The sequence below is a fragment of the Saccharopolyspora sp. NPDC049357 genome (assembly GCF_040677225.1).
Lineage (GTDB): Bacteria > Actinomycetota > Actinomycetes > Mycobacteriales > Pseudonocardiaceae > Saccharopolyspora.
The window spans coordinates 1-57,671 of the sequence record NZ_JBFAQJ010000031.1 but is presented as its reverse complement, the minus strand read 5'-3'; the positions used below and the strand labels follow the sequence as shown (position 1 = coordinate 57,671).

Below are 57,671 nucleotides of genomic sequence, written 5' to 3'. Positions count from 1 at the left end.
CGGCCCGGCCGAGGTGGGACTTCCGGCAGGCCTCGGTCGTCGTGCGAAGGGGTTGCGGCGGGAGGAACTCGCCCTGCTGGCAGGGATCTCGGTCGACTACGTCATCCGCCTCGAACAGGGCCGCGCCAACCCGTCTCCGCAGGTCGTCGGTGCCCTGGCCAGGGCGTTGCGGCTGACCGGGGCCGAGCGCGACCACCTGTTCGCGCTCGCCGGGAAAGCCAACCCCACCAGCGGGCACAGCTCGCCGCACCTGACGCCGAGCCTGCAGCGGCTGCTCGACCAGCTGCGCGGCCTCCCCGTCGGCGTGTTCGACGCGGGCTGGACCCTCACCGCCTGGAACCCGCTGTACGCGGCGCTGTTCGGCGATCCCACGGCGCTGTCGGCGCGAGAGCGCAACGTCGTGTGGGCCTACCACGCCGGCCTTCCGATGCGGGTGCGCTCGACGCCCGAATTGGCAGCGGCGTTCGAGGAGGCGACGGTCGCGGACCTGCGTTCGGCCGCGGCCCGCTTCCCGGCCGACGCGGAACTGCGGGCGTTGCTCGACGACCTGCGCGGATTCCCGCGCTTCGCCGAGCTGTGGGAGTCCCGCACCGTCGGTGAGCACGTGGCGCACTCCAAGGTCGTCGACCACCCCGAGCTCGGTCCCATCCCGGTGGACTGCGACGTGCTGGAGGTGCCCGCCAGCGACCTGCGGCTGGTCGCCTACACCGCCCCGGACGAGGACGCGGCGGAGCAGTTGCGGCTGCTCGACGTCATCGGCACCCAGACCCTCACCTGAGGCACTGGTCCTCCTGCGCGAAGGACATCTGGGCGGGGTGGGCGAGCACCAGGTCGTGGGAGGCCGGATCGAGGTCGGTGCCGATGGGGTAGAGGGTGCCGCCGAGCTCGGCGGCACGGCGGCGCCATCGCTGGTTGCGGCGCAGCCGGTCCGGCAGCCAGAACGGGTCGGTCTGGCCCGCGGCGTCGGAGAGCATGTCGAACAGCCACACCAGCTCGTCGTCCGGAACGCGCAGCCCGGGGCGGGTGAACGACGAGCGGCGGTGCGGGAACAGCAGCCCGATGCTGGTCTCGCTGAGATCGAGGTCGGTGATCTCCGGTGCCGTGCCCGCCAGGAACTCGTCCAGCGCCGAATCGGGCATGAAGTAGTCCGCCCACACCTTGTGCACCCGGTTCCAGCCGGCCGTCACGAACGGCTCGTAGCGGTTGTCGGTGCTGGTCGCGAACTCCCAGTAGGAGACGTCCCAGACCTGCGCGGTCACGTCGAGTCCGCGCAGCAGGTGCGCGTCGTCCGGCTTCCGGTCCGCGCGGTGGTAGGCGGTGAAGCGGAGCTGGAAGCGGTGGCGCTGCGGGGCGAACCAGCGGATCAGCAGGTCGTCGACCTCACCGCGCCGGACCAGCACGCGCCCTGCCCCCACCGCGTCCTGCAGCGACGGGAAGTGCAGGTCGTACACCCTGGCCAGCGGCGGAACCGGAGTCAGCGCCAGCCGCGCGCGCGTGATGATCCCCGCGCAGCCGAGCCCGCCGAGGACCGCGTTGAACAGTTCGCCGTCGCGCTCCGGTGTGCACCACCGCACGGCTCCCGACGGGGTGACGACCTCGACGGCCTGCACCCGGTCGATGATCGCCCCTTCGCTGTGCAGGCTGGAGATGCCGCCGACGCTGAGCACCCCACCGGTGCTCAGCTGGAGGTATCCGGTGGGGCCCGAGGTCAACCGGCGTCCGCGCAGCCAGGCGTGCCAGACGACGTCGCGCAGCAGCACTCCCGCCTCGACGTCGGCGTGGTCGTCGGTCACCGCGTGGATGAGGTCGAGGCTGCGCATGTCGACCTGGATCCCGCCGGACGGGCACAGCGCCTGGCCGCCGGTGGTGTGCAGGGTGCCGTGGGCGCGCAGCGGGACGCCGTTGCGGCAGCACCAGGCGGCCGCGACGGCGATGTCGGCGGTGGAACGCGGACGCAGGATCGCGGCGGGTCTGCGGTCGACGAGATTGCCGAGGTCGGAGGCGTGCAGCTCGTCCCCGTCGGTGACCAGGGCGGCTCCGCGACCGGGCAGTTCCGGGAAGGTCGAGAGATCGGGGGTGCCCGAATCCATCCCGATCACTCCCCCCAAGTGAACGACGTCTGCCAGCGGCCCAGTCCAAATCGGAGTCCATCCTGAGGACCAGGGCTTTCCCCGCGCTTTCTCGCCTGGTCAGACAGGTTTCGCCGAGCCCGCGCGACGTGGGTGTCCGCTTCTAGACATTCACCCGATGGCGCTGGTCTTGGACATGTGCGCGGGAGAGGATTCCGCTGGCGACCCTCCGGCGCGTCGGGGAAGTGGAGCGGAGGGCATTCAGCGGAAGGAAATCGGTGTGAAGACAGCTCGGTTCAGCCGTCCGGCGGCGCTGGGAACCGCCGTGCTGGCCGCGGCGGCGATGACCGCGGCCCCGGCCGCGTCGGCGGCCCCGGCAGCGGGGACGGACCCGTTGACCACGCAGGTCCGGCTGATCACGTTCAACGACCTGCACGGCAACCTCGAACCGCCGGCGGGCTCGTCCGGCCGGGTCACGCTGCCGGACGGCAGCGCCGTCGACGCCGGCGGTGCGCAGTTCCTGGCCACCCACGTGGCGCGGCTGCGCGGAGAGGTGAAGAACTCGCTGGTGCTCTCGGCGGGCGACAACGTCGGCGCCTCGCCGGTCAACAGCGCGCTGTTCCACGACGAGCCCACGATCGAATTCCTCAACCAGCTCGGAGTGTCGACTTCGGTCGTCGGAAACCACGAGTTCGACGAGGGATTCGAGGAACTGCGGCGGATGTCCGATGGCGGTTGCCACCCCGCCGACGGCTGCCAGTTCCGGGAGCCGTTCCCCGGCGCGAACTTCGAGCAGCTCGGCGCCAACGTCACCTTCACCGACGGTCGTCCCGCGCTCAAGCCCTTCGACGTCCAGAACGTCAACGGCACGCGCGTCGGCATCATCGGCGCGACGCTGGAGGAGCTGCCGTCCGTGGTCGCCCCCGGCGCCATCGAGGGTCTCGAGTTCGGCGACGAGGTCGAGGCCATCAACCGCACCTCGCGGATGCTCGACACCATGGGCGTGAAAGCGCAGGTCGTGCTGCTGCACCAGGGCGACGGCACCGAGAGCGGCGGGCCCGACGGGTGCAACCTGACGCCCGGACCGGCGAGCGAGATCGCCAAGGCCGCGTCGCCGAACGTCGACCTGATCTTCACCGGGCACAGCCACGCCCAGTACAAGTGCACGATCGACGACCCGGCGGGCAACCCGCGCCAGGTGCTGCAAGGAGCCTCCTACGGCAGGCTGCTCTCGGTCGCCGACCTGGCCATCGACCGCGTCAGCCAGGACGTCGTGCGCTCGGAGACCAAGGCGCGCAACGAGATCGTCACCCGCGACGTGCCCGCCGACCCCGCCGCTCAGGCGCTGATCGACGAGGCGGCCACCAAGGCGGCACCGATCGCCAACCGCCCGGTCGGCAGCATCACCGGCGACCTGCCCCGCGCAGCCGCCCCGTCCGGGGAGTCGCCGATCGGCGACGTCATCGCCGACGCGCAGTTCGAGGCCACCGCGGCCAACTCGCCGCAGGTCGCCATCACCAACCCCGGCGGCATCCGCGCCGACCTGCTCTTCCCCGGATCACAGGTCGGTGAGGGCGACGGCGTGGTCACCTACGGCGAGGCGTTCGCGGTCCAGCCGTTCGGCAACATCATGCAGACCATGACGCTCACCGGCGCCCAGCTCAAAGCCGTCCTGGAGCAGCAGTGGACCCCGGAGGAGACCAACATCCTGCAGGTCTCGGCCGGTCTGCACTACAGCTACTCGGCGGGTGCGCCGATCGGCTCGAAGGTCACCGAGATCAGCATCAACGGTCAGCCGGTCGACCCCAACACCCCCTACCGGGTCTCGGTCAACAACTTCCTCGCCGGAGGCGGCGACGGGTTCACCGAACTGACGAAGGGCACCGACGTCGTCGGCGGACCGGTGGACCTCGACGCCTTCCTCGGCTACCTCAACGCCCACCCCGGCATCACCCCACCACCAGCAGACCGCATCACCGCCCTGCCCTGAAAACCGACCCACCCACCCGAGTCGACTCCGCAGCCGCGTCGGTGGAGTCACCCCGGGTGGGTGGTCGTTCGGATTTCAGTGGAACTCCGACCCCCGATTTCAGTGGAACTCCGTGACCGGGTTTCAGTGGAACTCCGTGACCTGGTTTCAGTGGAAATCGGGGATCGGGTTTCCACTGAAATCGGGAACCGCCTGGGGCGGTGGGGATCAGCCTTGGGTGGCGAGGGAGCGGAGGAAGAAGGCGAGGTTGGCCGGGCGTTCGGCCAGGCGGCGCATGAAGTAGCCGTACCACTCGTCGCCGTAGGCGGCGTAGACGCGGAGTCGTCCTCCTGCGGAGGCGATGCGACGCTGCTCGTCGGGGCGGATGCCGTAGAGCATCTGGTACTCGAAGTCCGCGTTCGTGCGGCCGCTGCGGGCGGCCAGTTCACCGGCGATGGCGACCATGCGGGGGTCGTGCGTGGCGACCATCGGGTAGCCCTCGCCCTGCATCAGGACCTTCAGGCACCGCACGTACGAGCGGTCGACCTCCGACTTGTCCTGGTAGGCCACCGATTCCGGCTCGGCGTAGGCGCCCTTGCACAGCCGGACCCGGGAGCCGGCCGTGGCCAGGTCGCGGCAGTCCTGCTCGGTTCGCCGCAGGTAGGACTGCAGCACCGCGCCGACCCACGGGAAGTCCACGCGCAGGTCGCGCAGGATCCCGAGGGTCGAATCGGTGGTGGTGTGGTCCTCCATGTCCAGGGTGACCGTGGTGCCCGCCGCGCTCGCGGCCTCGCAGATCAGCCGGGCGTTGTCCAGCGCGATCTTCTCGCCGTCGGAAGGCAGGAACTGGCCCACCGCCGACAGCTTCACCGACACCTCGGCCCGCTCGGCGAGCCCCTGCTCGGCCAGCACTCCCAGCACCTGCCGGTAGTCCCGGACGGTGGTGGCGGCTTGGCTCGCGTCGAGGGTGTCCTCGCCGAGCCGGTCCAGCGTCACGAACAAGCCGTGGCCGCTCAACTCCCGGGTGGCCCGCACGGCGTCCTCGGGTGACGTGCCGGGCACGAAACGCCGAACCACGGGCTTGGTCAGCGGGTTGGCCTCGACGAGCCGTCGCACCGAAGGCGAGCGTCCCGCGGCCAGCAATGCACTGCGCAACACCGAATTCTCCCCACACTCAAGCTGTTCCGGATAAAAGGGGGTGCCCCGGGCCGTCCGGGGCACCCCGTCGTGCTCATCCCATGTGGGGGTAGGTGTGACCGGTCGGCGCGTCCCAGGTCTCCTTGATGGCGCGCGGGCTGGTCCAGCGCTGGATGTTGAGCAGCGATCCGGCCTTGTCGTTGGTGCCGGAGGCTCGGCTGCCGCCGAAGGGCTGGCGGGAGACGATCGAGCCGGTGGGCTTGTCGTTGACGTAGAAGTTGCCCGCAGCACCGCGCAGCTTGCGGTGGGCTTCGTCGATCGCGGTGCGGTCGGTGGAGAACACCGCACCGGTCAGCGCGTACGGGCTGGAGGAGTCCACGACGTCGAGGATCTGGGAGTACCGGGCGTCGTCGTAGACGTGCACGGCGAGGATCGGCCCGAAGTACTCGGTGGTGAAGACCTCGTCGGCCGGGTCGGTGCACACCAGGACGGTGGGTTCGACGAAGTAGCCGACCGAGTCGTCGTAGCCGCCGCCGGCCAGGACCTCGATGGTGTCGGTGCTCTGGGCGCGGTCCAGCGCCGCCTTGTGCTTGGCGAAGGCGCGCGCGTCGATCACGGCACCACCGAAGTAGGAGAAGTCGGTGACGTCGCCGAAGCGGATGGTGCGCGCCAGATCGGCGAGCTCCTCGCGCAGACCGCCTTCCCAGATGGACCGCGGCACGTAGGCGCGGGAAGCGGCCGAGCACTTCTGCCCCTGGAACTCGAAGGCGCCGCGGGCGAACGCGGTGGCCAGCGGAGCGGGGTCGGCAGAGGGGTGCACGACGATGAAGTCCTTGCCGCCGGTCTCGCCCACGATGCGCGGGTAGCTGCGGTAGGAGTCCAGGTTCTCGCCGATGGTGCGCCACAGCTTCTTGAAGGTGGCGGTCGATCCGGTGAAGTGCAGGCCCGCGAAGCCCGGGTCGGTCAGCGCGACGTCGCTGACGGCGTGGCCGTCGCCGGTGACGAGGTTGATCACGCCCGGGGGCAGTCCGGCGGCCTCGAGCAGCCGCATCGTGAAGTGCGCGGCGAACTGCTGCGACGGGGTCGGCTTCCACACCACCGTGTTGCCCATCAGCGCGGGCGCGGTGGGCAGGTTCCCGGCGATGGCGGTGAAGTTGAACGGGGTGATCGCGGTGACGAACCCGTCCAGCGGCCGGTAGTCCATCCGGTTCCACTCGCCCGGGACCGAGCGGGGCTGCTCGGCGATGATCTGCCGCGCGTAGTGGACGTTGAACCGCAGGAAGTCGATGAACTCGCAGGCGGCGTCGATCTCGGCCTGCTGCACCGACTTCGACTGGCCGAGGATGGTGGCGCCGTTGATGGTGTCGCGCCAGGGACCGGCCAGCAGGTCGGCGGCGCGCAGGATGACCGCGGCCCGCTCGTCGAAGGAGGTCGCGGCCCAACCGGCGGCGGCGTCCTTGGCGGCGGCGACCGCGTCGGCGACGTCACCCGCGGTGGCTTGGGCGGCGGTGCCGAGGACGTGCTGGTGGTCGTGGGGCTGGACGACGTCGAAGCGGTCGCCGCCCGCCATGCGCTGGGTGCCGCCGATGGTCTGGGTGAGCTCGATGCGCTCGGACTCCAGCTCGGCCACGCGCTTCTGCAGCGACTCGCGTTCCGGCGAGCCGGGCGCGTAGCCCTTGACCGGCTCGTTGTAGGGCACCGGCACCGAGGTGATCGCGTCCATGCTTGTTCCGCCTCCTTGAGACGCCGTGGGTGTGTTGATTGGAGGTTAGGGTGTGACGCACGCCCGGAGCTTGTTCAATTGGCTATTGTTGATGGTGTCGGCTTGTGGGGTCGGACAAATGGCGCGTGATGTCGAGTCGGTCGGAGTGACCGATGTGGGAGTGCCGCTGCGGCAGCTGCTGGCCGCGGTCGGCGATCCCCTGGTGGATGTGCTCGCCGCGCCGCGAGGCTTGGACGTCGAGGTTCGTGATGTGGTCATTGTCGACCCCGAGGAGGAGTCCGGCAGCGCTCGCGACAGCGATTTCGTGCTGGTCATCGGCGCGCGCGGCCGGGCCGCGGCACCTCTGGTGCGGGCTGCGGCCCGCGACGGCGCCACGGTGGTGGCGGTCAAGGTCGGCTCCGAGCCCGAGGCGCGAGCGTTGCGGGACACGGCGATGGCCGGCGGCGTCGCGCTCCTGGGCGTGCGACCGGAGGTCCGCTGGGAGCGCCTGGAGGCCTACGCCCACAACGCGATCGACAACGCCCGGCTGACCAGCGACGCGGATGTCGGAGAGGCGCTGGGCGACCTGTTCTCGCTCGCCCAGACGGTCGCGGCGATGACCGACGGCATCGTCAGCATCGAGGACACCGCCAGCCGCGTGCTGGCCTACTCGCGCTCCGACGACGAGGTCGACGAGCTGCGGCGGCTGTCCATCCTCGGCCGCCAAGGTCCCGAGCAGTACCTGGTGATGCTGCGCGAATGGGGTGTCTACCAGCGGCTTCGCGCAGGTGAGGACGTGGTGCGTATCGACGAGCGGCCGGACCTGGGCATCCGGCGCCGGATGGCGGTGGGCATCCACGCGGGCAGCCAGCCGCTCGGCTCGATCTGGGTGCAGGAGGGCCGGCGCCCGCTGTCGGAGCGGTCCGAACGCGCGCTGCTCGGTGCCGCGAGGTTGGCGGCCCTGCAGCTTATCCGGCAGCGCTCAGAGGCCACCGCGGGACCGAGGCTCCGGGAGAACCTGCTGGCCGGGCTGCTGGAAGGCCGGGTCGACGCGCGTTCGGTCGCCGACAACATCGGCGCCGACGCGGACCGGCCTGCCGTGGTCGCGGTGTTCACCCTGCGTCCGATGGGCAGCGTCGACCGCTCGGAGCTGGAGCTGCAACGGGCGGAGATGACCGGCTTGATCTCGGTGCATGCCTCGGCCTACCGGCGCAGCGCGCTGGTCACGACCATCGGGTCGCGGGTGTACGTGCTGCTGCCGGAGTTGCCGGAGCGCTCCGCCGCGCAGTCGGCGCTGTCGTTGACCCGCGAGATCGTCGCCGCCGCCAAGCAGCACCTGACCTCGCGGGTGCAGGCGGGAGTGGGGTCGGCCGTGCTGACGCTGGACGAGGTGGCCGAGTCGCGGGCCGAGGCGGACCGGGTGCTGGACGCGCTGGTGCACGACATCGACGCCGAGGTCGCGACGATCTCCGACGTGCGCGCGCAGGTCGTGATCAGCGAGATCCTCACCGTGCTGCAGGGCAACGAGCGCTACCGGGACGCCCGCCTCACCGCTCTCCACGACCACGACTCCGAGCACGCCACGGACCTCGCGCGCAGCCTGCTGGCCTACCTGGACCACTTCGGGGACGTCAAAGCCGCCAGCTCAGCGCTGCACGTGCACCCCAACACCCTGCGCTACCGCGTTCGCCGCGCCACCGACCTCACGGGCATCGACCTCGCCGACCCCACCGAACGCCTCAACACCCACCTCCAACTCCTGCTCACCAAACGCACCCGACACCGCCCAACCTGACCAGGCACAACACGCCGCGCAGGGGAGGACTTTCAAATTTCGCGCGAAATGCGACACGGAAACCTCGCCTTCAAACTTCGCGCGAAATTCGAAACCCCCACGTCAGGAGGGGTGCCGCGGAGCGGGCTGGGCTCGTGCGTTGTCACGCGGCCGGGTGAAGGATTCGAATTTCGCGCGAAATTGCGGGCGGAGCTTCGGGCTTCGAATTTCGCGCGAAATTCGACCGTGCTGGGTGGGGTCAGAGCTTGCGGAGGCGGACCCTGTTGATGGTGTGGTCGATGTCCTTGCGGAGGACGAGGGTCGCGCGGGGGCGGGTGGGCAGGATGTTGTCCACCAGGTTGGGCTCGTTGATGGTGCGCCAGAGGTGGTCGGCCTCGGCGCGCGCCTCGGAGTCGGTCAGTTCCGCGAAGTGGTGGAAGTGCGATTCCGGATCGGCGAAGGCGGTGCTGCGCAGCGCCAGGAACCGGTCGGTGTACCAGCGGGCGATGTGCTCGGTGCGGGCGTCGACGTAGACCGAGAAGTCGAACAGGTCCGAGACGGTGAGGCTGGGGCCGGGCTGCAGGACGTTGAGGCCCTCGACGATGAGGATGTCGGGCTGGCGCACCACGTGCCGCTCATCGGGCAGGATGTCGTAGGCGACGTGCGAGTACACCGGGGCGGAGACCTCGGGAGCCCCGGACTTGACCTCGGTGACGAAGCGCAGCAGCGCCCGCCGGTCGTAGCTCTCCGGGAAGCCCTTGCGGTGCATCAGCCCGCGCCGGACCAGCTCGGCCTTCGAGTGCAGGAACCCGTCGGTGGTCACCAGGTCCACCCGCGGGTGGTCGGGCCAGCGGGCGAGCAGGGTGCGCAGGATGCGGGCGGTGGTGGACTTGCCGACCGCGACGCTGCCCGCCAGACCGATGACGAAGGGAACCTTGGTCCCGCCGGTCTCCTCGCCGAGGAACGTCGTGGTGCTCTCGTGCAGCCGCTGCCGGGCCGCGACCTGGAGGCTGATCAGGCGGGACAGCGGCAGGTAGACGTCGGCGACCTCGTCGAGGTCGACCGGTTCGCCGAGGCCGCGCAGCGCGACCAGCTCGTCTTCGCTCAGCGGGAGGGGGAGCGAATCGCGCAGCTCCCGCCATTGCGCGCGGTGCAGCTCCACGTACGGGCTCAGTTCGCGAACGCGCGTCACAAAGCACCCCTCAGCATCGAGGCCCGGTCGTACTCCTGGCAGCACCGTGAGAAGCCCCGGTGGCGCCAGCGAAAACCCTAGGCATACGACACCGGATAACGCTGTGATCCAGTGCACGCTGAGACGCAGCAGACATGACCTCAACCGATCAACACCGGACCGGCGCAACGCGCGCCGGCCCGGTGCCGGCGGTCAGGAGTTCATCTTCGACTTCCGGTAGCCGTAGGCGAAGTAGATGATCAGGCCGATGGCGAACCAGCCCGCGAACCGCAGCCAGGTCTCCCAGGCCAGGAAGGTCACCAGCCAGATCGAGAACGCGATGCCGATGATCGGCACCACCGGCATGCCCGGCGTCTTGAACTCGCGGGGCAGGTCGGGTCGCTTGTACCGGAGCACGATCACCGCAGCGCACACGATCACGAACGCCAGCAGGATGCCGATGTTGGTCAGCTCCGCGGCCTCACCGATGGGCAGCAGACCGGCGATGACCGCTGAGGCGATGCCGATCAGCCAGGTGAACCGGGTGGGCACCTTGCGCACCGGGTGGGTCTTGCTGAACCACGCGGGCAGCAGGCCGTCGCGGCTCATCGAGTAGCCGACGCGCGTCACGCCGAGCATGAAGGTGAACATCACGGTGAGGATGCCCAGGATCGCGCCCACGCCGATGATCGCGCCGAGCATCGGCAGGCCGACGTCGGTGAAGGCGGAGGCGAACGCGCTCTCGCCCTTGATCTGGTCGAACGGGATCATGCCGGTCAGCACCAGGCAGGCCAGCACGTACAGCACCATCGAGAAGCCCAGCGAGTACAGGATCGCCTTGGGCATGTGCTTCTGGGCCTCTTTGGACTCCTCGGCGGCGGTGCTCATGGCGTCGTAGCCGAACACCGCGAAGAACACCGTCGCGGCACCGGTGATGGCCCCGCTCGCGCCGAAGGGGAAGAACGGCGTGTAGTTGCCGGTGTTGATGTAGAAGGCGCCGACGCCGATGACCAGCAGCACCACGGCGACCTTCAGGTACACCAGGAAGGTCTCGAACCGCGCGGCGCTCTTCATGCCCAGGTTCAGCATGAAGGCGATGAACAGGCACAGCAGCACGGCGAAGAGGTTGATCTTGTAGCTGCCGGGCGCGACGCCCTCCTCCTCGGTGCCCGGTGCGCCGAGCATCCACACCGGGAGGTCGACGCCGATGTAGCCGACCACTTCGTTGAAGTACCCGGAGATGCTGATGGCCACCACCGCCACGATCGCGGTGTACTCCAGCAGCAGGTCCCAGCCGATCAGCCAGCCGACGACCTCACCGAGCACGGCGTAGCCGTAGGTGTAGGCCGAGCCCGCCTTGGGGATCATTCCCGCGAACTCGGCGTAGGAGAACGCTGCGGCGGCGCTGGCGATGCCGGCGATCAGGAACGAGATCAGCACGGCGGGCCCGGCCTTCTCGTTGGCGACCGCACCGGCCAGCGAGAAGATCCCGGCGCCGATGATGCCGCCGACGCCGATGGCCGTGAGCTGCCACAAGCCCAGGGACTTGCTCAGACCTGTTTCCTCGCCGTCCGAGGTGATGGTCTCGATGGGCTTGCGGCGAAATATTCCCCGCCCGGGTTGCAGGCTCGGTGCTGACATGTCGACTCCATTGTTCGAATCACAGGTTGCGGCGAAACGTACGCCGCGTGTTCGAGCGTCGTGCTGTGCTGTTGGACGACAGTTCCGGGAGGTGGTTGTCGAACGGCACAACGGTCCAGGTCGGTCACCGTGGCGTGGGGCACTGGTGGCGGCCCCCGCGCACGGGCCGTGACTGCGGCCGTCCTCGATCGTTAGTGTTCTCACCCGGAGCGTCGAAATGTCGGCCCCAAAGGAAGTGGGAGAGCGATGTCCAGTTATCGCACCGTCGTCGTGGGAACGGACGGCTCCGCGCCTTCGCTGCGCGCGGTTGGCCGGGCCGCCGAGGTCGCCAGCGCCTCGTCGGCGCGGCTGGTGATCGTCTGCGCCTACTACCCGACCGACCCCAAGGAGCTGGAACGCGCCGCCGATCAGCTCGGCGACGAGGCCTTCCAGGTCATGGGTTCGGCTCCGGCCCAGGACACGGTGCAGACGGCATCGGACACCGCCCGCCAGGCCGGTGCGACCGACGTCGAGACCGTCGCCGCCGTCGGCGAGCCGGTCTCGGTGCTGCTGGGCGCGGCCGAGAAGCAGAGCGCCGACCTGCTGGTCGTGGGTTCCCGAGGGCTCAACACCCTCAAGGGGCGCATCCTCGGTTCGGTCCCCTCCGAGGTGTCCCGACGATCTGATTGCGACGTGCTCGTTGTCCGAACGTCGCGATGACCGGATCCGGCGAATCGAGGAGATCCTCCTCGGTTCGCCGCCTCAGTACACCAAGGACGAGATCGCCGAGGCGTCCGGAGTTTCCCTGGAGCGCGCCGAGCAGCTGTGGCAGGCGATGGGCTTCGCGCACGTCGACTCGGACGAGGTGATCTTCACCGACGCCGACGTCGCCGCGCTGCGCGCCCTGGTGTCGCTGGTGTCGGCGGACGTGATCCCCGACGAGCTCGAATCCGCGGTGGCGCGTTCGCTGGCGCAGACCATGTCCCGGCTGGCCGAGTGGCAGACGGGGCTGTTCAAGTCGCTGCTGGGGCAGAGCTTCGCCACCGATGTGGACACCACCACCGAGGTGGCGGCGGCGATCGTGCCGGTCATGGAGAAGATGCAGGACTACGTGTGGCGGCGGCACCTGGCCGCCACCGTGGCCCGCGAGCTCGACGAGCGCGATCCGGGCATCGACGAGCGCGTGCAGGTCGTGGGGTTCGCCGACCTGGTCGGCTACACCCGGTTGATCCGCGACTTCACCGAGCTGGAGCTGACCCGGCTGATCGACGGTTTCGAATCGCTGGCCGGCGGGGTGGTCGCGCAGAACCACGGCCGCGTCATCAAGACCGTCGGCGACGAGGTCCTGTTCGTGGCCGACAGCCCGCAGGAGGGCGCGGAGATCGCGCTGACCCTCAACGAGGAGATCGCCAAGAACGACCTGCTGCCGCCGCTGCGCATCGCCCTGGCGCGGGGACCGGTGCTGGCGCGCTTCGGCGACGTCTACGGCTCGACGGTGAACATCGCCAGCCGCCTGACGTCGGTCGCCCGTCCCGCCTCGGTGCTCATCGACCGCGAGATGGCCGCCGCGCTGCGCGGCAACGAGAGCTACAAGCTCATCTCGGTGGGGCCGACGAAGGTGCAGAGCTTCCGGGGCCTGCGAGCCTGGGCCCTCAAGCGGCGCTAGGCGCTGCAGCTGTTCCAGAATCACCCGCTCGAGGCAATGTCCTCCGCCGCGGGTGAAAGCGAGTCGCACGATTGCTCCGATCACAGCAAATGTGATCGAAATATCGCTGAACTTGCATGTATCACGCAAGCGTCTGCGAGACCTCCCCATTCGTGGCTCCAACCAGCGGTTTTGCGATCACCGAAGATCCCGGAACCGCCCGTCGCCGACGGGTTTTGGGCTGTTCGTCGGCTTGCGGGCGGGTTCGGGTCCCTCTTTAAAGGGGGTGCTTGAGACCGGATCCGGCATTACGGTCGAGGTATGGCGGATCGGGTAACGCCGATGATCGGCGAGCATTCCGACGACGTGGCCGAGCTGGTCGCGCAGTACGCACAACTGCCGGCCGGTGCACCGGTCCGGCTCGCCAAACCCACCTCGAACCTCTTCCGGTTCCGCGCCCCCTCGGATTCCCCGGGGCTCGACGTCGGCCGGTTCACCAAGGTCTTCGACGTCGATGCCGAAGCGGGAACCGCGCAGGTCCAGGGCATGGCGACCTACGAGCAGATCGTGGACGCGCTGCTGCCCACCGGGCACATCCCGAAGGTGGTACCGCAGCTCAAGACCATCACGCTGGGGGGCGCGGTGGCCGGGCTGGGCATCGAGTCGACCTCCTACCGCAACGGGCTGCCGCACGAGTCGGTGCGCGAGATGGAGATCCTCACGGGCGACGGTTCGGTGGTGGTGGCGCGGCCGGACAACGAGCACGCGGATCTGTTCCGGGGCTTCCCCAACTCCTACGGCACGCTGGGCTACGCGCTGCGGCTGGAGATCGAGCTGGAGCGGGTCAAGCCCTACGTCAAGCTCCGCCACGTCCCGTTCGCCACCGCCGCCGAGTGCACCGAGGCGATCGCCAGGATCTGCGCGGATGGTGAATTCGACGGCGAGCAGGTCGATTTCGTCGACGGGACCGTGTTCACGCCGACCGAGCACTACCTCACCCTCGGGTCCTACGTGGACTCCGCGCCGTTCGCCAGCGACTACACCGGTGAGCAGATCTACTACCGGTCGCTGCAGCAGCGCCGCACCGATCACCTGAGCATCCACGACTACCTGTGGCGCTGGGACACCGACTGGTTCTGGTGCTCGCGGGCGATCGGTGTGCAGCACCCTCTGGTCCGCCGATTCTGGCCGGCGAAGTACAAGCGCTCCGACGTCTACCGGCGGATCGTCGCCTGGGACCGGCGGCACTCGGTGACCGACCGGCTCGCCGTGCTGCAGGGCAAGGGCCTCAACGAACCGGTGATCCAGGACGTCGAGATCCCGGTCCAGCGGTTGCCGGAGTTCCTGGAGTTCTTCCACCGCGACATCGGCATCTCGCCGATCTGGCTGTGCCCGGTGCGGCTGCGCGACCGCGAGGGCTGGTCGCTGTACCCGATGGACCCCGACACCCTCTACGTCAACGTCGGGTTCTGGGCGACGGTCCCGCTGCGCCCCGGCGAGGCGCCGGGCAGGCACAACCGCGCGATCGAGCGGAAGGTGACCGAGCTCGACGGGCACAAGTCGTTGTACTCCAACTCCTACTTCGAGGAGGACGAGTTCTGGCGGCTCTACAACCGGCCGGCCTACCAGCGGCTGAAGGACACCTACGACCCGAAGGACCGATTGCCGGGGCTGTACGAGAAGTGCGTTCGCGAGCGCTGACTCGCGGGCAGACGACACATCAAACTGGAAAGGAGACCCTCTGATGGGATGGGCAGGGGTGTTCGAGCGGATTCTCGGCGGCGACCTGTCGGTGGAGATCCGAGCCTTCGACGGCAGCCGAGCCGGGACCGCCGGGGCCGATGTGCGCGTGGAAGTCCGCTCACCGCTGGCGCTGTCGCACCTGGCCAACGCGCCCGGTGAACTGGGACTCGCCCGCGCCTTCGTCAGCGGCGCGCTGGAAGTGCACGGCGACATGTACAGCGCGCTGGCGGCGTTCCCGTCGGTGACGCTCAACGACGTGCCCGCCGAGCTGCGCCGCGAACTGTTCTTCAAGCTGGCCGGGTACCGGTTCTGGTGGCCGGTCCGGGTGCCGGAGGTCGAGCACCGCTCGCGCGGCTGGCGGCACTCCAAGAACCGCGACAGCCAGTCGATCTCGTACCACTACGACGTCTCCAACCGGTTCTACGAGTACGTCCTCGGCCCGTCCATGGCCTACACCTGCGCGGTCTACCCCGAGCAGGACGCCACCCTGGAGCAGGCGCAGTTCACCAAGCACGACCTGGTGGCCCGCAAGCTCGACCTGTCCGAAGGCCAGCGGCTGCTCGACGTGGGCTGCGGCTGGGGCGGCATGGTCATGCACGCCGCCGAGCACTACGGGGTGCGCGGGCTGGGCGTCACGCTGTCGCGGCAGCAGGCGCAGTGGGCGCAGAAGGCCATCGCCGAACGCGGCCTGGCCGACCTCGCCGAGGTCCGCTACATGGACTACCGCGACGTGCCGGAAACCGGGTTCGACGCCGTGAGCTCCATCGGCCTGACCGAGCACATCGGTCTCAAGCAGCTGCCGCACTACTTCTCGTTCCTGCAGGACAAGCTGGTGCCGGGTGGCCGGCTGCTCAACCACTGCATCACCCGCCCGCACGGTCACCAGAGGGCGCGGACGGGCAAGTTCATCGGCCGCTACGTGTTCCCCGACGGCGAGCTCGAACCGGTCGGCACCCTGGTGTCGGCGATGAACGACAACGGCTTCGAAGTGCGCCACGAGGAGAACCTGCGCGAGCACTACGCGCTGACGCTGGCCCACTGGTGCGAGAACCTCGACCGCAACTGGTCGGCCGCGGTCGCCGAGGCCGGTCACGCGCGGGCGCGCGTGTGGCGGCTGTACATGGCCGCCTGCCGGCTCGGGTTCGAGCGCAACAACATCCAGTTGCACCAGGTGCTGGGCGTCAAGCTCGACGGCACCGACGCGCGCATGCCGCTGCGCCCGGCGTTCTGAGACGGTTCGGGGTCACCTTGCTCAACGGTGCGGGTAGCGGAACCTGAGCGGCGCTGTGGACTCCGCGCGCCACTCCTTATGTATGTCCAATACACGGCGTCGCGGCGTGCTCGCCACAGCACCGCTCAGAACCCGCGGCGGTGCCAGTTGCGCAGATGGTGAAAAGGCAAAGCGGCTTCGCCGCGTTCTCAAAGGTACCGATGAGTTCCGCTGCGTGAGCGGGTCTATCCCTTCAGTCTGGTTTCCCGCGACGAAGGGTTTACCCATGTACGAGTTCACCCAGAAGATCACCCCGAACCTGTGGTTCGACACCGAAGCCGAGGAGGCCGCGAAGTACTACTGCTCGATCTTCCCGGATTCGCGCATCGTGCACGTCGTGCACCACGGCGAGGCCGGTCCGGGCGAGCCCGGCACGGTGCTGGTGGTGCAGTTCGAACTGTTCGGCCAGCAGTTCGTCGGGATCAACGGGGGACCCCAGTTCAAGTTCACCGAGGCGGTCTCGCTGGAGGTCACCTGCGAGTCGCAGGAGGAGGTCGACCGGCTGTGGGAGCAGCTCGGCGAAGGTGGCGAGCACGGCCCCTGCGGCTGGCTCAAGGACCGCTACGGCCTGTCCTGGCAGATCACGCCCCGCCGCCTCCTGGAACTGATCACCTCACCGGATCCCGCGGTCTCCGACCGGGTCATGAAGGCGATGTTGAACATGGGCAAGCTCGACATCGCCGAACTCGAAGCCGCCGCCCAGGGGTGATCACAGGTCGTCGAGGCTCAGGGGCGGAACGAGGTCCGAGGCCCTGGTCCTGCTCCAGTGGTCGCCGGTTTCGCGGCGGTCCCGGCGCGTGGTGAAGCGGTAGCGGTAGAGGTCGGCCTTGACCAGCTTCGGCGGCTCGTCCGGGAACGGGTTGTGGCGGAGCAGCGCCAAAACGGGGGCTTCACCGCGCAGCAGAGCCGCCATGAACCGGGGCAACCAGCCGCGTCCGTAGGACGGGTTGATGGCCACGAACCACATCAGCCAGTCCAGGCGCAGGTGGTACGGCGCGACCTGCGGTGGCCTGCGCGCGGGGTCGCCGGGCTTGCCCTTGAACCCGTACTCCCGCCACGGGCCCGCCGGGCCGCTCGCGCCGAGCACGACGACCTCGTACCTCACCCGGGTGATGCTGCCGAACGCGCCGTAGGTGTTGCCCAGGTGCAGCCGGTTGAAGCTGCGGTTCATCACCTGACCGCGGCCCAGCATGTTGCGAACCGGCCAGTAGGCGAGCACCACGAACAGCGCCGTCACCGCCAGCACGAGCACCGCGAACCAGCCCGGCGGATCGGGGAGCGCGACCGGTGGCCCGCCGACCGCGGCGAACGCCAGGGTGATGGTCAGGAAGTTCAGCCAGGCGAAGTTCCCGCTGAGCATCAGCCACAGCTGCGTCACGACGATGATCGCCGCCGCCACGGTCGCCACCGGTTGCGGGGCGAACAGCAGGAACGGCACGACCAGCTGCGTCCCGTGGTTGGCCAGCACCTCCACCTTGTGCAGCGGGCGTGGCAGCAGGTGGAACCGGCGGCTCAGCGGACCCGGCATCGGCTGGGTCTCGTGGTGGTAGTGCAGCGCCGTGAGGTCGCGCCAGCAGGAGTCGCCGCGCAGCTTGATCAGCCCGGCGCCGAACTCGACGCGGAACAGCAGCCAGCACAGCAGCCACAGGACCGGCGCCGGTGGGGCGACGTGCGCCGGACCCAGGAAGATCGCCAGGAAACCGGCTTCGAGCAGCAGCGATTCCCAGCCGAAGCCGTACCAGACCTGGCCGACGTTGACGATCGAGGAGTACAGCACCCACAGCAGCGCCCACACGAGCATCCAGCCCCACACCGGAGCGAAGTCCGCGAACTGGGCGAGCAGGCTCGCGGCGATGCCGGTCCAGGCCACGCCGGCCAGCCACCGATCGGAGCTGCGGAAGTGGAACACGCTCGGTGCCCGGCGGAACGGCACCCGAGCGACGAACCGGGAGACCGGAGTCAGCCCGCGCTCACCGAGCAGGCCGCGGAACTGCCGCAGGAAGCAGACGAAGCCGATCAGGTAGATCAGGGCTATCAGATGGGTGACGGCGAACCTCGCCGCCTGGTACTCGGGTGCGCTCAGCCAGTGCCACATCGCCGCGCCTCCTTCCGCGCCGCTCGCCGCATCCGCCGGTGACCATGCGGCGGAGCCACTGTGTCAGGTGTCGGGCTCACCCCGCACCGCCGCGGCGGAGGCCACGGAGCCGCTCACCGCCACCCGCACCGCTGGGCGATTCCGCGACAGGACCTAGAATCGCGCATCTGCGAAGTGTGTGGAGGCTGGGCTGTGCTGGACGAGGTGGTGGAGCTGCTGGCCTGCCCGCACTGCGGACTCGACCTGGAGCGCAGCGGGAACTCGCTGCGGTGTTCGTCGAACCACGTGTTCGACTTCGCGCGGCAGGGCTACGTCAGCCTGCTCTCGGGTCGCAGCAAGGTCGTCGGTGACACCGCGGAGATGGTCGCCGCCCGCGCCGGGTTCCTGGGCGCCGGGCACTACGACCCGATCGCCGACGCGGTGGCATCAGCGGTCACCGGCGACGGCCCGGTGGTCGACATCGGGGCCGGCACCGGTTTCTACCTGACCCGCGCCCTCGGCGACCGGATCGGCGTGGCCCTGGACGTCTCCAAGTACGCGTGCCGCCGGGCGGCAAGGGCGCACCCGCGCGTGGGCGCGGCGGTGGCCGACGCCTGGCAGCCGCTGCCGATCCGCACCGGCGCGGCCGGTGTCGTCCTCAACGTCTTCGCTCCGCGCAACGCCTCGGAGATGCGCCGGATCCTGCGTCCCGGTGGTGAGCTCGTCGTCGTGATCCCCGATCCCGGTCACCTGACCGGTCTGGTCGACCACCTGGGCCTGCTCAACGTCGACGAGTCCAAACCGGAACGCCTCGCCGAGCAGCTCGGAGGGCACTTCACCCCGCTGGAGCGGCGCGCGGTCGAGTTCCGGCTCGAACTGACCCGCGCTGAGGCCCTGGCAGCCGTGGCCATGGGGCCCAGCGCCTGGCACACCACGCCCGAAGCCCTCGAAGCCAAGATCGCCGCCCTGCCGGCACCCGTCACCCCGACGGCCGCGGTCACGGTCGCCCGCTACCGCCGGACCCCCTGAGCTCCCACGTCACCCGCACGGGCGACGAATTCGAATTTCGCGCGAAATTCGAAGGCGAGCTCAGGCCGTCGAATTTCGCGCGAAATTGGAAAAGCCCCGGTGGGCAACGGGACCCGCGGCCCGCACAGGAACTCGCGCGCGGGTGGTGCGGCTGCGGTCGTTGCCGGGTGGGGCGTTGTCCTACCCCGCTGCGTGGACCTTCTGCGGGATGTTCCAGGGGTTCTGGTCCTGGAGCGGTTCGGGGAGCAGGGACGCCGGGACGTTCTGGTAGGTCACCGGGCGGAGGAAGCGGTCGAGGGCTGCCGTGCCGACCGAGGTGAATCGGGCGTCCGTGGTGGCCGGGTAGGGGCCGCCGTGCTGCATGGCGTGGGAGACGGCGACGCCGGTCGGCCAGCCGTTGAACAGCAGGCGCCCGGCGCGCTCCCGAAGTCGCGGCAGGAGCGTGGCGACGAAGTCGGTGTCGGAGTCCTCCGCGTGGACCGTCGCGGTGAGGTTGCCCTCGAACGCCTCCGCCGCGCGGCGGGCCTCGTCCTCCGAGGTGTAGGTGACCACGATGGACAGCGGGCCGAAGACCTCCTCCAGCAGCGCGTCCCGGTTGGCCAGCAGGGTGTCCACGTCGGTGGCCAGCAGCGTGGGCGCGGCCCCGTCCTCGGCGGAGCCGCTCGCGCCGTCGGCGAGCACGCGCACTCCCGGCACGTCGGTGACGACCGAGCGCCGACCGCAGTAGCCCTCGTGCAGCCGCTCGTTGAGCAGCCGGTGGGACGCCACGGCCGCCGACTCCTCGGCGAGCGCGCCCTCCAGGCCGTGGTCGGCGGGCAGGAACAGCAGGCCGGGCTTGGTGCACAGCTGACCGGCGTTGCCGGAGTAGGAGGTCACGTAGCCCTTGGCGATGTCGGTGCCGCGCGCGGCGACGGCACCCGGGGCGACGAACACCGGGTTGAGGCTGCCGAGCTCACCGAAGAACGGGATCGGCTTCGGCCGCGAGTTGGCGATGTCGAACAGCGCGCGCCCGGCGGGAACGGATCCGGTGAACGCGGCCGCCTTGATCCGCTCGTCCCGCAGCGCGTCGGTGCCGGTGTCGAAGCCGAGCACGACGCTGAACGCGCCCTCCGGCGCACCGGCCGAGCGCAGCGCCTCGGCGACGATCTCACCGGTCCGCACCGACAGCTCCGGGTGACCGGGGTGGCCCTTGAGGACCACCGGGCAACCGGCGGCCAGCGCCGCGGCGGTGTCGCCACCGGCGACGGAGAACGCGAACGGGAAGTTGCTGGCGGCGAACACCAGCACCGGGCCCACCGGCAGCAGCATCCGCCGCAGGTCCGGCTTGGGGCCCAGCGCGAAGTCCGGATCGGCTCGGTCGAAGGTGACCCGCAGGTGGTCGCCGGGCTCGACGGTGTCGGCGAACAGGCGCAGCTGGAAGGTGGTCCGCTTGAGCTCACCGGTCAAACGGCCCTCGGACAGGTGAGACTCGTTGCGGGCCAGCGGGATCAGCTCGCCGGCCGCCGCGTCCAGGGCGTCGGCGACGGCCCGCAGCTGGCGGGCGCGCTCGGCGGGGGCCTGCTCGCCGAAGGGCTCGGCGGCGTCGGCGGCCCGCTGGAGCGCGGCGTCGAGTTCGGCTCGGGTGGTGTCCGGGATCTGCGTCGCGGTCAACGTCCCATCCTTTGCGCGATCGGGAGAGGTCCGCGTCCACCGTAGTACGCCGGACGGCCGGTGCACCGCACGGTGTTCGATATCGCGCATGAGGTCCGAAATCACGCACTCCGCTCGCAGGCCCGCGCCACGGTGAACAGGGCGGCCTGGTCGGGACGGGTGAGATCGCAGCCGGTGAGCTCGTCGATGCGGCGAAGCCGGTTGAGCACGGTGTTGCGGTGGCAGTACAGCTCACCGGCCACCGCACCGGCTGATCCGGTGCGCAGGTAGGCCGTCGCGGTCTCCAGCAGCCGCGAGCGCTCGCCCGCGCCGATGCCGCGCATCCGGCCGAACACCTCGGCGGCCAGCGCGTCGCCGAGCTCGCCCAGCCTGCCCGCCACCACCGACGACCAGACGTCGGGCAGCGCTCTCGGACCCGATTCGGTCGCGCCGGTTCCGGCGAGCTCGGCGGCGATGCGCACCGCGCGCGGCACGCCCGCCAGCGTGCGGGCCACGGGTGCGAGGCCGCACGGGACCTCCTGCAACCAGCGCGGCGGCACCGCCGCGACACCGGCGGGCAGCTGCGCGATGAGCACCGGCCGCCGGTCGACGTCTTGCAGGTGCACCGAGATGCCTCGGGACGACAGCTCGTCGGCCGCGTCGCGCAGCGGCCGGGTGGCCGGCAGCGGGGCGGCTGCCACCGCGAAGTCCGCGTCGGCGGAGACGTCGAGCGCCGTGGCGACCTGCGCGACCACCTGCGGATCGCGGGCGTCGGTGGTCAGCAGCCGCGCCACCAGCTGGGCGCGCTCGTGCTCCTGCTCGCGGGCCACCACGGCGGCTTCGGACAGGTAGGCGAGGTGGATGCGGGTGGTGTGGTGGTCGACCGCGGCCCACACCCGCGAGGCGCTGCGCACCAGCGAGGGCAGCTCGTCCTCGGACACCCGGCGCGCGAAGGCGTCCCAGAGGATCCGGAAGTCGACGCGCACCGCGTGCAGCAGCACCTCCAGCGGCACGCCCGCCTGCGCGCGGCTGCGCCCGATGCGCTCGCACAGGTCGCCCAGCCGGTCGGGCACGGCCAGGCCACCGGCCAGCCGCAGCAGCAGCTCCATGCTCCCCTCGGCGTGTTCGCGCAGCTCCGACCACGGCACCGCGTCGCTGGCGTAGGGCTCCATCGAGCGCAGCTCCGCCAGGAACACCGCGACCAGCTCGTCGAGATCGTCCAGGCAGGAGTGCACCAGTCTGCGCAACGGCCCGTCGGGTGTGACGGGCTCGTGAAGCGAAGTGTGCATCCGCCCAATCTAGAGCGATCAGATGGCGTGGATCCATCATTGTGCTGGGCCGGTGACCAGAGGACTGTGCTCTCATGCACTTGACGCCCCGCGAGCAGGAGCGGCTGAACCTGTTCACCGCCGCGGAGCTGGCCCGTCGCAGGCTGGCCCGCGGCGCCCTGCTCGGCGCACCCGACGCCGTGGCCTACGTGTGCGACGAGATCTGCGAACTCGCCTGGGACGGCGTGGACATCGACGAGATCGTGCGGCGGGCCGGCGCGCTGCTGACCGCCGACCAGGTCCGTCCGGGAGTTCCCGCCGCCGTCCCGGTGATCCAGGTCGAGGCGTTGTTCCCGCACGGCAGCTCGCTGGTGCACGTGCCGCAGCCGTTCGGCCCGCCCGGTCCGGACGCGCCGGGAGCGGTGCGCGCCGCCGACGGCGAGATCGAGTTGGCCGCCGGTCGCGAGCGGCGGACTGCGTGGCTGCACAACACCGGTGAACGCCCGGTGTGGATCTCCTCCCACTTCCCGCTGGACCAGCTCAACCCGGCGGTGCGCAGCGATGTCGAGCTCGCCGGTTTTCGGCTGGCGGTGCCCGCGGGCACGGCGGTGCGCCTGGAAGCGGGGGAGCGCAAGGAACTCGTCCTCGTGGCGATGGGAGGCCGACGATGACCAGCCTGTCCCGGGAGCGCTACGCGGCGCTGTACGGACCGACCACGGGTGACCTGGTGCGGCTCGCCGACACCGACCTGTGGGTGCGCGTCGAGGACGACGACACCGAGCCCGGCGAGGAGATGCTCGGCGGCTGCGCCAAGACCGCCCGCGACGGACTCCTGGTCGCGCCCAAGGCGGGCCGGGACAGCGCGCTGGACATGGTGATCCTCGGGGTGCTGCTGCTGGATCCGGTGCTGGGCGTGCGCAAGACCAACATCGGGATCAAGGAAGGGCGTGTCGTCGGGGTCGGGCGCGCGGGCAACCCGGAGGCCGGGAACGGCGTGGAGCTGGTCGTCGACTCGCACACCGCGATGATCACCGGCGACGGCCTGATCGCCACGCCCGGCGTCGTCGACTCGCACGTGCACCTGTCCAGCCCCGAGGTGGTGCCCGCCGCGCTGGCGGCCGGGGTGACCTCGCTGGTGGGCATGGGCATGGGCGGGGTGTGGGACGTCGGCGCGAACCCCGCCCACAACCTGCACTCGATGATCGAGGCGTGGCGGGACGTGCCGATCAACGTCGCGTTCCTGGCGCGCGGATCGTCGTCGTCGAACGACCTGCTGGAACGGGCGGTCCTGTCCGGAGCGGGCGGGTTCAAGATCCACGAGGACTGGGGCGCCACCCCGCACATCGTGGACACCTGCCTGGGCGTGGCCGATCAGGCCGACCTGCCGGTCGCGCTGCACACCGACACGCTCAACGAGTCCGGCTTCCTCGCCGACACGCTCGACGCGACGCGGGGCCGCACGGTGCACGCCTACCACGTCGAGGGCGGCGGCGGGCATCCCGACCTGCTGGAGGTCGTGGGCAGTCCGCACGTGCTGACCTCCTCGACCACCCCGACGCTGCCGCTGACCCGGGCGACGGTCGCCGAGCTGTTCCCGATGACCATGACCGTCCACAAGGGACACCCCATGGTGGACAGCGACAAGAGCATCGCGGGCAGCAGGGTTCGCGAGCACGGCATCGCCGCCGAGAACGCGCTGCACGACTCCGGGGCTATCAGCATCGTCAACTCCGACTCGATGGGCATGGGCCGCATCGCCGAAACCGCCCGCCGCACCTGGCAGCTCGCGCACGTGCAGGCCGCGCTCGCCGGTGAGACCGGGCCCGAGCACGCCGACAACGAGCGGGTGCTGCGCTACCTCGCCAAGATCACCCTCAACCCGGCTATCGCGCACGGCATGGCCCACGAGGTCGGATCGCTGCTGCCGGGCAGGCTCGCCGACATCGTGCTGTGGCAACCGGCCTGGTTCGGCGCCGAACCCGACCTGGTGATCAAGTCCGGGTTCGTCGCCTGGGGCGCCAGCGGATCGGGATCCGGCTCCACCCGGCTCACCCAACCGAGGGTCATGCGCCCCTTCTTCGGCGGACTGGGCGCCGCGCCCCGCAGGCTGTCCGCGGTGTTCGTCGCCGACGCCGCCGACCGCGCGCGCCTGCCCAGCGGCCCGAACTACACCTCCGTGCGCGACAGCCGGGGGCTGACGAGGGCGGACATGGTGCGCAACACCGCGACCCCGCGCGTGGAAGTCCCGCGCGAACCGGGCCCGGTGTCGGTCGACGGTGTAGAGATCGACGTGCACCGTGCGGCAACGCTGCCGCTGACCCGCACGCACCACCTGGGCTGAGGAGAGGAACGAAGTGCTGGACCTGCTGCTGCGCGACGTCCGCGCGCTGACCATGAACCCGGACCACCCCACCGCGCACACCATCGGCGTGCTCGGTGGGCGGATCGTCGGGGTGGACGAGGAGATCGCCGACCTGCCCGCGCGGCAGGTGATCGACGGCGGCGGCGCGGTCGTGACGCCCGGATTCGCCGACTCGCACAACCACATGGTCTGGTACGGGCTCTCGCTCGCCGAGCTCGACCTGTCCGGCTGCCGAACCGCCGAGGAGCTCTACGACCTGGTCGCCGCCAAGGCCGCCGAACTGCCCTCCGACGGTTGGGTGATCGGATCCGGCTACGACGACTTCGTCATCGGCGGGCACCCGGACCGCGCCAAGCTCGACCGCGCGGGCGGCGGCAGGCCGGTGTGGCTCAAGCACCGCTCGGCGCACATGTGCGTGGCCAGCACCGAAATCCTCGCCAAGGCAGGAGTTCTGGACGGTTCGGCCCGCGTTCCCGAGGGCGGCGTGGTCGAGCGCGACGCGGAGGGGGCGCCGACCGGGCTGCTCGCCGAGCAGGCGCAGCAGCTGGTCGACGCGCTGGTCAAGCCCTACCCGGTCGAGGAGCTGGTGGCGGCGATCGGCCGCGCCGCGAAGCGCTACGCGGCCGAAGGGCTCACGCACGTCACCGAAGCGGGCATCGGCGGCGGCTGGATCGGGCACAGCCCGGCCGAGGCCGCCGCGTACCAGCTGGCGCGGCAGCGCGGCGAGCTGCCGCTGCGCGTGGAGCTGATGCCCGCCAACGAGGTGCTGCACCAGGTCGGCCCGGACGCCTTCGGCCTGGATCTGGGGCTGCGCAGCGGTTTCGGCGACGACTTCCTGCGCATCGGGCCGATGAAGATCTTCACCGACGGCGCGCTGTCGAGCCGCACCGCCGCGGTCACCGACCCCTTCCACGGGCACGGCGGTCACGGCGTGCTCGGCGACGACCCGAACGTGCTGCGCGAGCGGATCCGCACCGCGCACCGGGGCGGCTGGCGAGTCGCCGCGCACGCCATCGGCGATCGCGCCATCGACCTGACGCTGGAGGCGTTCGAGCAGGCGCAGCGCGAGGTTCCGCGACCGGACGCGCGGCACCGCGTCGAGCACTCGGCGATGGTGCGCCCCGACCAGCTCCCCCGGATGGCCGCGCTGGGCGTGATTCCCGTGCCGCAGTCGCGGTTCCTCTACGAGATCGGCGACACGATGATCGGAGCGGTCGGCGAGGAGCGGGAGCCGTGGCTCTACCGGCACCGGTCCTTCCTGGACGCCGGCCTGGTGGTGCCCGGCAGCTCCGACCGTCCGTGCGTGTCCAACGGAGCGCCGCTGCTGGGGATGCGGGCGATGGTCGACCGCACCACCAAGGCCGGGCGCGTGCTCGCCCCCGACGAGCGGGTCGACGCCGTCGAGGCGCTGCGCGCCTACACCACCCACGCGGCGTGGGCGGCCGGTCAGGAGCACCAGCGCGGCCAGATCGCCGCGGGCATGTTCGCCGACCTCGTGCTGCTCGACGCCGACCCGACCGCCGTGCCCGTCCCGGAGATCGGCGACATCGACGTGCGCGCCACGTTCGTCGCCGGTCGTCCGGTGCACGGAGCCGACGAGTTCGCAGAAGTCCCCACCTGATCCGGCACACCGGGAGGCCCCGTGACCGAAACAGCGAGCACGCCACGCACCGACCCAGCGGAGGCGCGCAAGGTCGCGTTCGCCGCGTTCGTCGGCACCGCCTTGGAGTGGTACGACTACTTCCTCTACGGCACCGCCGCGTCGATCGTGTTCGACCGGCTGTACTTCGCGACCGAGGATCCGGCGGTGGCCACGCTGGCCGCCTTCGCCTCGTTCGCGATCGGTTTCCTCGCGCGGCCGCTCGGCGCGGTGGTGTTCGGCCACCTCGGCGACCGCATCGGGCGCAGGCGCAGCCTGCTCATCACGGTCACGCTGATCAGCGTGGTCACCGGGTTCATCGGTCTGCTGCCGGACTTCATGGCCATCGGTCTGGCCGCTCCGCTGCTGCTGACCGCGCTGCGCGTGCTGCAGGGCATCGCGGTCGGTGGTGAGTGGGGCGGTGCCGTCACCCTCGCCGTGGAGCACGCGCCGCCGGAGCAGCGCGGGCGGTTCGCGGCTCTGCCGCAGATCGGTTCGCCGATCGGCACGCTGCTGTCCTCGGGCGGGTTCTACCTGGTGGCGATGCTGCCGGACGAGTCGTTCGACTCGTGGGGCTGGCGGCTGCCGTTCCTGGCGGCCTTCCCGCTGCTGGGCGTCGCGCTGTACCTGCGGCGCAGGGTCGGGGAGTCGCCGCTGTTCGAGCAGATGCTCGCCGAGCACGATCGGGCCTCGGTGCCCGCGGTGGAGCTGTTCCGCACCGCCTGGCGGCAGGTGCTGATCGGCATCGCGGCGTCGCTGATCGGCATCGGCGGCTTCTACCTGCTGACCACCTTCGTGATCAGCTACGGCTCGGGTCAGCTGGGACTGCCGAAGTCGTTGATGCTGGGTGCGACGTTGTTCGCGGCGGCGGCCGAGGTCGTGACGCTGATCTTCGGCGGCAGGCTGGCCGACCGGTTCAGCCCCGGCAAGGTCTGCCTGTGGGGCGGGGTCCTGTCCGCGCTGGTGGCGTTCCCGGTGTTCTGGATGATCGACACGCGCAACCCGGTGCTGGTGATCATCGCGGTGACGCTGGGCATCAACTGCCTGTCGATCCCGTACGCGGTCTCGGGTTCGCTGCTGGCCGGCCTGTTCCCGGTGCACCTGCGCTACAGCGGCGTCGCGATCTCCTCCAACCTCAGCGGCCTGATCAGCGGATTCGTCCCCCTGGCGGCCAGCGCCCTGCTCATCGCCAGCGACCAGCAATCCTGGTCGGCAGCAACCCTCCTGCTCCTCCTGGCCCTCATCACCGCACTCGGAGGCCTCCTAGGCCACCGAGCAACCCGACCCCAACCCCAACCCTGACTCACCCCACCCCAACCAACACCCCGAATACCGCCGTAATCAGCCCCCTGAATACGGCGGTATTCCGTGAAAGACCCGGATTACTGCGGTAATCGGGGCTCGGGTTAGGGCCGTGGTTGCTGTGGTGAGCAGGAACGCCCCTGCGCTTGTGGCGCAGGGGCGTTCCTGGTTCCGGGTGGGAGGGTCAGTCCGCTCGGGAGATCTTGACCATCTCGTCTCGGGCGACGACCTTGATGCGTTCGCGGCCGTGGGGTTCGCCGAGGGACTTCTCGTGGGCGTCCAGGCGGCCCCAGCCCTCCCAGGTCGTGTACTCGATGCCGCGCTCCTCCAGCACGTTGATGATGCTGTCGGAGTCGGGCTGCTCGGCCTTGGGGAGATGGTCGAGGTCGGCCAGCAGGTTGTTGATCGTCTCCAGGGCGTCGCCCTTGGTGTGGCCGATCAGGCCGACGGGGCCGCGCTTGATCCAGCCGGTCGTGTAGACGCCGGGGATGTGCTCACCGTCGAGGTCCAGCACGCGACCGCCGTCGTTGGGCACCGTGCCCTTCTTGGTGTCGAAGGGCAGGTCGGCGACCGGCGAGCTGAGGTAGCCGACGGCGCGGTAGACCTGCTGGGCCGGGTAGGTCTCGTACTCGCCGGTGCCGCGCACGTTGCCGTCGCCGGTGAGCTCCATGACCTCGACCTTGAAACCCTCCACGCGGTCGGTGCCAACGACCTCCACCGGCGCCCGCAGGAAGTGCAGGTGCAGGCGGCGCTTGGTGTTGTGCTTGGGGTCGCGCAGCGCCCAGTCCTGCAGGGTCTTGACGATGGTCTTGACCTGGTTGTTGGACTGGGCTTCCTTCTCGCTGGCCTCGTCGAGCTCGAAGCCCTCCGGGTGCACGATGACCTCGACCTCGTCCTGGTGGTCGAGTTCGCGCAGTTCCAGCGGGGTGAACTTGGCCTGCGCCGGGCCGCGGCGCGCGAACAGGTGCACGTCGGTGACCGTCGACCTGGTCAGGCCCTGGTAGACGTTGTCCGGGATCTCGGTGCTGAGCAGGTCGTCGGCCTGCTTGGCCAGCACCCGGGCCACGTCCAGCGCGACGTTGCCCGCGCCGATGACCGCGACCTGCTCGCCGTCGAGCGTCCAGTCGCGCGGCGCCTCGGGATAGCCGTCGTACCAGTAGACGAACTCGGCGGCGCCGTAGCTGTGCGGCAGGTCGATGCCCGGGATGTCCAGCGGGCGGTCCTGGTCGGCGCCGGTCGAGAAGATCACCGCTTCGTAGTAGCGCTGCAGGTCTTCGAGCTTGACGTCCACGCCGTACTCGACGTGGCCGAGGAAGCGGATCTCAGGCTTCTCCATCACGCGCTGCAGCGCGTTGATGATGCCCTTGATGCGCGGGTGGTCGGGCGCCACGCCGTAGCGGATCAGCCCGTAGGGTGCCGGCATCCGGTCCAGCAGGTCGATCTCGACCGGGGTCTCGGACTTGGTCAGGATGTCGGCGGCGTAAACGCCGGCCGGGCCGGCCCCGACGATCGCGACTCGCAACGGGCGGGTCATGCACTCTCCTCCTGGGTGCGCCGGGCTCGGCGCGCTCGACTGCGAAGCCGCGCGGCAGCGGACCCGTAGTTGGACCGGGCCTGGGCCATGCGCGGAATCCCCACCAGCTTAGGGAGCCCTTACCCCCGATCCCGCGATGCGGGCTGGTGACAATGCTCATAACCGATCTCGCCCACCACCTCGGCGAACCCGGCCCCTCAAGATCATTTTCGCAGGACCGCCTGGGCAAAAGGGGCGTTGCGGGCTGATTTAATCAGCGCTGAGTGCGTGACCGGACGCGGTGAGTGACAGTAGGATCGGTCACTGATCAACCGCGTCGGTACTCAACGTGCAGGGCCGGTTACACGCGGTGTCCAAAATGTCGAGACAGGGTGGGCGAGTGCGTCGAACGCCGCACCGGAGCGCCGACGGAGTCGAACCGTGATCACCAGGGTGGATCGCCACGAGTTCATCCAGCGGTGGAAGCGCGAGATCGCGCTCAACAGCTACGCGCCGCTGCGCCGCGGCGACGTCGATGAACTGCTGAGCACCTGCCTGGAGCACCTGCTCGGCGAACTGGCCTGCCCCGACCGAGCGGGCGAGGCCGGCAACGCGGGCGCGGCGCTGCTGCCGTTGCACCCCGGCAACCCCATGGTCCTGCCCGGCACTCTGAAGCTGCTGGCCGCCGAGCTGCCCCGACTGGTGCCCGAGGTTCCGCCGGACCGGATCGTGGCGGCCCTCGGTCGCCTCGCCGCGGGCTTCGGCGAGGAGCTGCGCGCGGTCGGCGGCTCCGTGGAGCGATCCGGCCGAGACCTGCCCGCCCGTTCGCGGGCGCTGTTCCACGACTCGACCATGGGAGTCGCCGCGGTCAGCACCACGGGTGCGATCGAGGAGACCAACGGAGCCCTGCGCCGCATGTTCGGCCTCACCGAGGACGAGCTGACCGGTGCCTCGGTGCTGGCGCTGGTCGACGACCGGTGGCGGCCCGAGCTCACCGGTGCGCTCGCCGACCTCGCGGACGGGGCGAACGAGCGGGTGAACCTCGACGCCCGCTTCACCACCACCGACGGCGCCCAGGTGTGGACCCGGATGACGGCGTCGCTGGTCCGGGACCAACGGGGCGAACCCGACCACCTGGTGGTGTTCTACGAGGACATCACCGACCGGCACATGCTCCAGGAGCAGTTCCGCCGCCAAGCCGTTCAGGACCCGCTGACCGGGCTGGCCAACCGCGCCCAGCTCGAATCCTGCATCGACGCCGCGCTCACCCCCGTCTACCCGGGCCGCCGGGTCGCCCTGTGCCTGTTCGACCTGGACGGCTTCAAGGCCGTCAACGACAGCCTCGGCCACGGCGTCGGCGACCGGATGCTGCGCGAGGTCGCCCGCCGGCTGCAATCCCTGGCCGCGCAGGAGAGCGCCGTGGTGGCGCGCACCGGCGGTGACGAGTTCGCCGTGGTCATCCCCGACTCCTACGACGCCACCCGGGTGACCGAACTGGTCGAGCGGTTGCTGCGCGAGATCACCAAGCCGATGTGGATCGGCGCGCACGAGCTCGCCGCCTCGGCCAGCGCCGGCATCGTCGAGCGGGAGGTGGTCGGCACCGACACCGGTTCGCTGCTGCGCGACGCCGACATCACGCTGTTCCGGGCCAAACGAGACGGCCGCGCGCTGTGGGTGCTCTTCGACGCCGAGCGAAACGCGGTGGCGCACGAGAACTTCCGGCTGTCGGCGGCGCTGCCCTCGGCGCTGGAGAAGAACGAGCTGTTCGTGGAGTACGACCCGGTCGCCGACGCGGAGACCGGCGACGTCCTCGCCGTGATGGCCAACGTGCGCTGGGACCACGACGAGTTCGGCGAACTGGGATCGGACCGGTTCTTCGGCCTCGCCGAGGAAACCGGCCTGATCACCCGGCTGGGCGGCTGGACGCTGGAGCAGGCCGGCAGGCACGCCGCGCGGTGGGTGCGCGAGCTCGGGGAGCACGCACCGCTGCTGGCGGTGACGCTGTCGGCCCGGCACTGCCGCGACCCGGAGCTGGTCCGCGACCTGCGGGAGGCGTTGGAGACCACCGGGCTTCCCGCGGAGTCGCTGGTGCTGTGCCTCCCGGAGTCGGCGCTGTTCGACTACCAGGGCGATGCGGTGGACACCGTGGAGATCTTCGCGGAGATGGGGATCCGCCTGTTCGTGCACGAGTTCGGCTCGGACCACACCCGGGTGGACCGGCTCAAGGACCTGCCGCTGGCCGGGGTGCTCATCGACGGACCGCACATCCAGGGGCTGGCCGACCCCGGCGGCCCGGAGCCGCTCAGCGAGTACCTGGTGCGCAGCGCGGTCGGCGCGGCGCGGCTGATGGACCTGCCGGTGCTGGCCACCGGCGTGACGAGTGCGGAGCAGGCGCGCCGGTTGGGGGAGATCGGTGTCGCTCTGTTCCAGGGGCCGCATGTCAGCGATCGGGTTTCGGCGACGGAGGTCGTCGATCTCGTGAGCGGCGCGCAATGAGCCGATGATGCTCGAAAAATCCGAATTTCCCGGCGGATTCCACGAAAGGGCCGAGCACGTGAGCGTTCTGGCTACCCCACTCCGGGTGCATGGCCGAACGCGGGGCGTGACACCTACGATGGCCTTCTCGATCACCGTTTCGGGTGCCTGAACGACCAAACCGAGTGCAGGAGGCTGGATTCTATGGACCAGAGACCCGATTGGCTGGCCGAAGGCGTCGACCTGGACAAGCCCAGCGCCGCCCGCTGCTACGACTTCTACTTAGGCGGCGCGCACAACTTCGCCGTGGACCGCGAACTCGGGAACAAGGTCCTGGACGTGGTGCCCAACGTCAAGGAGGTCGCGCTGAACAACCGCGCGTTCCTGCGCCGCGCGGTGCGCTACTGCCTCGACCAGGGCATCCGGCAGTTCCTCGACATCGGATCGGGAATCCCGACCGCAGGCAACGTGCACGAGATCGTGCACGCCGTGGACCCGCAGGCCCGCGTGGTCTACGTGGACAACGAGCCGGTCGCCGTCGCGCACAGCCGCTCGATCCTGAACGGCAACGAGAACGCCACGATCGTGCAGGCCGATCTGCGCGACGTCGACGACGTCCTGGAATCCCCGGAAACCCAGCGGCTGCTGGACTTCTCGCAACCGGTCGCGGTGATGATGGTGGCGCTGGTGCACTTCGTCCCCGAGAGCGCCAAGCCGCGGGAGATCATCGGCCGGTACCACGACAAGCTCGCCCCCGGCAGCCACCTGGGCTTCTCGCACGTCACCGGGGAGGAGTTCCCGGAAGGCGTGCAGGGCCTGGTCAAGCTCTACGAGAACAGCACCAACCCGGTCACCCTGCGCACCCGCGCCGAGGTCGCCGAGCTGGTCTCCGACTTCGAACTCGTCGATCCCGGCGTGGTCTACGTCTCCGAGTGGCACCCGGACTCGCCCGAGGACGTCGGCGAGCACCCCGAGGAGACCATCGTCTACGGCCTGGTGGGCCGCAAGGTCTGAGAGCCGTCGTCGTGCGAGGTCGTGGCGGGATCGCCAAACTGATCACCGACTTCACCCCGTCCGGGCCAGGACGCGGGTGCGATGCGACCGGCGACGCCGGGCAGAAGGTGTGAGCGATGCCTGAATCCGAGGGAGCCTCCGACGGGGAGGTCGAACGTCACCACGTGGTTGCGCAGTGGACGCGCGAGATCATCCACACCAGCTACGTGGCGATGGGCCGTCCCGAGATCGAGGCGTTCCTGGCGAAGTGCTTCGAGGACGTGCTCGCCGCCTGCGACGGACCGCTGGAGTCCGCGCGCCGGGTCGGTGCGCGCCTCGTCGACGTGCACTTCACCAACCCCGTCGTCGTGCACAAGACGCTCAACCACCTGGCCACTGCGCTGCCGGCCCACCGCGAGGTGGACCAGGCCAGGCTGGTCGACGTGCTCGGCGCGGTCGGATCGGGCTTCGCCGGGGCGCTGCGCGAGCAGACCCTCGACGAGCAGGAGATCATCAAGCAATCCGTGCTCGACGCCCGGGACGCCGCCGAGGAGGCGTTGCGGGCGTCGGAGGCGCGGTCGCGGGCGGTGTTCCTCTCCTCCGCCCTCGGGATCGCGATCGTCACCCTCGACGGCGTCATCGACCAGATCAACCCCTCCATGAACAGGATCTTCCGGCTCGGCAGCGAGTCGCTGGTGGGACGGACGATCTTCGACGTGGCCGACACGTCGTGGATCGGCGAGCTCGCAGCGGCCAACGCCGACCTGGTTCGCGGCGAGGTCGACCGCTACCAGCTGGAGATCCGCTTCACCGAGCAGCACGGCTCGCACATCTGGACCCAGCTGTCGGCCTCGCTGGTGCGCGACGCCAACGGGGCTCCCGACTACCTGGTGATGCTCTACGAGGACATCACCGACCGGCACATGCTCCAGGAGCAGTTCCGGCGCCAGGCCGTGCACGACCCGCTGACCGGGCTGCCCAACCGCACACAGCTGCAGACCAGCATGGAACGCGCGCTGGAACCGTCCACGCCGGGCCGCCGGGTCGGGCTGTGCTTCTTCGACCTCGACGGCTTCAAGGCGGTCAACGACAGCCTCGGGCACCCGGTCGGCGACCAGCTGCTGCGCGCGGTCGCGCAGCGCCTGCAGTCGCTGACCGCCGAGTTCGGCGCGCTGGCCGCGCGGATGGGCGGTGACGAGTTCGTGGTGCTGGTGCCCGACACCGACGGCGCCGCCGGACTGGTCGGGCAGGTGGAGAAGATGCTCGCCGAGGTCACCCGGCCGGCCCGCATCGGCGCGCACGAGCTGTCGGCCTCGGCCAGCGTCGGCATCGTCGAACGCCCGGTGATCGGCACCGACGCCGAGTCGCTGCTGAGCGACGCCGACATCACCCTCTACCGGGCCAAGCAGGACGGCCGCGCCCAGTGGGTGCTCTTCGACGCCGCGCTCAACGCCGAGGCCCGCGACCGCTTCCGGCTCTCGGCGGCCCTGCCCGCCGCCCTGGAGCAGGGGGAGCTGTTCGTCGAGTACGAGCCGATGCGGCTGCTGGACGACCGCTCGCTGTACGCGGCTGCCGCGGACATCCGCTGGGACCACCCGGATTTCGGGGAGCTCGGGCAGGAGTCGTTCCTCGACCTGGCCGAGGAGACCGGGCTGATCACCCGGCTCGGCAGCTGGGCGCTGGAGGAGGTGTGCAGGCACGCGGCGCGCTGGACGGAGCGCTTCGGCGAGCGCGCCCCGGTCGCGGCGATGAACCTCTCGCACCGTCACTGCCGCGACCCCGAGCTGGTCAACGACGTGCAGCGCATCCTGCGCGAGACTGGCCTGCCCGCGCGGTCGCTGGCGCTGGGCATGCCCGAGTCTGCGCTGTTCGACCACCAGGGCGACGCGGTGGACACCGTCGAGATCTTCGCCGAGATGGGCATCCGGCTGGTCGTCTACCAGTTCGGCGACGACTGCACGCGCGTCGCCCGGCTGCGCGGCCTGCCGCTGTTCGGGGTGCGCATCGACGGCCCGCACCTGGACGGGTTCGCCGACCCCGAGGGGCCCGACCCGCTGGACGAGCACCTGCTCGGCGCGACGACCGGAGCGGCCGAGCTGATGGACCTGCCGGTGGTCGCCGGAGGCGTCCACGACGAGCTGCAGGCCGAGCGGCTGCACGCCCTGGGAGTGCGCGCGGCGATCGGCCCGTTCGCAGGTGAGCGGGTGTCCGCCCTGGAGCTCGAAGAGCTCGTCGCCGAGCCCGAGTGAGCGGCTCTCGACCTGCCGCCAGCGGCGACGACGACCTGCGCGGCTCCCGCCGCCCGCACCGGCGAGCAAGGTCACCACTGGACCCCTCGTCAAGGGCGTGGGCTGGGGGTTAACGAATTGGTGGCCACCGATAGCATCGGGTGGCGAAGCGTGTCCGCGCCGGTGAACCGGCCCAGTCTAGGAGTGATCGTGTCCGTACAGCCTTCCCACGCCCAGCAAGCACCCCGGGTGAAGGTTCCGGCGGGCACTACCGCGGGCGCGGCCGTCGCCGAGGCGGGGCTGCCGTCGAAGGGCCCGGACGCGATCGTGGTGGTCCGCGACGCCGACGGCGACCTGCGCGACCTGGACTGGGCGCCGGAGTCCGACGTCGAGGTCGAGGCGGTCGCCGCTGAGACCGAGGACGGCCGCAGCGTCATCCGCCACTCCGCCGCGCACGTGCTCGCGCAGGCGGTGCATAACCTGTTCCCGGACGCCAAGCTGGGCATCGGCCCCCCGGTCAAGGACGGCTTCTACTACGACTTCGACGTCGACAAGCCGTTCACCCCGGAGGACCTGCAGGCGCTGGAGAAGCGCATGAAGCAGATCCTCAAGTCCGGCCAGAAGTTCTCCCGCCGCCGCCTGGACTCCGTCGAGGCCGCCAGGGAAGAGCTGGCGAACGAGCCGTACAAGCTGGAACTGGTCGACCTCAAGTCCGCTGACGACGCGGTGGACACCTCCGAGATCATGGAGGTCGGCGGCGGTGAGCTGACCGTCTACGACAACATCGACCGGCACGGCGAGCGCGTCTGGGGCGACCTGTGCCGCGGCCCGCACGTGCCGCACACCCGGTTCATCCCCGCGTTCAAGCTGATGCGCGTGGCCGCCGCCTACTGGCGCGGCGATCAGAGCAAGCAGCAGCTCCAGCGCGTCTACGGCACCGCGTGGGAGTCCAAGGAGAAGCTCGACGAGCACCTGGAGTGGATCGCCGAGGCCGAGCGCCGCGACCACCGCCGCCTCGGCGCCGAGCTGGACCTGTTCTCCTTCCCGGACGAGATCGGCTCCGGTCTGCCGGTGTTCCACCCCAAGGGCGGCGTCATCCGCCGCGAGCTGGAGGACTACTCCCGCAAGCGGCACGAGGAGGCGGACTACGAGTTCGTCAACACCCCGCACATCACCAAGGAGACGCTGTTCAAGACCTCCGGTCACCTCGACTGGTACAAGGACGGCATGTTCCCGGCGATGCACCTCGACGAGGAGCGCGACGCCAACGGTGAGCTGCGCAAGCCCGGGGTGGACTACTACCTCAAGCCGATGAACTGCCCGTTCCACAACCTGATCTTCCGCTCGCGCGGGCGCTCCTACCGCGAGCTGCCGCTGCGGCTGTTCGAGTTCGGGTCGGTCTACCGCTACGAGAAGTCCGGTGTGGTGCACGGCCTGACCCGCGTGCGCGGCATGACCCAGGACGACGCGCACATCTACTGCATGCCCGACCAGCTGCAGGACGAGCTCAAGTCGCTGCTGGGCTTCGTGCTGGACCTGCTGCGCGACTACGGCCTCGACGACTTCTACCTCGAGCTGTCCACCCGCAACGAGGAGAAGTACGTGGGTGACGACGAGAGCTGGGAGGTCGCCACCGAAGCGCTGCGCGAGGCCGCCGAATCCTCCGGGCTGGAGCTCGTCCCCGACCCGGGCGGTGCTGCCTTCTACGGCCCGAAGATCTCCGTGCAGGCCAAGGACGCGCTGGGCCGCAGCTGGCAGATGTCGACCATCCAGGTCGACTACCACCTGCCGGAGCTGTTCAACCTGGAGTACACCGGCCCGGACGGCGGCAAGCAGCGGCCGATCAAGATCCACCGCGCGCTGTTCGGCTCCATCGAGCGCTTCTTCGGCGTGCTCACCGAGCACTACGCGGGCGCGTTCCCGGCCTGGCTGGCGCCGGTGCAGGCGGTGGGCATCCCGATCGCCGACGAGCACGTCGAGCACCTGCAGAAGGTGCGTCAGGCGTTGCGCGCCAAGGGGATCCGGGTCGACATCGACACCAGCGACGACCGGATGCAGAAGAAGATCCGCAACCACACCACGCAGAAGGTCCCGTTCCTGCTGCTGGCCGGTGGCAAGGACGTCGAGGCCGACGCGGTGTCGTTCCGGTTCCGGGACGGCTCGCAGATCAACGGCGTCCCCGTCGACGACGCGGTCACCGCGCTGGTCGACTGGGTGCAGCGGCGCGAGAACGCCTCGCCGAACGCCGAGAACTTCGCCGGGGAGGCGTCATGAGCAGCACTCACCACTCCCGCGCTCGTGCGAGCCGACCGGAAGCGGGTGTCCAGCACGAGGCAGAGGGTCAGGCGTGAGCGGTTCCGAGGGCGTCGAGCTGACGCGGCAGGAGGGTGCGGGGGTCGACGACGCGCTGCAGCGTCTGTGGACCCCGCACCGGATGGTCTACATCCAGGGCGAGAACAAGCCGGACGGCGATGACAGCGATGGCTGCCCGTTCTGCCGGCTGCTCGATTCCGGTCAGCCCGACTCGGATTCGCTGATCGTGGCCCGCGGCGAGCTCGTGTTCGCGATCCTCAACCTGTACCCGTACAACCCGGGGCACCTGATGGTGCTGCCGTACCGGCACGTCGCGGACTACACCGAGCTCACCGCCGAGGAGACCATCGCGGTCGCCGAGTACACGCAGCGCGCGATGCGGGTGATCCGCAAGATCTCCGCGCCGCACGGCTTCAACATCGGCCTGAACCAGGGGCCGGTGGCCGGTGCCGGCATCGCCGCGCACCTGCACCAGCACGTGGTGCCGCGCTGGGGCGGCGACTCCAACTTCATGCCGGTCATCGGCCACACCAAGGTGCTGCCGCAGCTCCTAGGAGAAACCTGGAAACTACTGTCCGACGCCTGGGTTGAGTAGGACGGTTCTGCGGGCTCGTTCTGCGTGGCGGTGCGGGTAGCGGAACCTGACACGCCTTCTGGCTCCGGGATCCGCGACTTGAGTATGTCGAATACGCGGCGCTGCGGCTGTGCTCCCCAGAAGACGTGTCAGAACCCGCGGCGGTGCGAGTTGCTGGGGTGGTGAAGGAGAAAGCGACTTCGTCGCTTGTCAGAACGAGAAGAGCAGGACCGGGTTTGTGCCGGTCCTGCTCTTCTGCGTGAGGGGGATCAGGCGCGGAGCTGGGCTTCGATGTCCAGGGTGATGGTGATCTTCTCGCCGACGACGGCGCCGCCGGGCTGGCCGACGCCGAAGTCGGTGCGGTTGATGGTGGTGGTGGCCGAGATGCCCAGCAGGTTCTCGGAGAAGCCGTTGAGCTCGGCGGTGAGGGTGACCGGCTTGGTGACGCCCTTGAGCGTGAACTCACCGTCGATCAGGTAGTCCTCGCCGTCCTGGCGGATGCCGGTGGAGCGGAAGGTCGCGGTCGGGTGCTGCTCGGCGTCGAAGAAGTCGGCGCTGCGCACGTGGGCGTCGCGATCGGCGTTGCGGGTGTCGATCGACGAGACGTCGATGGTCGCCGTGACCGACGACTGCAGCGGGTCCTCGGCGGTGACGATCTCGGCGGAGAAGGAGCCGAAGCGACCCCGGGACTTGCCGACGCCCATGTGGCGCACCGAGAACAGGATGTCCGAGTGCACGGGGTCGATGTCCCAGGTGCCGGTGGTGTAGCCGGGGATCTGCGCGGTGGCCGTCATGGTCGCGTGCCTCCAAGAGTGTTGTTGGTGTGTGTTGCTCTCACCATGGCCCAACTAGGTTGAAGCTTCAACCATTCCTGGATGTGGCGGGGGTCACCTTCCGGTCCGGGAGATCGTCACACCAGCGGTCGGAGCCGATCCAGATCCGGTTAACCTGCAACAGCGCGCATCGTGCGCGGACGTCACTGCACACCACCGCTGGCACCTGAAGGCACATGCTCAACATCTTCGCGCGGGCGTCCCTGTCCCGGCTGACCAATCCGATCGGGCTGGGCCTGGTCCGCATCGGCCTGACGCCGAACGCGGTGACGGTCGTCGGGACCGTTGCCTCGGTGGTGTCGGCGCTGTGGTTCTTCCCGCGCGGTGAGCTGTTCGTCGGCACCGTGGTGACCGCGATCTTCCTGCTCTTCGACATCCTCGACGGCGCGATGGCGCGGGTCGGCGGTCGCGTCACCCGCTTCGGGGCAGTGCTGGACGCCAGCTGCGACCGCATCGTCGACGGCGTCCTGTTCGGATCGCTGGTCTGGTGGGCGCTGGTCGTCGACGTCGATCGGGATCGAGGCCTGGGCCTGCTGATCTGCCTGGCAGGAGCCCAGGTGATCTCCTACATCAAGGCCAGGGCCGAGGCCAACGGCCTCCGGGCCGACGGCGGCATCGCCGAGCGGGCCGAGCGCTTCCTGATCATCCTCACCGGCGCGGGCCTGCACGGGCTCGGCGTCCCCCACGTCCTGGACGTCGCCATCTGGCTCCTCGCGGCGCTGACCCTGATCACCATCGCCCAACGCCTCCACGCGGTCCACGTCTCCTCGAAGGCGTGACCGGGGCCGCGGAGCGTCGCCCTCACTTGGGCACGAGACCGTCCGGCACCGGTTCGTAGCTCTCGAAGTGCCGCGTGAAGGTCGCGCTGCCCGAGGTCAGGGAGCGGACGTTGACCGTGTAGCGGATCAGCTCGCTGGCCGGGACGTGCGCGCGCACGACCGTCCACCCGCCGTCCTCGGGCTCGGTGCCCACGACCTTGCCCCGGCGGCTCGACAGGTCCCCGAGGATCGCGCCCAGGTGCTCGTCGGGGATGTGCACGGCGACCTCGTCGACGGGTTCGAGCGTGGTCAGGCCCGCCTGCTCGGCCGCTGCCTTCACCCCCAGCGCACCGGCGGCCTGGAACGCGGCGTCGGAGGAGTCGACGCTGTGCGCCTTGCCGTCGACCAGCGTGACCCGGACGTCGACGATCGGGCAGCCCTCGGTGATGCCCTTCTCCAGCTGAGCGCGCACCCCCTTCTCGACGCTGGGGATGAACTGGCGCGGCACCGCACCGCCCACCACCTTCTCGGTGAACTCCACGCCGGAACCCGCGGGCAGCGGTTCGACCTCCAGGTCGCACACCGCGTACTGGCCGTGCCCGCCGGACTGCTTGACGTGCCGCCCGTGCCCCTTGGCCTGCTTGGTGAAGGTCTGCCGGAGCGCGACCCGCACCGGAACCGTGTCGACCTCCGCGCCGCCTTCGCGCAGTCGCTGCAGGACGACGTCGGCGTGCGCCTCGCCCATGCACCACAGGACCAGCTGGTGGGTCTCGCTGTCGCGTTCCAGGCGCAGGCTCGGGTCGGCGGCGATGAGCCGGTTGAGGTTGCGGGCCAGGGCGTCCTCGTCGCTGCGGTTGTGGGCGGTGACCGCGATCGGCAGCAGCGGTTCGGGCATCGGCCACGGGGTGAGCAGCAGCGGGTCGGACGGGTCGGAGAGCGTGTCACCGGTCTCCGCCGAGCCGACCTTGGTCAGCGCGCACAGGTCGCCCGCCACGCACTGCGGCACCTCTCGCAGGGTCGCTCCCAGCGGGGAGTACAGGTGGGCGACGCGTTCGTCCTCGTCGTGGTCGGGGTGGCCGCGTTCGGCCATGCCGTGCCCGGAGACGTGCACCGGGCGTTCGGGACGCATCGTGCCGGAGAAGACCCTGGCCAGCGAGACCCGTCCGACGTAGGAGTCGACGGAGGTGTGCACGACCTCGGCGGCCAGCGGCCCGTCCGGATCGGGCGTGAGCAGGCGCGGGTTGCCGCCCTGCGGGTCGGTGAACTCGGGCAGCTGGTGCTCCAGCGGCGAGGGGAAGCCGCGCCGGATCCCGTCGAGGACCTCGGGGATGCCGAGGCCGGTCAGCGCCGACACCGGCAGCACGGGGTGCAGTCCGCCGCGCGCCACCGCCGTCTCCAGGTCGCCGATCAGCGTGTCCTCGTCGATCTGCTCGCCCGCGAGGTAGCGGTCCATCAGCGATTCGTCCTCGCTCTCGGCGATGATCGCTTCGATCAGCTCACCGCGCGGCTGCTCCACCTCGGCGCGGAGGGCCTCGTCGGCGGGCCGGACCTCGCCGTTCTGGTAGATGCTCTCGGTGACCAGCCCGACCAGTCCGGTCGGCTCACCGCCTTCCAGGTGCGGCAGGTACAGCGGAAGGACGCCTTCTCCGAAGGCGTCCTGGCAGGTCAGCAGCGCGGTGTCGAAGTCGGCGCGCGGTTGGTCGAGCCGCGAGATGACCACCGCGCGCGGCATCCCCACCGCCGCGCACTCGTGCCAGATCGCACGGGTCGCCGCGTCGACGCCCTCGGTCGCGGCCACCACGAACAGCGCTGCGTCGGCAGCGCGCAGGCCCGCGCGCAGCTCGCCGACGAAATCGGCGTAGCCGGGCGTGTCGATCAGGTTGATCTTGGTGCCCCCGTGCTGGACCGGGGCGATGGACAGCGCGATGGAGCGCTGCTGGTCGATCGAGGCCGGTTCGTGGTCGCACACCGTGGTGCCCTCGGTGACCGCGCCGGGGCGGGGGATGGCTGAGGTGGCCTCCAGCAGGGCCTCGACGAGCGTGGTCTTGCCGGCCGCGGAAGGGCCGACCAGGACGACGTTGCGGATCTGAGCGGGATCTGAAGGGGCCGGTGCACCCGGCCCAGCCACTGTGCCGGCTTGTTTGCTTCCCATGGCGAGCTCCTGCGCTACCCGGACGGCCAGAGATGTGTCTCCGATCACACACCCGGTGGTGTGCTCGTGCAAGGCCGCGCCTGGGGGACCCGAGCGTGAAGTGGACTACTGAAATCGGGACTGAGTGGACCGTTGCGATGGTCCAGTTCGTGTCTAGGTTGGTTACGGGAACACCTCCGGAATGTGAAGGAAGATCAAAGTTGACTAGCGCAGCGGACACCGCTCCCACCGGCACGGACGGCGTGAAGCGGGGCATGGCCGAGATGCTCAAGGGCGGCGTGATCATGGACGTGGTCACCCCCGAGCAGGCCAAGATCGCCGAGCAGGCCGGAGCGGTCGCGGTCATGGCGCTCGAACGCGTGCCCGCCGACATCCGCGTGCAGGGCGGCGTGGCCCGGATGTCCGATCCGGACATGATCGAGGGAATCGTCAACTCGGTGTCCATCCCGGTGATGGCCAAGGCTCGCATCGGACACTTCGTCGAGGCCCAGGTGCTGCAGTCGCTCGGCGTCGACTACATCGACGAGTCCGAGGTGCTCACCCCCGCCGACGAGGTCAACCACATCAACAAGTGGGCCTTCACGGTGCCGTTCGTCTGCGGTGCGACCAACCTCGGCGAAGCGCTGCGCCGGATCGCCGAAGGCGCGTCGATGATCCGCTCCAAGGGAGAGGCCGGCACCGGCAACGTCGTCGAGGCCACCCGGCACATGCGCCAGATCCGCGCCGACATGCGCCGGCTGTCCACCCTGGAGGTCGACGAGCTCTACGTCGCCGCCAAGGAGCTGCGCGCACCGGTCGAGCTGGTCCGCGAGGTCGCGCGCACCGGTGAGCTGCCGGTCGTGCTGTTCACCGCGGGCGGCATCGCCACCCCCGCCGACGCGGCGATGATGCGTCAGCTCGGCGCCGAGGGCGTGTTCGTCGGCTCCGGCATCTTCAAGTCCGGCGACCCGGCCAAGCGCGCCGAGGCCATCGTCAAGGCCACCACCTTCTACGACGACCCGGACGTCCTCGCGAAGGTCTCGCGCGGTCTCGGCGAGGCCATGGTGGGCATCAACATCGACGACCTCTCCGACAAGGACCGCCTCGCCGGCCGCGGCTGGTGAGCTCCGGATCCGTCTTCCGCGGTCGTTTCGCTCGGCGGTGCGGGTAGCCGAACCTGAGACGCCGTCCGGACTCCGGACGACGTCTCAGGACCGGCACCGCTCGCACCTGTTCCAGGGGTAGGAGGGGCAACGATGGGTCAACCCGTCATCGGTGTTCTGGCTTTGCAAGGGGGAGTGGCCGAGCACCTGGCCGCGCTGGAGCGCGGCGGCGCGCGGGCGATCCCGGTCCGGCGGGTCGAGGAGCTCGACGCCGTCGACGGCATCGTGCTGCCCGGCGGTGAGTCGACCACCATGACCCGGCTGCTGGACACCTTCGAGCTTTACGAACCGCTGCGCGCGCGGCTGGCCGACGGCCTGCCCGCCTACGGCTCCTGCGCGGGAATGATCATGCTGGCCACCAGCGTTGACGACGACAGGGCCGCGGCGGTCCGCCCGCTGGGTGCGCTGGACGTCGTCGTGCGCCGGAACGCCTTCGGCAGGCAGGTCGACTCGTTCGAGACCGACCTCGACTTCCAGGGGATCTCCGACCCGATCCACGCGGTGTTCATCCGCGCGCCGTGGGTCGAGAAAATCGGCTCCGGCGTGTCGGTCCTGGCCACGGTGCCCGAGGGGCTCGACGACGCCACCGCCCCCGACGCCACCGAGCGCGAAGGCCTCGCCGGTAGGATCGTCGCGGTTCAGCAGGGAGCGGTGCTCGCCACGGCCTTCCACCCGGAACTGGTCGAGGGGGACGAGCGGGTGCACCGCTATTTCGTACGGATCGTCCGCGGGCGGTGATATCCCGTCGCGGGCGTGGAAAGACGGAGGAGAGATGAGCGGCCACTCCAAGTGGGCCACCACCAAGCACAAGAAGGCCGCCGTCGATGCCAAGCGCGGCAAGCTCTTCGCGAAGCTGATCAAGAACATCGAGGTCGCGGCCCGCACCGGCGGCGGTGACCCCGAGGGCAATCCGACCCTCTACGACGCGATCCAGAAGGCCAAGAAGAACTCGGTCCCGATGGACAACGTCGAGCGCGCGCGCAAGCGCGGAGGTGGCGAAGAGGCCGGCGGCGCCGACTGGCAGACGATCATGTACGAGGGCTACGGCCCCAACGGCGTCGCCGTGCTGGTGGAGTGCCTGACCGACAACCGCAACCGGGCGGCGGGCGAGGTCCGCACCGCCATGACCCGCAACGGCGGCTCGATGGCGGACGCGGGCTCGGTCGCGTACCTGTTCACCCGTCGCGGCGTGGTGCTGCTGCCGAAGAACGGCCTCAGCGAGGACGACGTGCTCGCGGCCGTCCTGGAGGCGGGCGCCGAGGAGATCAACGACCTCGGCGAGAGCTACGAGATCCTGTCCGACGCCTCGGACGTCGTCGACGTCCGCAAGGCGCTGCAGGCCGAAGGCATCGAGTACGACTCGGCGGAGACCAACTTCCTGGCCTCGGTCAACGTCGAGCTCGACGCCGAGGGCGCGCGCAAGATCTTCAAGCTGATCGACGCCCTCGAGGACTGCGACGACGTGCAGAACGTCTACGCGGCCTTCGACGTCAGCGACTCGGTCATGGCCGAGGTCAACGCCTGATCGCTGGTCTTCTGCTCGGCGGCGCGAGTTGCGGGGGTGGTTCTTCCGCCTCGCGGCTGCGCCGCTCGCACTCGGACCATCAAGTGCGCGAACCGCTCCCCTCGACGCCCGCGAAATGGGGCGTCGGCGGGAGCGGTTCTTGCGTTGACGTGCAGAATGGCGCCGTGGTCGACACCGATGAATCACTGCGCAAGTGGATGGTCAACACCGCGGAGCAGCACGGCGCCGCGGTCATGCACGTCGCCGGGGACGACAGCGGCCCGGCCTACGCCTTCTCCGTCGGCGCGTGGCGCCGCTTCGGCAAGCCCGAGGTCGTGGTGATCGGGCTTCCGCAGGAGGTCGCGCACTCGGTGGTCAACACCTACGTGCAGCGGGCGGGGCAGGGCGAGCGCTTCCAGCCCGGTCAGCTCTACGAGGGCTTCCTGCAGGGCTGCCCGGTGACCTTCGAGAAGGTCGCGCTCCAGCACTACCCGGAGTACCTCGGCTCGGCGTTCCTGGTCTACAACGGACCGGACTTCCCGGCGGTCCAGCTCATCGCGTCCAGCCCGGATGACGCCAAGTTCCCCTGGCAGCCCGATGCCCCCGGCGGCTTCCGCGAGTACCAGCCGATCCTCACAGACTCCGGCCTCCCCGAATCCTGGACCCCGGGCGTAAACGGCCCCTGACCTCGGACGCCCCCGCACCTCTCGAAGCTGGGCGCGCCGGGAATTCGAATTTCGCGCGAAATTTGAACGGGATCTTCGGGACTCGAATTTCGCGCGAAATTCGAGTACCCCACTCTCCCGGGTGATGGGGAGGGCGTGTCGGTTGTGGCGCGTGAGCCTGGGTTCGTTAGGGTTCGAACGAGTGTTCTTTCGGCTTGGTGGGTGGCGTCGTGCGCGTGTTGGGAGTCGACCCGGGGTTGACCCGTTGCGGGCTCGGCGTGGTCGACGGCGGCAAGGGGCGCTCGGTCGCGTGCGTGGCCGTCGGCGTGGCGCGCAGTCCGCAGGAGGACGAGCTCGCCTCGCGGCTGATGACCGTCTCCACCGAGGTCGAGCGGTGGATGGACCTCCACGAGCCGCAGGTCGTGGCCATCGAGCGGGTGTTCAGCCAGCACAACGTGCGCACCGTGATGGGAACCGCGCAGGTCTCCGGCGTGGTGGCGCTCGCGGCCGCGCGCCGCGGTCTGCCGGTCGCCTTCCACACGCCGAGCGAGGTCAAGGCCGCGATCAGCGGTTCCGGCCGGGCTGACAAGAAGCAGGTCACCACGATGATCACCAAGATCCTCGGGCTGGCCGAGGCGCCGAAACCGGCCGACGCCGCCGACGCGCTGGCCCTGGCCGTCTGCCACCTGTGGCGGGCGCCGATGATGGACCGGCTGGCGCAGGCGGAGGCGCGAGCCGCCGAAATGGCGCGCAACCACCGCGCGAAGCTCAAAGCGGCGCAGGAGAAGCGAGCGGGCCGGCAGAAGCAGGCCGCTCCCGACACAGGAGGCAAGACCCGATGATCTCCACGGTGCGCGGACCGGTGCTGTCGATCGGCCTCGACCACGCCGTGGTCGAGGTCGGTGGCGTCGGCATGGCGGTGCACGCCACCCCGTCCACCCTCGCCGGGCTGCGGCGAGGTGAGGAGACCCGGCTGTGGACCTCGCTGATCGTGCGCGAGGACTCGCTGACCCTCTACGGATTCGCCGACGCCGAGGCCCGCGACCTGTTCGGACTGCTGCAGACGGCCTCCGGCGTCGGTCCCCGGCTGGCCCTGGCGACCCTCGCGGTGCTCTCGCCGGAACAGCTGTGCACGGCCCTCGCCGACGGCAACCTCACCGTGCTCACCCAGGTCCCGGGCATCGGCAAGAAGAGCGCCGAGCGGCTGATCCTCGAACTGCGCGACAAGGTCGGCGTCGTCGCGGGAACCACGGTCGAACCGACGGCCACAGTCGACCGCGGCCGGGTCCGCAGCGAGGTCTCCGAGGCGCTGGTCGGGCTGGGCTTCTCCGCCAAGCAGGCCGACCAGACCGTGGAAGCCGTGCTGTCCAACGGCGGCGGCGACCTCGACACCTCCGCGGTGCTGCGCAAGGCGCTGGCCACCCTCGGGCCCAAGTGAGGTAGCCGATGTACGAGGAAGAGGACTGGTCGGCACCCGAGGACGCGGTCTCGCTCGCCCCGCACGAGGACGACGGCGAGGGCGACGTCGAGATGACGCTGCGCCCTCGCAAGCTCAGCGAGTTCGTCGGGCAGGCGCGCGTGCGCGAACAGCTCGAACTGGTCCTGCACGGCGCCCTGCGGCGCGGCGACCAGCCCGACCACGTGCTGTTCTCCGGTCCGCCCGGCCTGGGCAAGACCAGCCTGTCGATGATCATCGCCGCGGAGCTGGGCTCGGCCATACGCGTCACCTCCGGGCCCGCGCTGGAGAAGCCCGGTGATCTCGCGGCGATGCTGTCCAACCTCTCCGAGGGCGACGTGCTGTTCATCGACGAGATCCACCGGATCGCCCGCCCCGCCGAGGAGATGCTCTACCTGGCGATGGAGGACTTCCGCGTCGACATCGTCGTCGGCAAGGGGCCGGGCGCGACGAGCATCCCGCTCGAACTCGCGCCGTTCACGCTGGTCGGGGCCACCACCCGCTCCGGAGCGCTGACGGGCCCGCTGCGGGACCGGTTCGGCTTCACCGCGCACATGGAGTTCTACACCTCCGACGAACTCGATCAGGTGGTACGCCGCTCGGCGGGGATCCTGGGCGTGGACCTGCGCGACGACGGCGCCGCGGAGATCGCCGGCCGCTCCCGGGGCACGCCGCGCATCGCCAACCGGCTGCTGCGCCGGGTCCGCGACTACGCAGAGGTCCGCGCCGACGGTGCGGTGACCCGCGAGGTCGCGCGCGCCGCGCTGGAGGTCTACGACGTCGACGAGATGGGCCTGGACCGCCTGGACCGGGCGGTGCTGCGGGCGCTGATCAAGTCGTTCCACGGTGGTCCGGTGGGCATCTCCACGCTCGCGGTCGCCGTCGGCGAGGAGCCCACCACCGTGGAGGAGGTGTGCGAGCCGTACCTGGTCAGAGCCGGAATGCTGGCCCGCACCCCGCGAGGCCGGGTGGCCACCGCCGCCGCCTGGTTCCACCTGGGCATGACACCTCCGGCGAACGCTCCCGGCGAGGGTCCGCCCTCCCTTTTCGCGGAGTGACCCAATGGTGACAATCCGCCGTTACGGTGGCGGCGGACCAGCTGAATGCCACGCGTCAACCTGGCACTTTCGTTGACCTGGCAGACTGGGGCGAGAACATCCGAACAAACCGGGCGCGGACTCCGTTGGTTGGTCCTGTCGTGCGCCCGCTGAACGGAGCATGATGCAACTCCAATCCCTGATCCTGCCGCTGTTGATCGTCCTGCTGGCGGTGCCGCTGTTCCTGCAGGCCCGCAAGCAGAAGCGCGCGATGGCCGAGCAGCAGAAGCTGCAGAACTCGATCACCGCGGGCGACCGGGTGATGACGACCTCGGGCGTCTTCGGCACCGTCGTGTCGACCAGCGATGACACCATCGACATCGAGATCGCTCCGGGCATGACCACCACCTGGGTGCGTCAGGCCGTCCGCGAGAAGGTCGAGACCGAGGCCGCCGAGGCCCCGGCCGTCGAGGCTCCCGCCGAGGAGTCCGCGACCGAGGAGACCAAGGTCGAGGACAAGGCCGAGACCGAGGCCACCGAGTCGACGGAGAAGCAGAAGACCAGCTGACGCGCCTGGTCGACCCCGGTGACGGGTGCCGCACGACGGGCGCCCGCCGGGGACAGCGCGCCCTCATCGCGACGCGGGCATCGGAGCCGAACCACTCCGGGCCCGCGTCGCTGCCGTTCGGCCACCCCATGTAGTCGCGGCCCGGTCCGGGCCTGCGAGACTGGATGACGGAAAGTGGCGGTCGGTGGTGGCGAAGACCGCCACAAGATCGCATCGAACGGCGGAACCCGGGACAACCGGCGGTACGTTGTCGAGGGCGGAACCGCTCGCCGCTCGCGCTCTCGGCCCCGGCCGGGTCGCGCATCCGAACTGACCCTGAACAGGAGACCGACGCACCGTGGCACCTCCGGCCGGGCAGCTGCGCCCAGGGCGTTATCTCGCGATCTTCGCGCTGATCGTGATGGCGCTGTACGCACTGGTGTTCTTCACCGGTGATGGCAAGCCCAACCCGAAACTGGGCATCGACCTGCAGGGAGGAACGCGGGTCACGCTGACCGCGCGCACCCCGGACGGGCAGCCTCCCAGCAAGGAATCGCTGGACCAGGCGCGGCAGATCATCGAGACCCGCGTCAACGGCATGGGCATCGGCGGCTCCGAGGTGGCCCTCGACGGGTCGAACCTGATCATCACCGTGCCCGGTGAGGGCGGTGAAGAGGCCAAGCAGCTCGGGCAGACCGCGGAGCTGAACTTCCGCAAGGTCGCCCAGCAGCTCCCCGCCACCCAGCCCCCGGCACCGACGACGCCGCAGCAGGCGCAGCCGCCAGGCGACTCGACCCAGGCGATCGAAGCCGCGAAGGCGACGCGGCAGAGCACCGATCCGAACGTGCTGATGCAGGCCGCGCAAGCGCTGGACTGCAAGGCCGAGGACCCGCTGCGCGGCAACGAGGACCCGGCGCTGCCGCTGGTCTCCTGCGACCGGGAGCGCACGGCCAAGTACATCCTCGAGCCGGTCTTCCTGGAGGGCAAGGAGATCGCCGACTCGATGGCCCAGCCGCCGAACCCGCAGGGTGGCAGCCCGGGCTGGTCGGTCAGCCTGAACTTCAAGTCGGGCGGGGCCAAGACCTGGGCCGACTTCACCTCGGCCAACGTCGGCCAGCAGGCCGCGTTCGTGCTGGACGGCGAGGTCGTCTCCGCACCGTCGATCAACGAGCCGCTGCTGGGCGGCAACGCCAGCATCAGCGGCCAGTTCAACCAGCAGTCCGCCACGGACCTGGCCAACATCCTCAAGTACGGATCGCTGCCGCTGGCCTTCGACCAGTCCGAGGCCGAGACGGTCTCGGCGACGCTGGGCATCGCCTCGCTGGAAGCCGGTCTGATCGCCGGTGGCATCGGCCTGCTGCTGGTGGCCGTGTACTGCCTGGCCTACTACCGGCTGCTGGGCATCCTGACCGTGCTGTCGCTGGTGCTGTCCGGTGGCGTGGTCTACGGGGTGCTGGTGCTGCTCGGGCGGTGGATCGGGTTCACCTTGGACCTGGCCGGTGTCGCCGGGTTCATCGTGGCCATCGGCATCACCGCCGACTCGTTCATCGTGTTCTTCGAGAGGCTCAAGGACGAGATCCGCGAGGGTCGCACCTTCCGCTCCTCGGTGCCCCGGGCGTGGGTCCGGGCGCGGCGCACGATCCTGTCCGCCGACGCGGTCAGCTTCCTCGCCGCCGCGGTGCTCTACGTGCTGGCCGTCGGCCAGGTGAAGGGCTTCGCGTTCACCCTGGGCATGTCCACGGTGCTCGACCTCGTGGTGGTCTTCCTGGTCACCCACCCGCTGGTGGCGCTCGCTTCGAAGAACAAGTTCCTGTCCAAGCCGTCGGTCTCCGGGCTGGGCGCCGTGCAGCGCATCGGCAACCGGAACCGCGCCGCGCGCAAGGCCGCCGCGACCACCTCCAAGGAGGCGTGAAGGTGACGACTCCTTACACCGAAGGCGCCCAGAAGCGCGAGAGCGTCTTCCACCGGCTCTACACCGGTACCGGTGCCTTCGACATCGTCGGCAAGCGTTCCCGCTGGTACATCGCGCTCGGTCTGCTGGTGCTGGTGTGCATCGGCGCGATCGGGTTCAAGGGGTTCAACCTCGGCATCGACTTCGAGGGCGGCACCAAGATCGCCATGCCCGCGGTCGGCGCCCAGGGCCCGATCGAGACCGACGCGGTGCAGTCCGCGTTCAGCGACGCGGTCGGGCACCCGGCCGAGACGGTCCAGGTCGTGGGTGCCGGTGGGAACCAGAGCATTCAGATCAGGTCCTCGTCGCTGACGGTGGACCAGGTCCTCGAGGTCAAGCAGGAGATCTTCAACCAGACCCAGCCGCTGGACGGGACGGGCAAGCCCAGCCAGCAGGTGATCAGCGACAGCGCGGTCTCCGGCACCTGGGGCGGGGAGATCACCACCCAGGCGCTGCTCGCGCTCGGCGTGTTCCTCGTGCTGGTGACGATCTTCCTGGCGTTCTACTTCGAGAGGTGGATGGCGGTCGCGGCGCTCGTCGCGCTGCTGCACGACGTCGTGGTCACCGCCGGCATCTACTCGCTGGTGGGCTTCGAGGTCACGCCGAGCACCGTGATCGGTCTGCTGACGATCCTCGGGTTCTCGCTGTACGACACGGTGGTGGTCTTCGACAAGGTCAAGGAGAATACCCGCGGTCTGCTGAGCATGACCCGCCGCACCTACCCGGAGGCGGCGAACCTGGCGGTCAACCAGACGCTGATGCGCTCGATCAACACCTCGGTCATCGCGTTGCTGCCGGTGCTCGGCCTGCTCGTGGTCGGTGCCGGACTGCTCGGTGTCGGCGTGCTGCGCGACCTGGCGCTGGTGCAGATGGTCGGCATGATCGCCGGCGTCGTCTCCTCGATCTACATCGCCACGCCGCTGCTGGTGGACCTCAAGATGCGCGAGTCGAAGTACCGCTCGCACGCCAAGAAGGTCGAGCAGCGCCGGGCCAAGTCCGCCGCCCGCGAGGCGGGCGAGGAGGTCCCGGAGGAGCCCAAGCGACCGGTCACGGCCGGTGCGACGCGGCAGCAGCCCGCGGCGCGCCCGGCGGGCAAGGCCGCGCGGCCCAGCGGAAAGCGACGTCGTTGATGCCCGAGGAAGTCACCGCGGGCGTCGAAGTGGTGGACGGCGATGACGTCGCCCTCAAGAGCGCTGTCCGGCTGATCCGGGAGGTCCCCGACTTCCCGGAGCCGGGCGTGCTGTTCCGCGACATCAGCCCGATGCTCGCCGATCCGGCGGCGTTGCGGGCCATCACCGACGCGCTGGGCCGGGGCTTGGAGTTCGACGTCGTCGCCGGCGTGGAGGCCCGCGGCTTCCTGCTCGGCGCCGCCGTCGCCCAGGCGTTCGGCACCGGCGTGATCGGCCTGCGCAAGCCCGGCAAGCTGCCGGAGGTCGCCGACCGCATCTCCTACGAGCTGGAGTACGGCCACGCCACGCTGGAGCTGCCCGCCGACACGCTGAGTGCCGGACAGCGGGTCCTGGTCGTGGACGACGTGCTCGCCACCGGCGGCACCCTGGGTGCCGCGTGCCGGCTGATCCGCCAGGCGGGTGCCGAGGTCACCGCGGCCACGGTCGTGATGGAGCTCACCGCCCTGGAAGGCCGGGACAAGATCGTCGACGAGCACGTCCGAGCCCTGCTGCGATCCTGATCCGGACGCTGCCAACCAGCAGCGTCACAACGGACGGTGATCGGTTCGGCTGAATTCCCACGGTCATCTCGACTGCAGAAGGTGACCGTTGGGCGTATCAACCGCCACACCAGGGATGGGTCGTTGACCCGTCGGCGTTATTCTCAGTGTCCGGGTCCCCCGGACCTGGGACTAAGCAACGCCTGAGCCCGGGAGCGTGCGGTGAGCCACCACGTTGATTCTCCTGCCTCGGCAACCGATCCGGTTGCCGAGCCGCGTGCGACCTCGGCCACGCGCCGAGTCCGCGCCAGACTGGCGAGGAGGATCACCGCCCAGCGCGCCGCCCAGGTCAAGCAGGTCCTCGAACCGCTGGCCGTCGTCCACCGCGAACTGCACCCGCAAGCCGACCTGACGCTGCTGCAACGCGCCTACGACGTCGCCGAGGAGAAGCACCGCAGCCAGAAGCGCAAATCCGGTGACCCCTACATCACCCACCCGCTGGCCGTGGCCACGATCCTGGCCGAGCTCGGCATGGACACCACCACGCTGGTCGCCGGGCTGCTGCACGACACCGTCGAGGACACCGACTACTCGCTGGAGCGGCTCGGCTCCGACTTCGGTGACGAGGTCGCCCACCTGGTCGACGGCGTCACCAAGCTCGACAAGGTCAAGCTGGGCGCGGCCGCCGAGGCCGAGACGATCCGCAAGATGATCATCGCGATGGCCCGGGACCCGCGGGTGCTGGTGATCAAGCTGTCGGACCGGCTGCACAACATGCGCACCATGCGCTTCCTGCCGCCGGAGAAGCAGGCGCGCAAGGCCCGCGAGACCCTCGAAGTGCTCGCGCCGCTGGCGCACCGGCTCGGGATGGCCACGATCAAGTGGGAGCTGGAGGACCTGGCCTTCGCCATCCTGCAGCCCAAGAAGTACGACGAGATCGTGCGCCTGGTCGCCAACCGCGCCCCCTCGCGCGACACCTACCTGCGGACGGTGATCGACGAGCTGTCCACGCAGCTCGACGCCGCCCGGCTGGCTGCGAAGGTCGAGGGCAGGCCCAAGCACTACTACTCGATCCACCAGAAGATGATCGTCCGGGGCCGCGACTTCGACGACATCCACGACCTGGTGGGCGTGCGGATCCTGGTCGACGAGATCCGCGACTGCTACGCGGCGATGGGCGTGGTGCACGCGCTGTGGCAGCCCATGCCCGGCCGGTTCAAGGACTACATCGCCCAGCCGCGCTTCGGCGTCTACCAGTCGCTTCACACCACGGTCATCGGCCCGGAGGGCAAGCCCCTCGAAGTGCAGATCCGCACCCGCGAGATGCACCGGACCGCCGAGTACGGCATCGCCGCGCACTGGCGCTACAAGGAGACCAAGGGCCGCAACAGCGGCGGCGGCGTCGAGGTCGACGAGATGGCCTGGATGCGCCAGCTGCTGGACTGGCAGCGCGAGGCCGCCGACCCGGGCGAGTTCCTGGAGTCGCTGCGCTACGACCTGGCCACCCGCGAGATCTTCGTCTTCACGCCCAAGGGCGATGTGATCACGCTGCCGTCCGGCTCGACGCCGGTCGACTTCGCCTACGCCGTGCACACCGAGGTCGGGCACCGCTGCATCGGCTCGCGGGTCAACGGCCGGCTGGTGGCGCTGGAGCGCAAGCTGGAGAACGGCGAGGTCGTCGAGATCTTCACCTCCAAGGCGGAGGGGTCCGGCCCGAGCCGCGACTGGTTGTCGTTCGTCGCCTCGCCGCGCGCGAAGGCCAAGATCAAGCAGTGGTTCGCCAAGGAGCGCCGCGAAGAGGCCATCGAGTCCGGCAAGGAGCTGATCACCAAGGAGATCCGGCGGCTCGGACTCCCGGTGCAGCGCCTGGTCTCCGCCGAGGCGCTGGGCGCCGTCGCCCGCGAGCTGCACTACGTCGACGTCACCGCGCTCTACGCCGCGGTGGGGGAGAAGCAGCTCTCCGCGCAGCACCTCGTGCAGCAGCTGGTGGCGCACATCGGCGGACCCGAGCAGGCCGCCGACCAGATCGCCGAGCGCTCGACGCCGTCCACCTTGGAGGGTGGCGGAAAGCGGCGCAGCAGCGGCGATTCCGGCGTGGTGGTCAAGGACGCCGGCGACGTGTGGGCGAAGCTCGCCCGCTGCTGCACCCCGGTTCCCGGCGACGAGATCCTGGGCTTCGTCACCCGCGGCGGCTGGGTCAGCGTGCACCGCACCGACTGCACCAACGCCGACGACCTGCGCAAGACACCGGAACGCCTGGTGGAGGTGCACTGGGCGCCGTCGTCGTCCTCGGTGTTCCTGGTCGCCATCCAGGTCGAGGCCCTCGACCGGCACCGCCTGCTCTCCGACGTCACCAAGGTCCTCGCCGACGAGCGCGTCAACATCCTCTCGGCCTCGGTCACCACCTCGAAGGACCGCGTGGCGGTCAGCCGGTTCTCCTTCGAGATGGGCGACCCCAAGCACCTCGGCCACGTCCTCAAGGCGGTCCGCAACATCGAAGGCGTCTACGACGTCTACCGAGTCACCTCAGCCACCTGACCCTGCCCGAACCCGACCTGACCCGCCCGGACCACGGGATCCGACCGAGACCACCGGACCTGACCGGGACCGGGCGTGGTGTCCCGGGAAGCAGCCGTCCCACCTCCCCTGACCGGATTTCAATGGAAATCAGGTCCCCGATTTCAGTGGAACTCCGGTTCCCGATTTCCACTGAAATCCGGTCAACGCAGTGAAGAGGGGCACCGTTCCGGGTGGAACGGTGCCCCTCTTCGCGTAAGGTCCTCGCAGCGTCCGGGTCAGGCCTGGACGTTGACCTTGTTGAAGGTGACCTGCTTGTGCGGGTGGCCGCCGCCGGCGGAGGAGTCGAAGGCGCCGTCGTGGCCCGCGCGGGCGACGTCGTCGATGATCTTCAGGCCCTCGGGCGAGATCGTGCCGAAGACGGTGTAGTCCGGCGAGAGCTGCGCGTCGCCGAAGACCATGAAGAACTGGCTGCCGTTGGTGTTCGGGCCCGAGTTCGCCATCGCCAGGTAGCCGCGGCCGTACTTCAGCTCCGGGAACGTCTCGTCGTCGAAGGCGTAGCCGGGACCGCCGGAGCCCTGCCCGGTCGGGTCACCGCACTGCAGCATCTGCAGGCCCTCGGTGCTGATCCGGTGGCAGTTGGTGCCCTCGTAGAACGACTGCTTGGCCAGGCTGATGAAGCTGTTCACGGTGCAGGGGGCCAGCGAGCGGTCCAGGGTCAGCGGGATGTTGCCCTGGTTGGTCTCGATGGTGGCCTGCACGGTGCCCTTCGAGGACACCTCGCCGTTGGCCGGCGGCTGCACCGGCTTGCTCGCCTGGCCGTCCGGGCGGTAGGCGCACGAGACGGGATCGGCCAGCGGGGCCGGGCGGGCCGGCGGCGGAGCCAGCTCGGTCGGGATGTTGACCTGCGGCTGCGGCGGCTGCTGCTGGGCCGCGGGCTCGCCGTCGCTGCGGCTGAAGTAGAAGACGCCAACCACGATCGCGATGACCACCACGATCGTCGCCCCGATGGTGATCACCCGGCGTCGCTTGGCCTGCTCCTCACGGCGCTGCATCTGGCGCTCGAGCTTCCGTTTGGCCGCCTGGCGACGCTGCTCGTTGCTGGGCACTTGCTCCCCTCCCCGCACTCCATGATCTGATGTTGTGCAGCGGAGTTTATGAGGTGCCCCGGGACCGCTTCCTGAGAGCCCATGCCGGTGTGCGCAGGCGGATCGGCGGCGGACGATAATCTAGGGTTGCCATTCGGCTGCGCATCCTCGACGAAAGGCCCTTCTGACGTGCTTGTCCTCGGCTTCCCGGTAGGTCCGCTGCAGGCGAACTGCTACGTGCTGGCGCGCGGTGAGGGCGAAGCCTGCGTCGTCGTCGACCCCGGTCAGGACGCCGTCGAGCCGTTGAACGAGCAGCTGGCCAAGCACCGGCTCACGCCTGCCGCCGTGCTGCTGACGCACGGGCACTTCGACCACGTGCTCTCGGCCGCGCAGATCTGCGCCGAGCACGACGTGCCCGCCCACATCCACCCCGTCGACCGGTTCATGCTCGCCGACCCGGGCGCGGCGCTGGGGCCCGCGGGCCGCCAGCTCTTCGGCGACGGCATCAGCGGTGAGGAGCCCGCTGATGTCCGCGAGATCGCCGACGGCGACGTGTTGGAGCTGGCGGGGCTGCGCTTCGACGTCACGCACACCCCGGGCCATACCGGCGGGTCGGTGCTGTTCGGCGTCGGCACCGAGGAGGGCGGGCGGCTGCTGCTGTCCGGCGACACCCTCTTCGCCGGCGCCATCGGGCGCACCGATCTGCCCGGCGGCGACCACGGCGAGATGCTCGAGTCGCTGAGCACCCAGGTGCTGCCGCTGGACGACGAGACCGTCGTGCTGCCGGGCCACGGACCGACCACCACCATCGGGCGCGAGCGCGCGGGCAACCCGTTCCTGCAGGAACTGCCCGCCTCCGACGCCCACTGACGAGGACGAATCGCAAACCTGATGAGCACGTTCAACGCCCCCAAGGGCATCCCGGAGTACTTCCCGCCGGACTCGGCGGGCTTCCTCGCGGTGCGCGAGACCCTGGCCGACGCCGCGCGTCGCGCCGGGTACGGCTACGTCGAGCTGCCGCTGTTCGAGGAGACCGCGCTGTTCGCGCGCGGTGTCGGTGAGTCGACCGACGTGGTCAGCAAGGAGATGTACACCTTCGCCGACCGCGGTGGGCGTTCGGTGACGCTGCGCCCGGAGGGCACGGCCGGCGTGATGCGCTCGGTCATCGAGAACGGCCTCGACCGGGGCCAGCTGCCGGTGAAGCTGTACTACAGCGGCGCGTTCTTCCGCTACGAGCGCCCGCAGGCCGGCCGCTACCGGCAGCTGCAGCAGGTCGGCGTGGAGGCCATCGGCGTGGACGACCCGGCGCTGGACGCCGAGGTCATCGCGATCGCCGACGAGGGCTACCGGCGGCTGGGCCTGACCGGGCACCGCATCGAGCTGACCTCGCTGGGCGACGCCACCTGCCGTCCCACCTACCGCGCCAAGCTGCAGGAGTTCCTGCGCGGACTGCCGCTGGACGAGGACACGCAGCGACGCGCCGAGCTCAACCCGCTGCGGGTGCTCGACGACAAGCGCCCCGAGGTCCGCGAGATGGTCGCCGACGCGCCGCTGATGGTCGACCACCTCTCGGCAGAGGCCGAGGAGCACTACGAGTCGGTGAAGGCGCACCTGGTGGACCTGGGCGTGGAGTTCGTGGAGAACCCGCGGCTCGTGCGCGGCCTGGACTACTACACCAAGACGACCTTCGAGTTCGTCCACGACGGGCTCGGCGCGCAGTCCGGCATCGGCGGCGGTGGCCGCTACGACGGGCTGATGGCCGAGCTGGGCGGCCAGGAGCTGTCCGGCATCGGTTTTGGCCTCGGCGTGGACCGCACGTTGCTGGCCTGCCAGGCTGAGGGGTTGTCGGTCGGTGACCAGTCGCGGTGCGACGTCTACTGCGTGCCGATGGGCGAGGCGGCCAAGCGCAAGCTGGTCGCCGCCACCGGCGGGCTGCGCGCGCACGGCGTGCGGGTCGACATCGCCTACGGCGGCAAGGGCCTCAAGGGCGCGATGAAGGCCGCCGACCGCTCCGGCGCCCGCTTCGCGCTGGTGCTGGGCGAGCGCGACCTGGAGTCCGGCAGCGCGCAGCTCAAGGAGCTGGCCACCGGTGAGCAGCGCGCGGTGTCGCTGGAGTCGTTGGTCGACGACGTGCGTGCGGCGGTCGCGGAGAGCCGATGAGCGAAGTCGAGGCGGTGCCGCTGGATCTGCTGGACCGGCGCACCGTGCGGGTCCGGGCCCGCAACGTGGCGATCGCGGCGGTCATCGTGGCCGCCGCGTTCGGCGGAATCGTCAGCCTGTTCGCCGGGCCGGTCGGGTTCGTGACCACGCTGGTGATCGTCGCGGTTCCGCTGTTGCTGCTGGCCTGGACGGAGTCGCGCAAGACCATCACGCTGCGCGGGCACGAGGTCGTGGCCCGCGCCCTGGGCAGCCGGGTGGTGGACGTGCACAAGGCGACGCGGCTGGACCTGTTCGTCACCGACCTGCGCGGTGCCCGCACCATCAACGTGCTCATCGGTGGTGCGCCCAAGGGCAAGGCGATCAGCGTCTCGCTGGCCATGTACGCCGGGACCGGTGGCCGCGAGCTCGGCGTCTACGCGCTGCGCCGCCTCGCCGACGCGCTGGCGGGCAACGAGGACACGCGCGGCCTGGTGCTCTCCCAGCTGGTCATCGCCCAGCTCCGCGCGGAAGCCAGGGGAGAGGCCCCGCCGAACCGGCCGCTCTACCAGCTCGCGTCCCTCGCGCCTCAGGGCCGCATGGCCCAACGCCTCCAGCCGGAGGCGGTCTCCAAGTTCGTCGCTGTGGAACGCCATCGCCGACTCGGTGCGGATGCCCTTCGACCAGCAGGCGCAGGTGTTCCGGCAGTACGACGGG

At 70.1% G+C, this 57,671-nt stretch carries 46 protein-coding genes (1 of these 46 running past the window's edge); 34 read left to right on the top strand and 12 right to left on the bottom strand.

The window, feature by feature from the left end; genetic code table 11:
- Positions 1–778 carry the 3' portion of a helix-turn-helix domain-containing protein gene (locus AB0J91_RS23500; protein ID WP_363872499.1) on the top strand. It extends 56 nt beyond the left edge of the window, so only the last 778 of its 834 coding nucleotides appear in the window; its start codon lies beyond the left edge, outside the window; it ends in the stop codon at positions 776–778.
- Here AB0J91_RS23500 and AB0J91_RS23495 read toward each other — a convergent pair.
- Complete coding sequence (locus AB0J91_RS23495) at positions 771–2,090, bottom strand: FAD-binding protein (protein WP_363872496.1); 1,320 nt, start codon at positions 2,088–2,090, stop codon at positions 771–773. The two genes, AB0J91_RS23500 and AB0J91_RS23495, sit on opposite strands and share 8 nt — an antisense overlap.
- 322 nt (positions 2,091–2,412) lie before the next feature.
- On the opposite strand from AB0J91_RS23495, the gene AB0J91_RS23490 reads away from it, so the two are divergent.
- Positions 2,413–4,059, top strand: a complete 1,647-nt coding sequence (locus AB0J91_RS23490; RefSeq protein ID WP_363872575.1) for a 5'-nucleotidase C-terminal domain-containing protein — start codon at positions 2,413–2,415, stop codon at positions 4,057–4,059.
- 207 nt (positions 4,060–4,266) lie between these two features.
- Here the strand turns inward: AB0J91_RS23490 and AB0J91_RS23485 are convergent, their stop codons facing one another.
- Positions 4,267–5,196 carry a proline dehydrogenase family protein gene (locus AB0J91_RS23485; RefSeq protein ID WP_363872493.1) on the bottom strand — a complete coding sequence of 310 codons (930 nt, stop codon included), beginning with the start codon at positions 5,194–5,196 and terminating at the stop codon, positions 4,267–4,269.
- Positions 5,197–5,269: 73 nt separating this feature from the next.
- Positions 5,270–6,898, bottom strand: a complete 1,629-nt coding sequence (gene pruA, locus AB0J91_RS23480; protein WP_363872490.1) for an L-glutamate gamma-semialdehyde dehydrogenase — start codon at positions 6,896–6,898, stop codon at positions 5,270–5,272.
- A 118-nt stretch (positions 6,899–7,016) separates the two neighbouring features.
- Between pruA and AB0J91_RS23475 the strand changes: the two genes are divergently transcribed.
- Positions 7,017–8,672 (top strand): helix-turn-helix domain-containing protein, encoded by a 1,656-nt coding sequence (locus AB0J91_RS23475; protein ID WP_363872487.1) that lies wholly within the window; start codon positions 7,017–7,019, stop codon positions 8,670–8,672.
- A 238-nt stretch (positions 8,673–8,910) separates the two neighbouring features.
- On the opposite strand, the gene coaA is transcribed toward AB0J91_RS23475, so the two are convergent.
- Both coaA and AB0J91_RS23465 read right to left on the bottom strand, forming a co-directional pair.
- Positions 8,911–9,843, bottom strand: a complete 933-nt coding sequence (gene coaA / locus AB0J91_RS23470; protein WP_363794951.1) for a type I pantothenate kinase — start codon at positions 9,841–9,843, stop codon at positions 8,911–8,913.
- Positions 9,844–10,035: 192 nt separating this feature from the next.
- Positions 10,036–11,463, bottom strand: coding sequence for an amino acid permease (locus AB0J91_RS23465; protein ID WP_363872484.1), 1,428 nt, complete (start codon positions 11,461–11,463; stop codon positions 10,036–10,038).
- A gap of 246 nt (positions 11,464–11,709) precedes the next feature.
- Here AB0J91_RS23465 and AB0J91_RS23460 point away from each other — a divergent pair, with 246 nt between their 5' ends.
- From AB0J91_RS23460 to AB0J91_RS23440, 5 genes are all read left to right on the top strand, one after another.
- Positions 11,710–12,162, top strand: coding sequence for a universal stress protein (locus tag AB0J91_RS23460; RefSeq protein ID WP_363872482.1), 453 nt, complete (start codon positions 11,710–11,712; stop codon positions 12,160–12,162).
- The gene (locus AB0J91_RS23455) at positions 12,143–13,108 is read left to right on the top strand and encodes an adenylate/guanylate cyclase domain-containing protein (protein WP_363794957.1); all 966 of its coding nucleotides are present in this window, start codon (positions 12,143–12,145) and stop codon (positions 13,106–13,108) included. The genes AB0J91_RS23460 and AB0J91_RS23455 overlap by 20 nt, the downstream gene beginning before the upstream one ends.
- Before the next feature lie 300 nt (positions 13,109–13,408).
- Positions 13,409–14,788, top strand: coding sequence for an FAD-binding oxidoreductase (locus tag AB0J91_RS23450; RefSeq protein ID WP_363872479.1), 1,380 nt, complete (start codon positions 13,409–13,411; stop codon positions 14,786–14,788).
- 43 nt (positions 14,789–14,831) lie between these two features.
- Positions 14,832–16,061 (top strand): cyclopropane-fatty-acyl-phospholipid synthase family protein, encoded by a 1,230-nt coding sequence (locus tag AB0J91_RS23445; RefSeq protein WP_363872476.1) that lies wholly within the window; start codon positions 14,832–14,834, stop codon positions 16,059–16,061.
- Between the two features lie 265 nt (positions 16,062–16,326).
- Positions 16,327–16,809 (top strand): VOC family protein, encoded by a 483-nt coding sequence (locus AB0J91_RS23440; protein WP_363872473.1) that lies wholly within the window; start codon positions 16,327–16,329, stop codon positions 16,807–16,809.
- Here the strand turns inward: AB0J91_RS23440 and AB0J91_RS23435 are convergent, their stop codons facing one another.
- Positions 16,810–18,195, bottom strand: a complete 1,386-nt coding sequence (locus tag AB0J91_RS23435; RefSeq protein ID WP_363872470.1) for a lipase maturation factor family protein — start codon at positions 18,193–18,195, stop codon at positions 16,810–16,812. It abuts the gene before it with no gap.
- Between the two features lie 192 nt (positions 18,196–18,387).
- Here AB0J91_RS23435 and AB0J91_RS23430 point away from each other — a divergent pair, with 192 nt between their 5' ends.
- The gene (locus tag AB0J91_RS23430; RefSeq protein ID WP_363872468.1) at positions 18,388–19,203 is read left to right on the top strand and encodes a putative RNA methyltransferase; all 816 of its coding nucleotides are present in this window, start codon (positions 18,388–18,390) and stop codon (positions 19,201–19,203) included.
- 180 nt (positions 19,204–19,383) lie between these two features.
- On the opposite strand, the gene AB0J91_RS23425 is transcribed toward AB0J91_RS23430, so the two are convergent.
- Both AB0J91_RS23425 and AB0J91_RS23420 read right to left on the bottom strand, forming a co-directional pair.
- Positions 19,384–20,853: an aldehyde dehydrogenase (NADP(+)) gene (locus AB0J91_RS23425; RefSeq protein ID WP_363872465.1), complete on the bottom strand. Its 1,470-nt coding sequence runs from the start codon at positions 20,851–20,853 to the stop codon at positions 19,384–19,386.
- 101 nt (positions 20,854–20,954) lie between these two features.
- Positions 20,955–22,121, bottom strand: coding sequence for a helix-turn-helix domain-containing protein (locus tag AB0J91_RS23420; protein WP_363872462.1), 1,167 nt, complete (start codon positions 22,119–22,121; stop codon positions 20,955–20,957).
- 74 nt (positions 22,122–22,195) lie between these two features.
- On the opposite strand from AB0J91_RS23420, the gene ureA reads away from it, so the two are divergent.
- Genes ureA through AB0J91_RS23400 form a run of 4 tightly spaced genes read left to right on the top strand, consistent with a single transcriptional unit; the run spans position 22,196 to position 27,403 of the window.
- On the top strand, positions 22,196–22,771 hold the full coding sequence (gene ureA, locus AB0J91_RS23415) for an urease subunit gamma (protein WP_363872459.1): 576 nt from the start codon (positions 22,196–22,198) through the stop codon (positions 22,769–22,771).
- The gene (locus AB0J91_RS23410) at positions 22,768–24,441 is read left to right on the top strand and encodes an urease subunit alpha (RefSeq protein WP_363872456.1); all 1,674 of its coding nucleotides are present in this window, start codon (positions 22,768–22,770) and stop codon (positions 24,439–24,441) included. The genes ureA and AB0J91_RS23410 overlap by 4 nt, the downstream gene beginning before the upstream one ends.
- 13 nt (positions 24,442–24,454) lie before the next feature.
- Entirely contained in the window at positions 24,455–26,083 is a 1,629-nt protein-coding gene (locus tag AB0J91_RS23405; RefSeq protein ID WP_363872453.1) for an amidohydrolase, read from the top strand.
- A gap of 21 nt (positions 26,084–26,104) precedes the next feature.
- The gene (locus AB0J91_RS23400) at positions 26,105–27,403 is read left to right on the top strand and encodes an MFS transporter (RefSeq protein WP_363872450.1); all 1,299 of its coding nucleotides are present in this window, start codon (positions 26,105–26,107) and stop codon (positions 27,401–27,403) included.
- Positions 27,404–27,587: 184 nt separating this feature from the next.
- Here AB0J91_RS23400 and AB0J91_RS23395 read toward each other — a convergent pair whose 3' ends face one another.
- Positions 27,588–28,937, bottom strand: coding sequence for an FAD-dependent oxidoreductase (locus AB0J91_RS23395; RefSeq protein ID WP_363872447.1), 1,350 nt, complete (start codon positions 28,935–28,937; stop codon positions 27,588–27,590).
- Between the two features lie 420 nt (positions 28,938–29,357).
- On the opposite strand from AB0J91_RS23395, the gene AB0J91_RS23390 reads away from it, so the two are divergent.
- The 5 genes from AB0J91_RS23390 (at position 29,358) to AB0J91_RS23370 (ending at position 37,520) form a co-directional block, all read left to right on the top strand.
- Positions 29,358–31,412, top strand: a complete 2,055-nt coding sequence (locus AB0J91_RS23390; RefSeq protein WP_363872444.1) for an EAL domain-containing protein — start codon at positions 29,358–29,360, stop codon at positions 31,410–31,412.
- Positions 31,413–31,595: 183 nt separating this feature from the next.
- A complete protein-coding gene (locus AB0J91_RS23385; RefSeq protein ID WP_363872441.1) occupies positions 31,596–32,405 on the top strand; it encodes an SAM-dependent methyltransferase in 810 nt (269 codons plus the stop codon).
- Positions 32,406–32,521: 116 nt separating this feature from the next.
- On the top strand, positions 32,522–34,633 hold the full coding sequence (locus AB0J91_RS23380) for a diguanylate cyclase (RefSeq protein WP_363872438.1): 2,112 nt from the start codon (positions 32,522–32,524) through the stop codon (positions 34,631–34,633).
- A 228-nt stretch (positions 34,634–34,861) separates the two neighbouring features.
- The gene (gene thrS, locus AB0J91_RS23375) at positions 34,862–36,886 is read left to right on the top strand and encodes a threonine--tRNA ligase (RefSeq protein WP_363872572.1); all 2,025 of its coding nucleotides are present in this window, start codon (positions 34,862–34,864) and stop codon (positions 36,884–36,886) included.
- A 160-nt stretch (positions 36,887–37,046) separates the two neighbouring features.
- Positions 37,047–37,520, top strand: a complete 474-nt coding sequence (locus AB0J91_RS23370) for an HIT domain-containing protein (RefSeq protein WP_363872569.1) — start codon at positions 37,047–37,049, stop codon at positions 37,518–37,520.
- A 248-nt stretch (positions 37,521–37,768) separates the two neighbouring features.
- On the opposite strand, the gene AB0J91_RS23365 is transcribed toward AB0J91_RS23370, so the two are convergent.
- The gene (locus AB0J91_RS23365; protein ID WP_363872434.1) at positions 37,769–38,293 is read right to left on the bottom strand and encodes a YceI family protein; all 525 of its coding nucleotides are present in this window, start codon (positions 38,291–38,293) and stop codon (positions 37,769–37,771) included.
- A 215-nt stretch (positions 38,294–38,508) separates the two neighbouring features.
- Between AB0J91_RS23365 and pgsA the strand changes: the two genes are divergently transcribed.
- Entirely contained in the window at positions 38,509–39,111 is a 603-nt protein-coding gene (gene pgsA / locus AB0J91_RS23360) for a phosphatidylinositol phosphate synthase (RefSeq protein WP_363872431.1), read from the top strand.
- A gap of 22 nt (positions 39,112–39,133) precedes the next feature.
- On the opposite strand, the gene AB0J91_RS23355 is transcribed toward pgsA, so the two are convergent.
- Entirely contained in the window at positions 39,134–41,242 is a 2,109-nt protein-coding gene (locus AB0J91_RS23355) for an elongation factor G-like protein EF-G2 (protein WP_363872428.1), read from the bottom strand.
- Between the two features lie 200 nt (positions 41,243–41,442).
- On the opposite strand from AB0J91_RS23355, the gene pdxS reads away from it, so the two are divergent.
- From pdxS to AB0J91_RS23295, 12 genes are all read left to right on the top strand, one after another.
- On the top strand, positions 41,443–42,345 hold the full coding sequence (gene pdxS / locus AB0J91_RS23350) for a pyridoxal 5'-phosphate synthase lyase subunit PdxS (RefSeq protein ID WP_363794996.1): 903 nt from the start codon (positions 41,443–41,445) through the stop codon (positions 42,343–42,345).
- Between the two features lie 132 nt (positions 42,346–42,477).
- Positions 42,478–43,122 (top strand): pyridoxal 5'-phosphate synthase glutaminase subunit PdxT, encoded by a 645-nt coding sequence (pdxT, locus tag AB0J91_RS23345; RefSeq protein ID WP_363872425.1) that lies wholly within the window; start codon positions 42,478–42,480, stop codon positions 43,120–43,122.
- A gap of 34 nt (positions 43,123–43,156) precedes the next feature.
- Positions 43,157–43,909, top strand: a complete 753-nt coding sequence (locus AB0J91_RS23340) for a YebC/PmpR family DNA-binding transcriptional regulator (RefSeq protein WP_363795000.1) — start codon at positions 43,157–43,159, stop codon at positions 43,907–43,909.
- 197 nt (positions 43,910–44,106) lie between these two features.
- Positions 44,107–44,574: a DUF4262 domain-containing protein gene (locus AB0J91_RS23335; protein WP_363872566.1), complete on the top strand. Its 468-nt coding sequence runs from the start codon at positions 44,107–44,109 to the stop codon at positions 44,572–44,574.
- A gap of 209 nt (positions 44,575–44,783) precedes the next feature.
- Positions 44,784–45,395 carry a crossover junction endodeoxyribonuclease RuvC gene (gene ruvC, locus AB0J91_RS23330; protein ID WP_363795002.1) on the top strand — a complete coding sequence of 204 codons (612 nt, stop codon included), beginning with the start codon at positions 44,784–44,786 and terminating at the stop codon, positions 45,393–45,395.
- Entirely contained in the window at positions 45,392–45,991 is a 600-nt protein-coding gene (gene ruvA, locus AB0J91_RS23325) for a Holliday junction branch migration protein RuvA (RefSeq protein ID WP_132685582.1), read from the top strand. Before ruvC ends, ruvA begins: the two co-directional genes overlap by 4 nt.
- An 8-nt stretch (positions 45,992–45,999) precedes the next feature.
- A complete protein-coding gene (gene ruvB, locus AB0J91_RS23320) occupies positions 46,000–47,067 on the top strand; it encodes a Holliday junction branch migration DNA helicase RuvB (RefSeq protein ID WP_132685583.1) in 1,068 nt (355 codons plus the stop codon).
- 163 nt (positions 47,068–47,230) lie between these two features.
- Complete coding sequence (yajC, locus tag AB0J91_RS23315; RefSeq protein WP_363872420.1) at positions 47,231–47,614, top strand: preprotein translocase subunit YajC; 384 nt, start codon at positions 47,231–47,233, stop codon at positions 47,612–47,614.
- 337 nt (positions 47,615–47,951) lie between these two features.
- Entirely contained in the window at positions 47,952–49,505 is a 1,554-nt protein-coding gene (secD, locus tag AB0J91_RS23310) for a protein translocase subunit SecD (RefSeq protein WP_363872417.1), read from the top strand.
- Positions 49,502–50,674: a protein translocase subunit SecF gene (gene secF, locus AB0J91_RS23305; protein WP_363872414.1), complete on the top strand. Its 1,173-nt coding sequence runs from the start codon at positions 49,502–49,504 to the stop codon at positions 50,672–50,674. The genes secD and secF overlap by 4 nt, the downstream gene beginning before the upstream one ends.
- Positions 50,674–51,234 carry an adenine phosphoribosyltransferase gene (locus AB0J91_RS23300; protein ID WP_363872411.1) on the top strand — a complete coding sequence of 187 codons (561 nt, stop codon included), beginning with the start codon at positions 50,674–50,676 and terminating at the stop codon, positions 51,232–51,234. Before secF ends, AB0J91_RS23300 begins: the two co-directional genes overlap by 1 nt.
- A gap of 201 nt (positions 51,235–51,435) precedes the next feature.
- A complete protein-coding gene (locus AB0J91_RS23295) occupies positions 51,436–53,751 on the top strand; it encodes a bifunctional (p)ppGpp synthetase/guanosine-3',5'-bis(diphosphate) 3'-pyrophosphohydrolase (RefSeq protein ID WP_363795015.1) in 2,316 nt (771 codons plus the stop codon).
- Between the two features lie 257 nt (positions 53,752–54,008).
- Here AB0J91_RS23295 and AB0J91_RS23290 read toward each other — a convergent pair whose 3' ends face one another.
- Positions 54,009–54,839: a peptidylprolyl isomerase gene (locus AB0J91_RS23290; protein ID WP_363872409.1), complete on the bottom strand. Its 831-nt coding sequence runs from the start codon at positions 54,837–54,839 to the stop codon at positions 54,009–54,011.
- Between the two features lie 168 nt (positions 54,840–55,007).
- Here AB0J91_RS23290 and AB0J91_RS23285 point away from each other — a divergent pair, with 168 nt between their 5' ends.
- From AB0J91_RS23285 to AB0J91_RS23275, 3 genes are all read left to right on the top strand, one after another.
- Positions 55,008–55,688: an MBL fold metallo-hydrolase gene (locus AB0J91_RS23285; RefSeq protein WP_363872406.1), complete on the top strand. Its 681-nt coding sequence runs from the start codon at positions 55,008–55,010 to the stop codon at positions 55,686–55,688.
- 21 nt (positions 55,689–55,709) lie between these two features.
- Entirely contained in the window at positions 55,710–56,978 is a 1,269-nt protein-coding gene (hisS, locus tag AB0J91_RS23280; protein WP_363872403.1) for a histidine--tRNA ligase, read from the top strand.
- Positions 56,975–57,671, top strand: a 697-nt coding sequence (locus AB0J91_RS23275) for a hypothetical protein (RefSeq protein WP_363872400.1), incomplete at its 3' end; no start/stop codon positions are given. The genes hisS and AB0J91_RS23275, both read left to right, overlap by 4 nt.

Coding starts and splice junctions, on each gene's coding strand:
- AB0J91_RS23370 (WP_363872569.1), top strand. CDS start 37,047: ATGGTCTACATCCAGGGCGAGAACAAGCCGGACGGCGATGACAGCGAT.
- pgsA (WP_363872431.1), top strand. CDS start 38,509: ATGCTCAACATCTTCGCGCGGGCGTCCCTGTCCCGGCTGACCAATCCG.
- AB0J91_RS23475 (WP_363872487.1), top strand. CDS start 7,017: ATGGCGCGTGATGTCGAGTCGGTCGGAGTGACCGATGTGGGAGTGCCG.
- AB0J91_RS23365 (WP_363872434.1), bottom strand. CDS start 38,293: ATGACGGCCACCGCGCAGATCCCCGGCTACACCACCGGCACCTGGGAC.
- AB0J91_RS23335 (WP_363872566.1), top strand. CDS start 44,107: ATGGTCAACACCGCGGAGCAGCACGGCGCCGCGGTCATGCACGTCGCC.
- AB0J91_RS23450 (WP_363872479.1), top strand. CDS start 13,409: ATGGCGGATCGGGTAACGCCGATGATCGGCGAGCATTCCGACGACGTG.
- AB0J91_RS23435 (WP_363872470.1), bottom strand. CDS start 18,195: ATGTGGCACTGGCTGAGCGCACCCGAGTACCAGGCGGCGAGGTTCGCC.
- AB0J91_RS23340 (WP_363795000.1), top strand. CDS start 43,157: ATGAGCGGCCACTCCAAGTGGGCCACCACCAAGCACAAGAAGGCCGCC.
- AB0J91_RS23420 (WP_363872462.1), bottom strand. CDS start 22,121: ATGCACACTTCGCTTCACGAGCCCGTCACACCCGACGGGCCGTTGCGC.
- AB0J91_RS23460 (WP_363872482.1), top strand. CDS start 11,710: ATGTCCAGTTATCGCACCGTCGTCGTGGGAACGGACGGCTCCGCGCCT.
- AB0J91_RS23300 (WP_363872411.1), top strand. CDS start 50,674: ATGCCCGAGGAAGTCACCGCGGGCGTCGAAGTGGTGGACGGCGATGAC.
- AB0J91_RS23465 (WP_363872484.1), bottom strand. CDS start 11,463: ATGTCAGCACCGAGCCTGCAACCCGGGCGGGGAATATTTCGCCGCAAG.
- AB0J91_RS23440 (WP_363872473.1), top strand. CDS start 16,327: ATGTACGAGTTCACCCAGAAGATCACCCCGAACCTGTGGTTCGACACC.
- yajC (WP_363872420.1), top strand. CDS start 47,231: ATGCAACTCCAATCCCTGATCCTGCCGCTGTTGATCGTCCTGCTGGCG.
- AB0J91_RS23355 (WP_363872428.1), bottom strand. CDS start 41,242: ATGGGAAGCAAACAAGCCGGCACAGTGGCTGGGCCGGGTGCACCGGCC.
- AB0J91_RS23410 (WP_363872456.1), top strand. CDS start 22,768: ATGACCAGCCTGTCCCGGGAGCGCTACGCGGCGCTGTACGGACCGACC.
- ureA (WP_363872459.1), top strand. CDS start 22,196: ATGCACTTGACGCCCCGCGAGCAGGAGCGGCTGAACCTGTTCACCGCC.
- AB0J91_RS23445 (WP_363872476.1), top strand. CDS start 14,832: ATGGGATGGGCAGGGGTGTTCGAGCGGATTCTCGGCGGCGACCTGTCG.
- pdxT (WP_363872425.1), top strand. CDS start 42,478: ATGGGTCAACCCGTCATCGGTGTTCTGGCTTTGCAAGGGGGAGTGGCC.
- hisS (WP_363872403.1), top strand. CDS start 55,710: ATGAGCACGTTCAACGCCCCCAAGGGCATCCCGGAGTACTTCCCGCCG.
- AB0J91_RS23495 (WP_363872496.1), bottom strand. CDS start 2,090: ATGGATTCGGGCACCCCCGATCTCTCGACCTTCCCGGAACTGCCCGGT.
- ruvA (WP_132685582.1), top strand. CDS start 45,392: ATGATCTCCACGGTGCGCGGACCGGTGCTGTCGATCGGCCTCGACCAC.
- ruvB (WP_132685583.1), top strand. CDS start 46,000: ATGTACGAGGAAGAGGACTGGTCGGCACCCGAGGACGCGGTCTCGCTC.
- AB0J91_RS23380 (WP_363872438.1), top strand. CDS start 32,522: ATGCCTGAATCCGAGGGAGCCTCCGACGGGGAGGTCGAACGTCACCAC.
- AB0J91_RS23490 (WP_363872575.1), top strand. CDS start 2,413: ATGACCGCGGCCCCGGCCGCGTCGGCGGCCCCGGCAGCGGGGACGGAC.
- AB0J91_RS23385 (WP_363872441.1), top strand. CDS start 31,596: ATGGACCAGAGACCCGATTGGCTGGCCGAAGGCGTCGACCTGGACAAG.
- pruA (WP_363872490.1), bottom strand. CDS start 6,898: ATGGACGCGATCACCTCGGTGCCGGTGCCCTACAACGAGCCGGTCAAG.
- AB0J91_RS23395 (WP_363872447.1), bottom strand. CDS start 28,937: ATGACCCGCCCGTTGCGAGTCGCGATCGTCGGGGCCGGCCCGGCCGGC.